This window comes from Methylobacterium sp. Leaf465, from assembly GCF_001424705.1.
GTDB lineage: Bacteria > Pseudomonadota > Alphaproteobacteria > Rhizobiales > Beijerinckiaceae > Methylobacterium.
Genome location: NZ_LMRA01000034.1, coordinates 337,476 through 392,728 on the forward strand (window position 1 = coordinate 337,476; position 55,253 = coordinate 392,728).

The 55,253-nt window shown below is 71.9% G+C and carries 53 protein-coding genes (2 of these 53 cut by a window edge); 29 read left to right on the forward strand and 24 right to left on the reverse strand.

Annotation, left to right across the window (positions count from 1 at the left end; all coding sequences use genetic code 11):
* Positions 1-28: the 3' portion of a hypothetical protein gene (locus ASG51_RS16655; RefSeq protein ID WP_056211689.1), read on the forward strand. Its footprint begins 311 nt before the window's first position; the window shows 28 of its 339 coding nt (coding positions 312-339); its start codon lies beyond the left edge, outside the window; its stop codon occupies positions 26-28.
* 79 nt (positions 29-107) lie between these two features.
* Here ASG51_RS16655 and ASG51_RS16660 read toward each other — a convergent pair whose 3' ends face one another.
* Entirely contained in the window at positions 108-623 is a 516-nt protein-coding gene (locus ASG51_RS16660) for a CreA family protein (RefSeq protein ID WP_156389772.1), read from the reverse strand.
* A gap of 166 nt (positions 624-789) precedes the next feature.
* Between ASG51_RS16660 and ASG51_RS16665 the strand changes: the two genes are divergently transcribed.
* From ASG51_RS16665 to mscL, 7 genes are all read left to right on the forward strand, one after another.
* Positions 790-1,800: a DUF2865 domain-containing protein gene (locus tag ASG51_RS16665; RefSeq protein WP_056276647.1), complete on the forward strand. Its 1,011-nt coding sequence runs from the start codon at positions 790-792 to the stop codon at positions 1,798-1,800.
* 93 nt (positions 1,801-1,893) lie between these two features.
* Positions 1,894-4,158, forward strand: coding sequence for an OmpA family protein (locus tag ASG51_RS16670; protein ID WP_056381928.1), 2,265 nt, complete (start codon positions 1,894-1,896; stop codon positions 4,156-4,158).
* Between the two features lie 639 nt (positions 4,159-4,797).
* Positions 4,798-6,468 carry a methyl-accepting chemotaxis protein gene (locus tag ASG51_RS16675; protein ID WP_056381930.1) on the forward strand — a complete coding sequence of 557 codons (1,671 nt, stop codon included), beginning with the start codon at positions 4,798-4,800 and terminating at the stop codon, positions 6,466-6,468.
* A gap of 237 nt (positions 6,469-6,705) precedes the next feature.
* On the forward strand, positions 6,706-7,920 hold the full coding sequence (locus ASG51_RS16680) for an MFS transporter (protein WP_056381933.1): 1,215 nt from the start codon (positions 6,706-6,708) through the stop codon (positions 7,918-7,920).
* Positions 7,921-8,136: 216 nt separating this feature from the next.
* Entirely contained in the window at positions 8,137-8,847 is a 711-nt protein-coding gene (locus ASG51_RS16685; protein WP_056211700.1) for a phosphatidylserine decarboxylase, read from the forward strand.
* A gap of 9 nt (positions 8,848-8,856) precedes the next feature.
* Entirely contained in the window at positions 8,857-9,729 is an 873-nt protein-coding gene (locus ASG51_RS16690) for a phosphatidylcholine/phosphatidylserine synthase (RefSeq protein ID WP_056211702.1), read from the forward strand.
* Positions 9,730-9,820: 91 nt separating this feature from the next.
* Complete coding sequence (gene mscL, locus ASG51_RS16695) at positions 9,821-10,249, forward strand: large conductance mechanosensitive channel protein MscL (RefSeq protein WP_056381934.1); 429 nt, start codon at positions 9,821-9,823, stop codon at positions 10,247-10,249.
* Between the two features lie 4 nt (positions 10,250-10,253).
* Here the strand turns inward: mscL and ASG51_RS16700 are convergent, their stop codons facing one another.
* The 4 genes from ASG51_RS16700 to ASG51_RS16715 form a co-directional block, all read right to left on the reverse strand.
* The gene (locus ASG51_RS16700; protein WP_200941354.1) at positions 10,254-10,520 is read right to left on the reverse strand and encodes a hypothetical protein; all 267 of its coding nucleotides are present in this window, start codon (positions 10,518-10,520) and stop codon (positions 10,254-10,256) included.
* 215 nt (positions 10,521-10,735) lie between these two features.
* A complete protein-coding gene (locus ASG51_RS16705; RefSeq protein ID WP_056276085.1) occupies positions 10,736-11,146 on the reverse strand; it encodes a DUF1236 domain-containing protein in 411 nt (136 codons plus the stop codon).
* A gap of 204 nt (positions 11,147-11,350) precedes the next feature.
* The gene (locus tag ASG51_RS16710) at positions 11,351-12,091 is read right to left on the reverse strand and encodes a sigma-70 family RNA polymerase sigma factor (RefSeq protein WP_056211709.1); all 741 of its coding nucleotides are present in this window, start codon (positions 12,089-12,091) and stop codon (positions 11,351-11,353) included.
* Between the two features lie 150 nt (positions 12,092-12,241).
* Positions 12,242-13,099: a class II glutamine amidotransferase gene (locus ASG51_RS16715; protein ID WP_056381939.1), complete on the reverse strand. Its 858-nt coding sequence runs from the start codon at positions 13,097-13,099 to the stop codon at positions 12,242-12,244.
* A gap of 313 nt (positions 13,100-13,412) precedes the next feature.
* Here ASG51_RS16715 and ASG51_RS16720 point away from each other — a divergent pair, with 313 nt between their 5' ends.
* The 3 genes from ASG51_RS16720 (at position 13,413) to ASG51_RS16730 (ending at position 18,461) form a co-directional block, all read left to right on the forward strand.
* Positions 13,413-15,959, forward strand: a complete 2,547-nt coding sequence (locus tag ASG51_RS16720) for an ABC transporter transmembrane domain-containing protein (protein WP_056381941.1) — start codon at positions 13,413-13,415, stop codon at positions 15,957-15,959.
* A gap of 228 nt (positions 15,960-16,187) precedes the next feature.
* Positions 16,188-17,330: a murein L,D-transpeptidase family protein gene (locus tag ASG51_RS16725; RefSeq protein ID WP_056382101.1), complete on the forward strand. Its 1,143-nt coding sequence runs from the start codon at positions 16,188-16,190 to the stop codon at positions 17,328-17,330.
* A gap of 231 nt (positions 17,331-17,561) precedes the next feature.
* Positions 17,562-18,461: an MBL fold metallo-hydrolase gene (locus tag ASG51_RS16730; protein WP_056276078.1), complete on the forward strand. Its 900-nt coding sequence runs from the start codon at positions 17,562-17,564 to the stop codon at positions 18,459-18,461.
* A 45-nt stretch (positions 18,462-18,506) separates the two neighbouring features.
* On the opposite strand, the gene ASG51_RS16735 is transcribed toward ASG51_RS16730, so the two are convergent.
* The 6 genes from ASG51_RS16735 to ASG51_RS16760 form a co-directional block, all read right to left on the reverse strand.
* Positions 18,507-19,979 carry an amino acid permease gene (locus ASG51_RS16735; protein ID WP_056381942.1) on the reverse strand — a complete coding sequence of 491 codons (1,473 nt, stop codon included), beginning with the start codon at positions 19,977-19,979 and terminating at the stop codon, positions 18,507-18,509.
* A gap of 166 nt (positions 19,980-20,145) precedes the next feature.
* A complete protein-coding gene (locus ASG51_RS16740) occupies positions 20,146-20,808 on the reverse strand; it encodes a DJ-1/PfpI family protein (RefSeq protein WP_056382103.1) in 663 nt (220 codons plus the stop codon).
* A 137-nt stretch (positions 20,809-20,945) separates the two neighbouring features.
* Positions 20,946-21,323, reverse strand: coding sequence for a response regulator (locus ASG51_RS16745; protein ID WP_056211718.1), 378 nt, complete (start codon positions 21,321-21,323; stop codon positions 20,946-20,948).
* A gap of 15 nt (positions 21,324-21,338) precedes the next feature.
* The gene (locus ASG51_RS16750) at positions 21,339-22,610 is read right to left on the reverse strand and encodes an ATP-binding protein (RefSeq protein ID WP_056381945.1); all 1,272 of its coding nucleotides are present in this window, start codon (positions 22,608-22,610) and stop codon (positions 21,339-21,341) included.
* A gap of 511 nt (positions 22,611-23,121) precedes the next feature.
* Positions 23,122-24,624: a M48 family metalloprotease gene (locus ASG51_RS16755; protein WP_082514053.1), complete on the reverse strand. Its 1,503-nt coding sequence runs from the start codon at positions 24,622-24,624 to the stop codon at positions 23,122-23,124.
* 5 nt (positions 24,625-24,629) lie between these two features.
* Positions 24,630-25,457, reverse strand: a complete 828-nt coding sequence (locus ASG51_RS16760; protein WP_082514054.1) for a DNA-binding protein — start codon at positions 25,455-25,457, stop codon at positions 24,630-24,632.
* A 1,529-nt stretch (positions 25,458-26,986) separates the two neighbouring features.
* Here ASG51_RS16760 and ASG51_RS16770 point away from each other — a divergent pair.
* From ASG51_RS16770 to ASG51_RS16785, 4 genes are all read left to right on the forward strand, one after another.
* Positions 26,987-27,412, forward strand: a complete 426-nt coding sequence (locus ASG51_RS16770) for a helix-turn-helix transcriptional regulator (protein WP_056381949.1) — start codon at positions 26,987-26,989, stop codon at positions 27,410-27,412.
* Between the two features lie 141 nt (positions 27,413-27,553).
* Entirely contained in the window at positions 27,554-28,732 is a 1,179-nt protein-coding gene (gene metK / locus ASG51_RS16775) for a methionine adenosyltransferase (RefSeq protein ID WP_056276071.1), read from the forward strand.
* Positions 28,733-28,736: 4 nt separating this feature from the next.
* A complete protein-coding gene (locus ASG51_RS16780; RefSeq protein ID WP_082514055.1) occupies positions 28,737-29,483 on the forward strand; it encodes a tRNA (guanine(46)-N(7))-methyltransferase TrmB in 747 nt (248 codons plus the stop codon).
* 223 nt (positions 29,484-29,706) lie between these two features.
* A complete protein-coding gene (locus ASG51_RS16785; protein ID WP_056211728.1) occupies positions 29,707-31,482 on the forward strand; it encodes an HWE histidine kinase domain-containing protein in 1,776 nt (591 codons plus the stop codon).
* 27 nt (positions 31,483-31,509) lie between these two features.
* Here the strand turns inward: ASG51_RS16785 and ASG51_RS16790 are convergent, their stop codons facing one another.
* The gene (locus tag ASG51_RS16790; RefSeq protein WP_056381951.1) at positions 31,510-32,454 is read right to left on the reverse strand and encodes a hypothetical protein; all 945 of its coding nucleotides are present in this window, start codon (positions 32,452-32,454) and stop codon (positions 31,510-31,512) included.
* A 279-nt stretch (positions 32,455-32,733) separates the two neighbouring features.
* Here ASG51_RS16790 and ASG51_RS16795 point away from each other — a divergent pair, with 279 nt between their 5' ends.
* From ASG51_RS16795 to ASG51_RS16805, 3 genes are all read left to right on the forward strand, one after another.
* On the forward strand, positions 32,734-33,333 hold the full coding sequence (locus ASG51_RS16795) for a superoxide dismutase (protein ID WP_055946939.1): 600 nt from the start codon (positions 32,734-32,736) through the stop codon (positions 33,331-33,333).
* 432 nt (positions 33,334-33,765) lie between these two features.
* Positions 33,766-35,307: a murein biosynthesis integral membrane protein MurJ gene (gene murJ, locus ASG51_RS16800; protein WP_056381952.1), complete on the forward strand. Its 1,542-nt coding sequence runs from the start codon at positions 33,766-33,768 to the stop codon at positions 35,305-35,307.
* A 78-nt stretch (positions 35,308-35,385) separates the two neighbouring features.
* Positions 35,386-36,045: a haloacid dehalogenase type II gene (locus tag ASG51_RS16805; protein WP_056381953.1), complete on the forward strand. Its 660-nt coding sequence runs from the start codon at positions 35,386-35,388 to the stop codon at positions 36,043-36,045.
* Positions 36,046-36,094: 49 nt separating this feature from the next.
* On the opposite strand, the gene ASG51_RS16810 is transcribed toward ASG51_RS16805, so the two are convergent.
* The 3 genes from ASG51_RS16810 to ASG51_RS16820 all read right to left on the reverse strand — a co-directional run bounded on the left by ASG51_RS16810 (position 36,095) and on the right by ASG51_RS16820 (position 39,230).
* Positions 36,095-37,783 carry a methyl-accepting chemotaxis protein gene (locus ASG51_RS16810; RefSeq protein ID WP_056381955.1) on the reverse strand — a complete coding sequence of 563 codons (1,689 nt, stop codon included), beginning with the start codon at positions 37,781-37,783 and terminating at the stop codon, positions 36,095-36,097.
* Positions 37,784-37,917: 134 nt separating this feature from the next.
* Positions 37,918-38,199, reverse strand: coding sequence for a hypothetical protein (locus ASG51_RS16815; protein WP_056381957.1), 282 nt, complete (start codon positions 38,197-38,199; stop codon positions 37,918-37,920).
* Positions 38,200-38,600: 401 nt separating this feature from the next.
* Complete coding sequence (locus ASG51_RS16820) at positions 38,601-39,230, reverse strand: TlpA disulfide reductase family protein (RefSeq protein WP_056382109.1); 630 nt, start codon at positions 39,228-39,230, stop codon at positions 38,601-38,603.
* 54 nt (positions 39,231-39,284) lie between these two features.
* On the opposite strand from ASG51_RS16820, the gene argH reads away from it, so the two are divergent.
* The 3 genes from argH to ASG51_RS16835 all read left to right on the forward strand — a co-directional run bounded on the left by argH (position 39,285) and on the right by ASG51_RS16835 (position 42,004).
* Complete coding sequence (gene argH / locus ASG51_RS16825) at positions 39,285-40,670, forward strand: argininosuccinate lyase (RefSeq protein ID WP_056211739.1); 1,386 nt, start codon at positions 39,285-39,287, stop codon at positions 40,668-40,670.
* A 199-nt stretch (positions 40,671-40,869) separates the two neighbouring features.
* Positions 40,870-41,190, forward strand: a complete 321-nt coding sequence (locus ASG51_RS16830; RefSeq protein WP_056381960.1) for a hypothetical protein — start codon at positions 40,870-40,872, stop codon at positions 41,188-41,190.
* A gap of 100 nt (positions 41,191-41,290) precedes the next feature.
* Positions 41,291-42,004: a hypothetical protein gene (locus ASG51_RS16835; RefSeq protein ID WP_056381961.1), complete on the forward strand. Its 714-nt coding sequence runs from the start codon at positions 41,291-41,293 to the stop codon at positions 42,002-42,004.
* A gap of 15 nt (positions 42,005-42,019) precedes the next feature.
* Here the strand turns inward: ASG51_RS16835 and ASG51_RS16840 are convergent, their stop codons facing one another.
* The 3 genes from ASG51_RS16840 to ASG51_RS16850 all read right to left on the reverse strand — a co-directional run bounded on the left by ASG51_RS16840 (position 42,020) and on the right by ASG51_RS16850 (position 43,785).
* A complete protein-coding gene (locus tag ASG51_RS16840; RefSeq protein WP_056381964.1) occupies positions 42,020-42,961 on the reverse strand; it encodes an ABC transporter ATP-binding protein in 942 nt (313 codons plus the stop codon).
* Positions 42,962-42,998: 37 nt separating this feature from the next.
* Entirely contained in the window at positions 42,999-43,268 is a 270-nt protein-coding gene (locus tag ASG51_RS16845) for a hypothetical protein (RefSeq protein WP_056211747.1), read from the reverse strand.
* 196 nt (positions 43,269-43,464) lie between these two features.
* Positions 43,465-43,785 (reverse strand): hypothetical protein, encoded by a 321-nt coding sequence (locus tag ASG51_RS16850; protein ID WP_056276046.1) that lies wholly within the window; start codon positions 43,783-43,785, stop codon positions 43,465-43,467.
* Positions 43,786-43,975: 190 nt separating this feature from the next.
* On the opposite strand from ASG51_RS16850, the gene ASG51_RS16855 reads away from it, so the two are divergent.
* Both ASG51_RS16855 and ASG51_RS16860 read left to right on the forward strand, forming a co-directional pair.
* Positions 43,976-44,692 (forward strand): HAD-IA family hydrolase, encoded by a 717-nt coding sequence (locus ASG51_RS16855; protein WP_056211751.1) that lies wholly within the window; start codon positions 43,976-43,978, stop codon positions 44,690-44,692.
* 393 nt (positions 44,693-45,085) lie between these two features.
* Positions 45,086-45,415, forward strand: a complete 330-nt coding sequence (locus ASG51_RS16860; protein WP_056211753.1) for a hypothetical protein — start codon at positions 45,086-45,088, stop codon at positions 45,413-45,415.
* Between the two features lie 19 nt (positions 45,416-45,434).
* On the opposite strand, the gene ASG51_RS16865 is transcribed toward ASG51_RS16860, so the two are convergent.
* The 6 genes from ASG51_RS16865 to ASG51_RS16890 form a co-directional block, all read right to left on the reverse strand.
* Complete coding sequence (locus ASG51_RS16865) at positions 45,435-46,148, reverse strand: TenA family protein (protein WP_056381966.1); 714 nt, start codon at positions 46,146-46,148, stop codon at positions 45,435-45,437.
* Complete coding sequence (locus ASG51_RS16870; RefSeq protein ID WP_056381967.1) at positions 46,145-47,035, reverse strand: aldose 1-epimerase family protein; 891 nt, start codon at positions 47,033-47,035, stop codon at positions 46,145-46,147. The genes ASG51_RS16865 and ASG51_RS16870 overlap by 4 nt, the downstream gene beginning before the upstream one ends.
* A 56-nt stretch (positions 47,036-47,091) precedes the next feature.
* Positions 47,092-48,018, reverse strand: a complete 927-nt coding sequence (mepA, locus tag ASG51_RS16875; RefSeq protein WP_056381969.1) for a penicillin-insensitive murein endopeptidase — start codon at positions 48,016-48,018, stop codon at positions 47,092-47,094.
* A 125-nt stretch (positions 48,019-48,143) separates the two neighbouring features.
* Positions 48,144-48,692, reverse strand: coding sequence for a hypothetical protein (locus tag ASG51_RS16880; RefSeq protein ID WP_056276029.1), 549 nt, complete (start codon positions 48,690-48,692; stop codon positions 48,144-48,146).
* Between the two features lie 5 nt (positions 48,693-48,697).
* Entirely contained in the window at positions 48,698-48,907 is a 210-nt protein-coding gene (locus ASG51_RS16885) for a TOBE domain-containing protein (RefSeq protein ID WP_055948660.1), read from the reverse strand.
* A 133-nt stretch (positions 48,908-49,040) separates the two neighbouring features.
* Positions 49,041-49,349 carry a DUF2293 domain-containing protein gene (locus ASG51_RS16890; RefSeq protein ID WP_056381971.1) on the reverse strand — a complete coding sequence of 103 codons (309 nt, stop codon included), beginning with the start codon at positions 49,347-49,349 and terminating at the stop codon, positions 49,041-49,043.
* A gap of 455 nt (positions 49,350-49,804) precedes the next feature.
* Here ASG51_RS16890 and ASG51_RS16895 point away from each other — a divergent pair, with 455 nt between their 5' ends.
* From ASG51_RS16895 to ssuD, 6 genes are all read left to right on the forward strand, one after another.
* The gene (locus ASG51_RS16895; protein ID WP_244480173.1) at positions 49,805-50,905 is read left to right on the forward strand and encodes an HD domain-containing phosphohydrolase; all 1,101 of its coding nucleotides are present in this window, start codon (positions 49,805-49,807) and stop codon (positions 50,903-50,905) included.
* A 350-nt stretch (positions 50,906-51,255) separates the two neighbouring features.
* The gene (gene msuE / locus ASG51_RS16900) at positions 51,256-51,846 is read left to right on the forward strand and encodes an FMN reductase (protein ID WP_056211764.1); all 591 of its coding nucleotides are present in this window, start codon (positions 51,256-51,258) and stop codon (positions 51,844-51,846) included.
* A gap of 13 nt (positions 51,847-51,859) precedes the next feature.
* Positions 51,860-52,816: an aliphatic sulfonate ABC transporter substrate-binding protein gene (locus tag ASG51_RS16905; protein WP_056276026.1), complete on the forward strand. Its 957-nt coding sequence runs from the start codon at positions 51,860-51,862 to the stop codon at positions 52,814-52,816.
* A gap of 7 nt (positions 52,817-52,823) precedes the next feature.
* Positions 52,824-53,606 carry an aliphatic sulfonate ABC transporter permease SsuC gene (gene ssuC, locus ASG51_RS16910; RefSeq protein ID WP_056381973.1) on the forward strand — a complete coding sequence of 261 codons (783 nt, stop codon included), beginning with the start codon at positions 52,824-52,826 and terminating at the stop codon, positions 53,604-53,606.
* Between the two features lie 54 nt (positions 53,607-53,660).
* Complete coding sequence (locus tag ASG51_RS16915) at positions 53,661-54,503, forward strand: ATP-binding cassette domain-containing protein (RefSeq protein WP_056381975.1); 843 nt, start codon at positions 53,661-53,663, stop codon at positions 54,501-54,503.
* 31 nt (positions 54,504-54,534) lie between these two features.
* Positions 54,535-55,253, forward strand: partial view of an FMNH2-dependent alkanesulfonate monooxygenase gene (gene ssuD, locus ASG51_RS16920; RefSeq protein WP_056211773.1) — the 5' portion only. The gene runs 445 nt beyond the window's last position; the window shows 719 of its 1,164 coding nt (coding positions 1-719); its start codon is at positions 54,535-54,537; its stop codon lies beyond the right edge, outside the window.

A 55,253-nucleotide genomic window follows, 5' to 3' on the forward strand; every position in this document is an offset into this window, starting at 1 on the left:
CCCGATCCGGATCACCTGCCAGGATTGAATCCTCGGGTGGGATGGATTCCGCCCGAGCGTGGCAGGCAGCCGGGTCGCTCCAACGTGAGGCGATCCGGTCTCCCGGCCTACTTCTCCATGAACGCGTCGCAGCGTGGCGGCGGCTCGGTGCCCCAGGGCATCAGCGGCACGGCGGAGGTGGAATTCTTGGGCGAGCCCTGAATCACCTTGTCCGAGTAGACCATGTAGATCAGCGTGTTGCGTTTGGTGTCGCAACCGCGCACGATCTGCATCGACTTGAAGATCAGCGACCGGCGCTCGCTGAACACGACCGCGCCCTGCTTGAACTTCTCCTTGAACTGCACCGGGCCGACCTGACGGCAGGCGAGGGAGATGTCGGAGACATCCTCCGCGAGGCCGAGGGTGCCCTTGATGCCGCCCTTCTCCGGTTGGGTGTACCAGCAGGCCACCCCTGCCACCGACGGATCGTCGATCCCGTAGACCACGAGCTTGTCGTTGGGTGTCAGAGGTCGCCACACGGTCGACTTGTCGAAGATGCGGTCCGCATCGTCCGCGCGCGCCGGTTGTGCGGCGAGGCCGAGCCCCAGCGCCAGCGCGCAGCCTGTGAGACCCCGAAGCCACATCATCGTATCATTCCCCTCAGTTTGTTCCGAGCGGATGTGGGAAGGGTGTCGCGGTCGTGCGAGGGTCGCTAATAAACTTGTGTTGAGCCCGTTCGCCTCCGCTTCGTCGAAGTTTCCTTCAGGGGACGTCGCGCGGCGGCGTCCCGCCATCCATTGCAATCAGGCCATGCCGCTGATCCCCTCCCAGATCCGCACGCTCGTCCGAGTGCTCGCCGGCGTCCTCGCCGTCACCACCCTGACGGGTATCGCTGAGGCGCAGACCTCCGCCTGTCTGCGCTACCGCTCCGAACTCGCCGGCCTCAGCGACGGCGCCAGCACCGCGCGGGCCCTGCAGAACGAGATCGGCCGCCTGAATGCCTATTATCGCACCCTGAACTGCGAGGGGGGGCGGTTCCTCTTCTTCGATTCGCGCCCCCCGCAATGCGGTGCGGTTGAGCAGCGCATCCGCGCGCTCAACGCCGGCTACGGCGCCGAGAACGGCGAGGTGACGGCCGCCCGCCGGCAGCAGCTCACGGAGGCGATCGCCGCCGCCTGCACGGATGCGGCGAGCCGCAGCCTGATCAAGGCGGACGGACCTCCGGGCGAGGCGCGCGCGCGGGGTGGCGCGCAGGTGATCTGCGTGCGCACCTGCGACGGCGCCTACTTCCCGATGACCAACCTGCCCGACGGGCGCGAGGGCGCCGACGAGCTCTGCCAGGCCCTCTGCCCCGGCGCGGAAGCCGCCGCCTATTCGATGCCGCACGGCGACGAGGCCCTGAAACAGGCCGCCACCGTGAAGGGGAGCCGCGCCTACACGGCCTTGCCCAACGCCTTCAAGTTCCGCACCTCCTTCACGCCGAACTGCTCGTGCAAGCGCGAGGGGCAGAGCTGGGCCCAGTCCCTGGTCAAGGCCGAGAGCATGCTGGTCCGGCACAAGGGCGACATCTTCGTCACGCCGATGCAGGCCGAAGCCCTGTCGCGCCCGCCGAAGGTCCGCCTGACCCTGGTGGGACGGGCCGACAAGACCGCCGCGGGCCTCGCCGCCGACGCCGCCACGCGCAGTGCCGGCGTCGCCTCCGATGCGCCTGCGCTGACGGAGCCGGCCGCGGCCGTGCCGGGGACGGGCGAGGAGCGCCAGCCGGTGCGCATCATCGCCCCGAACCTGTTCTCGACCGCCCCCCGGCCGGGGAATCCCTGAAGGGGGACAGTCGGCGCCGCGCGGCCAAAAAACGGGAACCATCCCGCTCGCATTCTGTTCCGAAGGCCTCATCAACGACGTGAGTGACCTTCGATGCGGAGCATCCGCCACCTTCTCCTGACCGGCACGGTTCTGCCTGCCCTGCTCCTGTCCGGCCCCAGCCTGGCCCGGCCGGACTCCGCATCGGGTGGCACCATCCTGCTGGCCCAAGCCCTGCTGGCCCAGGCCGGGCCGGGCGAGGGGCCGCGGGGCGAGGGCCCCCGGGGTGGGGGTGCCGAAGGTCCGCGGGGCGGTCCACCCGGCGGCGGACGTGAACGACCGGAGCCGCGGCAGGAGCGCCCCGAGCCGCGCCAGGAACGGCCGGCTCCCCGCCCCGAGCCCCGCCAGGAGCGGCCGGAACCTCGCCAAGAGCGGCCGGAGCCAAGGCAGGAGCGGCCCGAGCCGCGTCCGGAACGGCCGGCCGCCCGCCCCGAGCCGCGCCAGGAGCGCCCTGAGCCCCGTCAAGAACGACCCGAGACCCGTCCGGAGCGCCAGGAGCGTGCGCCGGCCGCGCCGCCGGCCGAGCGTCCCGCCGCCCGTCCGGATCGCCCGGAGCCGCGCCAGGAGCGTCCCGCCCGCGAGGAGCGTGGCCCCGGTCCGGACCGGGATCAGGCGCCGCAGCGTCGTGCCCCCGGTGCCGATGGGCCCACGGAGCGTCCGTCGCCCCCGCCGGCCGCCCGGGAGCGCACCCCCGACCGGCCGAACACGCCCGAGCGTCCCGTCGCGCCCGAGCCGAACCGTCCGGCGCCCGCGCAGCCGCGCCAAGCCCCGCCTGCTGCACAAGCCCCCGCTCCGGCGCAGGCCCCGGTGCCGAACGCATCCGAGATCCGCAACCCGGCCAACCCCGTCAATCCGAACGTGCCGGGCGCAGCCCAGCCGGGCCGTCCGAATGCCCCCGGCGAGCCGCGTGCCCCGGGCCAGCCGGCTCCCCCGACTCCGCAGCCCGGCCAGCCCGGCGCCGCGGCGCCCAATGCGCGGCCCGGCGTCCCGGGACGTCCGTTCGTCCCGCCCGGTGCCCCGAATCCGGACGCGCCGCGTCCCGACGGCCGTCCGGGTGCGGGTGCCAACCCGGCCGACGCCCGGCCGGATCGGGACGGACCGATCCCGGGCGGTCGGGATGCGAGAGATCCGGCTGCCAGGGAGTCCGGGACCCGCGACCTGCGCCGCGACGGCCCCGATCGGAACGGCCCCGGCCGCGACGACGCGGGCCGACCCGATCTCCGGCCCGGCGATGCCCGCCGCGACGATCGCGGCATCGACGCCCGCCGCGAGGATCGCGGCATTGATGACCGCCGCGAGGACCGCGAGCGGCGTGACGCCTTCGAGCGCCGCGACGCGCGCAGCGGCTTCAATGCGCCGGGGCGGCCGGGTTACGTCCCGGGCGGCTTCCGGGACGATGACGATGTCCGCGACTACGATCAGGTGCGCCGCGACCGCCGCGAGTTCTCGGAAGGGGGCCGGACCTATATCCGCGAGCCCGGCCGCATCATCGTGCGTGACCGCGACACCTACTTCATCCGCCACGACGAGAACGAGCGCTTCCGCGATCTCGACCGGCGGGCCTATCGCAGCGAGCGTCGCGGCGGCGATACCATCACGTATCTCGACCGGCCGGGCGGCGAGCAGATCGTCACCATCGTGGACGATGACGGCCGTCTCGTGCGCCGGTCCCGCCGCTTCCGCGACGGGCGCGAGGTCGTCATCATCGACAACAGCTTCGGCGGCGGCGTCGCGCGGCCGATCTACGAGGACGTCGTCGAGTTGCCGCCGCCGGACATCCGCATCCCGCGCAATCGCTACGTGGTCGATTACGAGGGGGCGGACGAGGGCGCCGTCTACGAGGCCCTGTCGGCCCCGCCGGTGGTGGCGGTTGACCGGCGCTACACCCTCGATCAGGTCCGCTACAGCCCGCAGTTGCGCGCGCGCATGCGCAGCGTCGACATCGATACGATCAACTTCGACACCGGCTCGTTCACGGTGACGCCGGACCAGGCCGCCCGCCTCGCCACCATCGCGTCGGCGATGAACCGGGCGATCAAGGCCAATCCGCAGGAGGTGTTCCTGATCGAAGGCTACACCGACGCGGTGGGGGCCGACATCGACAACCTCTCGCTCTCCGACCGCCGCGCGCAGTCGGTGGCCACGGTGCTGACGCAGAACTTCCAGGTGCCGCCCGAGAACCTGACCACGCAGGGCTATGGCGAGCAGAACCTGAAGGTGAACACGCAGAGCGCCTCGCGCGAGAACCGGCGGGTGACCGTCCGCCGCATCACGCCGCTGATCCAGCAGCAAAGCGAGGCGCCGCCGCCGCCGCGCTGAGGCGATAAGTTCGGCGACCGGCGGGCGACAAGCCGCCGGTTGCCCGCTGCGCGCCCGTCGCTTGCCGACCTTCGACGGACCGGTGACGGCGAGAAGGCTGCGTGGGTCGCCTGACGGGCCCGATCGACCCTGGTCGTCGATCGGTCAACGCAGACACCCGGGACGCATGGGTTCGTCCCGGCCTGCCTCTCCTGCGCGTGGCCGGCAGGATCGCATTCCCGATGCGGTCCCGCGTCGCTGCGACGGTCCACCGGTCACGATCCGGTCCGTCATGAGCCTGGGGCCCGGCGCGCGGGTCGCGTCACCGCCCCGTTGCACCGGCCGGACGTCGAACGGTCCTGCCCAGGCAGGCCGCGGGGGCACGGGACTGGAGCGGTTCCGCCCTGTCGCCGTTCGGCCGCTCGCCTGCCGGCGCGTTTCCCCCGGAAACGGCGCTCCGCGAGCAGACAGGACGGCGACACGGATCGCCTCGAACCGCCGCGTGGAATCCAGGCGGGCACCGGCCATGAATTTCGATCGTGACCGGGGTCTGGATTATCAAATCTTTAATCGATCAATCTACAGTCTAGATCGTCTTTCAGGCCTGTTGTGTTCTGATCGCCGCAGACACGACAGCATTTTAGGCGCTCTTATCAAGCAATGTCGATCAAGCTGAAGTGGATATTGATTTCGATCATCGGTTCTGTCATCGCCGCCCTGGTGGTTCAGGGCGGGATAGCGATGAAGAGCTTGGAGAAAATCCGGGCAAATTCCACGCAAATCTCTACGGTATGGATGCCAAGCGTGCGGAGCTTGGGCGAGATCAAGTTCACGTTGACGAATCTACGGCTTGTCGATGCGCGCTATGTCATGGGGCGGGATTCGGCGGCTTCGCTCGAAACGCTCAACGCGGCGCGCGAGAAAGCGGTCGAAACCGCCCTGAAGGCTCATCGGTCGTACATCGCCGCCCCTGAGGAACGGGTGATCGCCGAAGACATCGCCAAGCGCTACGCCGCGTATGACGAGGTCCGCGGCGGGTTTCTGGCCTCGTTCAGGGCCGGTGACCAGAGCGCGATGGTCGACGCGTTCGAGATGACGCGGCCGGCTTACATGGAACTGATGAAGGTCATCGACGACGATGTCGCCTACAACGACCATGGGGCCGCCGCGGCGGAGGCCGCCTCGAAGATCGACTACGCGAACGCCTTCTGGCTCACGGTCGCGGTGGGCGCCGTCTCGCTCCTGATCGGCGTTTGCGGCGCGGTGTTCGTCCTCTTCGGCGTGACGCGTCCGATCGCTCGGATCACCGGTGCGATGCAGGCGGTCGCGGGGGGCGATCTGGCGCGGGACATCCCCTATTCCGGCCGCCGCAACGAGATCGGCGCGATGGCCTCGGCCCTTTCGGTCTTCCGCGACAACCTCCTGGAGACCGAGACCCTCCGCCAGCAGCAGAAGACGAGCGACTTGGCGGCGGAGGAGCGGCGCCGGCTGGGGATGCACCAGATGGCCGATCATTTCGAGACGGCCGTGAGCGGCATCATCACCCGGGTGACCAGCGCCGCCACGGAGCTTCAGGCCACGGCCCAGAGCATGGCCGGCACCGCGACCGAGACCGCCAGCCAATCCACCACCGTGGCCGCCGCCGCGGAGGAGGCCGCCTCCAACGTCAACACCGTGGCGGCGGCCACCGAGGAGCTCGGCTCGTCCGTGCAGGAGATCGGACGCCAGGTCGACGGCTCGGCCCAGCTCGCGCAACGCGCCGTGGTCGAAGCGGAGCGGACGGCCACCCTGGTGCAGGATCTCAGCACGGCCGCGACCAGGATCGGCGACGTGGTGGCGATGATCTCGACCATCGCGGGCCAGACCAACCTTCTGGCCCTCAACGCCACCATCGAGGCGGCCCGCGCGGGCGAGGCGGGCCGCGGCTTCGCGGTGGTGGCGGCGGAGGTCAAGGAACTCGCCAACCAGACCGCCCGGGCCACCGAGGAGATCGGAACCCAGATCGGTCAGATCCAGGGCTCGACCGGACAGGCGGTCTCGGCCATCGGCAGCATCACCGACCGCATCCGGGAGATCAGCGGCGTGTCGACGACCGTCGCGGTGGCGGTGGAGGAGCAGGGCGCGGCCACCCGGGAGATCGTCCGCAACGTCTCGCAGGCGGCGGTCGGCACCGAACTGGTGACCTCCAACATCGTGAGCGTGGCGGGGGCCGCCGAGGAGACCGGCGCCGCGGCCGCCCAGGTGCTGTCCTCAGCCAGCGAACTCTCGCGCCAGTCCGAGCATCTCGGCGCCGAGGTCGCCCGCTTCCTCGCCACCGTCCGGGCAGCCTGAGCAGCCCGACCAGTGCGTCCAAGGGCACCGGGCGGCCTCGGGGACATCCGGCGCCGCCTGCCATGGCGGGCGCCGGTGCGGTTTCCCCATCGTCGGCCCGGCCTATATACCCGCCTCGGCAGCGCGGGCCCTCGGGGCTCCGCTGCCTTCGGCTCCCGTTCGCGAGGGGCCGGTGGCCGGGCGAGATCATCCGCTGCGGCGTGTCACGGCTTCCGGGCCGACTCCGCAGGAGCATTCATGGACGAGGCGAGCGAGCGGTTGATCGAGGCCGGAACCCCGGCCTTCCGCCGCACCGCCATCGCGCTGGGGGCCGCCGGGTTCTCCACCTTCGCGGTGCTCTACGGCGTGCAGCCGCTGCTGCCCATCTTCGCCGACGACTTCGCGGTCACTCCGGCCGAGAGCAGCCTCGCCCTGTCGCTGCCCTGCGCCATGCTGGCGATCGCGCTCCTGGTGGTCAGCCCCCTCTCGGAGGTCTGGGGCCGCAAGCCCATCATGGTGGCCTCGCTGTTCGCCTCGGCGCTCCTCACCATCGTCGCGGTCCTGGTGCCGAGCTGGCACGGCTTCCTCGCCCTGCGGGCGCTCACGGGGCTCGCCGCCTCCGGCCTGCCGGCCGTGGCGATGGCCTATCTCGGCGAGGAGATGCACGGGCGTGCCATCGGCCTCTCGATGGGGCTGCTCATCGGCGGGAACGCGGCGGGCGGCATGGTCGGTCGCCTGCTCACCGGCATCATCGCCGACCATGCCTCCTGGCGCTGGGGCCTCGGCACCATCGGCGTGCTGGCGCTCCTCGCCGCCATCGCCTTCGTCTACCTGCTGCCGGATTCGCGGCGCTTCCGGGCGAACCGGATGCGCTGGCGCGAGGTGCCGGGCACCTTCGGTCAGCACTTCCGCGATCCCGGTCTGCCCTGGTTGTTCGCCGAAGCGTTCCTGCTGATGGGCGGCTTCGTCTGCATCTACAACTACATCGGCTTTCGCCTGCTCGATCCGCCCTTCTCCCTCAGCCAGAGCGCCATCGGGGCGATCTTCGTCGTCTACCTGTTCGGGACCGTCTCCTCGGCGCTGACCGGCGAGATCGCGAGCCGGCTCGGGCGGCGCAAGGTGCTGTGGCTCGCTATCCTCCTGGGCCTCGCGGGCGTGACCCTGACGCTCTCCGCCCATCTCGGCCTGATCATCCTCGGCATCGTCCTCGTCACCGTGGGCTTCTTCGGCGCGCATTCCGTGGCCAGCAGCTGGGTCGGGCGCCGGGCCCTGCGCGACCGGGCCCAGGCCTCGTCGATCTACCTGTGCCTGTACTATCTCGGCTCCTCGGTGCTCGGCACCGCCGGGGGCTGGTTCTTCGCCCATGCGGGCTGGGTCGGCGTGGTGGCGTTCTTCGCGACCCTCTACGGCCTCGCGCTGGCGATCGCCCTGCGGCTGGCGCGCCTGCCGCCCCTCGTCCAGGCCGATGGCTGACACCCGTCCCCGGTTTGCCGGCGGGGCCTCGCGCGTCCCTGATCCGAAACCGCGATGGGATGCCTCGCGCGTCCCTGATCCGAAACCGCGAGGGGATGCCTCGCGCGTCCCTGATCCGAAACCGTATGACGGACGCCGCTCCGTGCCTTATGAGGGGGCCCCTGCCCAGGGAGCCTTCCGGGGGCGCCCACCAGACGAAAGCAGTCCGAAACACCCATGACCGATCTCCTCGAGACGATTCGCCGGACGCTCGTGCCGATCCACAAGGAGGGCTATCCCTTCATCGTCATCGGCATCGTGCTGACGGTGATCGGCGCTTACTTCGCGCAGTTCCTCGGCTGGATCTTCCTGATCCTGACCCTATGGGTCTGCTACTTCTTCCGCGACCCCGAGCGGATCACTCCCGTGGGCGACGGCCTCGTGGTCTCGCCGGCGGACGGGCGGGTGAACCTCATCTCGACGGTGCTGCCCCCGCCGGAGCTCGACCTGCCGCAGGAGCCGATGCTGCGCATCTCGGTCTTCATGAACGTGTTCGACTGCCACGTGAATCGCGTGCCAGTGACGGGTCGGATCGGGCAGATCCACTACACGCCGGGCCTGTTCCTCAACGCCGAGCTCGACAAGGCCAGCGACGACAACGAGCGCAACGGCCTCGTCATGGAGACGACCCACAAGGGCGCGCCCCTGCGCATCGGCGTGGTGCAGATCGCCGGGCTGGTGGCGCGCCGCATCGTCGGCTGGGTCCACGCCAACGACACCCTGAACGTCGGCGAGCGCTTCGGCCTCATCCGCTTCGGCTCGCGCGTCGACGTCTACCTTCCGGTCGGGACCCGCGTGCTCGTCGGCCTCGGCCAGAAGGCCGTGGCGGGCGAGACCGTGCTCGCCGATCTCGGCGGCGGGCCCGAGCGCACGTTCCGGCGCATCTGAGGGGTTCCCATGGACGACCTGTTCCCGCCCTTCGCCCCCGATGCCAACGAGCCCCGGCCGCGCCGATTCAAGCCGGTGCCGTTCCGGATGATCGCACCGAACATGATCACCCTGATGGCGCTCTGCCTCGGGCTGACGGCGATCCGCTTGGCCTTCGAGGGCAAGTTCGAGCCCGCGGTGATCTCCATCGTGGCCGCTGCCTTCCTCGACGGCATCGACGGACGCGTGGCCCGGATGCTCAAGGGCACCTCGCGCTTCGGGGCGGAGCTCGACTCCCTGGCGGACTTCGTCAATTTCGGCTGTGCGCCGGCGCTGATCCTGTACGGGTTCGCCCTGAAGGAGCTGCGCTCGGTCGGCTGGATCGTCGCGCTGATCTTCGCCATCGCCATGGCGCTGCGGCTCGCTCGCTTCAACGCGATGCTGGACGATCCCAACCGCCCGGCCTGGAAGAAGGACTTCTTCGTCGGCATGCCGGCACCCGCCGGGGCGCTCACCGCGATGCTGCCGCTCTACCTCAACTTCCTCGGCCTGCCGATGGAGCATTGGGCGGCCCCCGTGGTGCTGGGCTACATGCTCTGCATCGCCCTGCTGGTGGTCTCCACCGTGCCGACCTTCTCGGGCAAGACCATGGGCAAGCGCGTGCCCCGGGACTGGGTGCTGCCGATCTTCCTCGTGGTGGTGGCGGCCTTCGGCCTGTTCATCAGCTTCCCGTTCGAGGCGATGGTAGCGCTGGCGCTCGGCTACCTCATCACCCTGCCGATCGGGGCGGCGCAGTATCGCCGCCGCGCCAAGGCGGAGGGGCAGGGCTCCGCCGCGCTCGCTGCGGCCGACGATCTCTCCGAACGGGCGAGGCCGGCCCACGATCGGGCCGTGGACAGCTGACGCAGGGCGCTGTCGCTCCCGGGTTGTCATCGTCTAAGTTGATCGCGGCCCGGAAGCTTCGTCCGGGCACGAAGCATGCGGGGGCGGGTCGATGCTCGAGGAGTTCAAGAAGTTCGCGTTGCGCGGCAACGTCGTCGACCTCGCCGTCGGCGTGATCATCGGTGCCGCCTTCGGAGCCATCGTGACCTCGGCGGTGCAGGACCTGTTCATGCCGATGATCGGCGCGATCACCGGCGGTCTCGACTTCTCGAACTACTACATCGCGCTGTCATCCAGCGTGCAGAAGGGCGCGGCCTATGTCGACGCGAAGAAGCAGGGCGCGGTGATCGGCTACGGCCAGTTCATCACCGTGGCGCTCAACTTCCTCATCGTGGCCTTCGTGCTGTTCCTCGTGATCCGGGCGATGAACCGCCTCGTGAGCAAGGAGGAGACCAAGCCCGAGGCCGTGGCCGAAGTTCCGGCCGATGTGAAGCTGCTCTCCGAGATCCGCGACATCCTGGCGACCAAGCCGAGGGTCTGACGATCTAGGGGGCTTCGTCGGGCTTCGGGGCCGCCCCGAGGTCGCCGAGCAGGCCCTCGAGGGCCTGCTCGACCGCGCCCGTGCCCTCCTCGTGGGTCTTCAGCCGCACCTCGAGCCGCTTCAGCTGGGGGGCGAAAGCCTCCGGGGCGGCCGGATCGCCGAGATAGTCCGGGACGGTCTCGCCGGTGGTGAACACCGTCCGCAGCTGTTGGCCGAGATGATCGCGGACCGGCTCGGGAAGGGCCGGGTCGAGCGTGGAATCGTCTGCCATTGTCTGGGTATCCCTCGCGTCCATCGACAAATTCGTACCCACGCGACGCGTACCGAGAAGAGTAACGGCCGAGATCGTCAAGTGTTGCACCGGTCATCGTCCGAAAGCCACCGGGGGAGGGCGGGGATGAACTGGTCCGAACAGAAAAAGGCCTCCGGCGAGGGCGTCGCCGGAGGCCTCGATCAATCCCCGCGCCGAGGGCGCGGCGGAAATCCTTAGTCGATCACTTCGACGATGCGGTGGCTGCGGTCGACCAGCACCGGACGCTCGTTGACGATGGTGTAGCGGGCGCCGCGGGCGTTGTACTCGGCGGGGACATCGTAATAGGTCACGCCCGAGTTCGGCAGCACGGCGCCGACGCGGACGTCGCCGTTGTAGTCGTAGGACGAGCGACGCTCGCGGGTGACGTACTGACGGAAGCGGGGACGGTCATCGACGCCGAGGATGCCGCCGACCGTGCCGGTCGCCGCACCGACCGCGCCGCCGACGATCGCTCCGACCGGGCCGGCCGCATCCGCACCCTCTTGGGCGCCGCGCTCGGCGCCGCGTACCAGGCCCTGCGCCTGGGCGGCCATAGGCAGGCTGAGGGCGATCGCGGAAGCGGCGAGAAGGGTCTTGAAGTTCATCGTGAAGCTCCTGAACGAGGATCCCGCGACGCTGTGAAGCGCTGCCGGGTTCAGGGCAGTAACGTCCAACTCCCGGAAGGGATGCGTCGAAAGTTCCGAGACCGAACGGAGCGGAGGGCCTTGTCCGCCGCGCCGGCGGCCGCGGCCGGACCCCTTACGGGCCGGCGGTCGCGGGCCGCCGGGATCGGACTTCCCCGGGCGGGATCAGGCTTCCTTGGGCATGGCCGACTGGATCAGCCGGTCCGAGCTCAGGTCCTCCTCGTCGTAGCCCAGGAGCTCGGCGAGGCGCCCGCGGGCCCGGCTGACGCGGCTCTTCACGGTGCCGACCTTGCAGCCCATGATGGCCGCGGCCTCCTCGTAGGAGACGCCCTCGGCGCCGACGAGCACAAGCGCCTCGCGCTGGTCCGGCGGCAGCTTGCCCAGAGCCGTCTGCAGGTCCTCGACGTCGAGGCGGTCGCCCTGGTGCGGGGCGGTGGCGAGGCGGGCGGCGTAGGAGCCGTCCTGGTCCTCGACCTCGCGCACGCGCTTGCGGTGGTCCGAGTAGAAGATGTTGCGCAGGATCGTGAACAGCCAGGCGTTCAGGTTGGTGCCCGGCTGGAAGCGGGCGCGGTGCTGCCAGCCCTTCAGCAGGGTGTCCTGCACGAGGTCGTCGGAGCGGGCCGGGTTGCTCGTCAGCGACAGGGCGAAGGCGCGCAGGGACGGCACGGCCGCCAGCAGGCCGTTGCGGAACTCGGGCTCGATCGCCTCGCCGCGCGCCTTGAGGGCGGCCTCCAGCTGCGCGATGAGTTCGGCGAAGCGGGTCGGCTGTTCGTCCGCGGGCAGGCGGTCGTAGACCGTGCGCAGGTGCTCGCCCAGATGGGTCCGGATGTTCGAGGACAGGTTCGGCCGGCCATCGGCTGAGGCCGACAGGGCGTCGGGGGCGGTGTCGGTCACGTCGCGTGTCATGGCTCGTCGTAATCTGGGGCGGTCAGGTTTCGTGTCGGCCCGAGGCGTCCGAGAAGCACCCGCGTGGTCAACTGATGTCGGGCGTTGTAGCGCATCTGGGCCGGCCACGCATCCCGCCGGACAACCGTGGCGGTTCTGCGCCGCGCCGCATCAACAGCCGCAGGGGGACGGGACCCGGTCCGGGCGCGGGATCGCCTTGGCGGAGGCCCCCTTGGACGAGCCTCCCGGGGCATTGGCCGGCTTGAGGGTGCGCACCACGCCGTCGCGCAGGGAGAGCACGTGGCCGCGCTCCACGTCGGTCCAGCACTCGTCGCGGGTGAGGGCCTTCGTGGCGATCACCGTGACGACATCCTTCGCGCCGGTCTCCTGCGCGAAATCGACCCGCCAGTCCTCGTCCACCAGGGTCGCGGTGCCGAAGGGGGCACGGCGGGTCAGGTAGCACAGGCGCTTGCCGCAATGGGCGTAGAGGGTGCGGCTGTCCGACAGCAGCATGTTGAAGACGCCGAGGCCGTGCAGGGCCGCGCACAGGTCCGCCACGGCCCGGTCGATGCGGACCGGGCTCGGCAGGTCGGGCCAGCGCTGCTGGAGCTGGTCGAGCATCCAGCAGAAGGCGTGCTCGCTGTCCGTGGAACCGACCGGCTTGAACCAGGTCAGGGGCCACTTCTTCACGCCCTTGAGCTGGCCATTGTGCGCGAAGGTCCACCGGCGGCCCCACAATTCGCGGCTGAAGGGATGGGTGTTCTCGAGGTTGACCCGGCCGCGATTGGCCTTGCGCACGTGGGCGATGACGATGCGGCTCTTGATCGGCGTCCGGCGCAGGAGCCGGGCGAGCTCCGACTGCGCGCTCGGTTCCGGCTCGTGGAAGGCGCGGGCGCCGCGTCCCTCGTAGAAGCTGATGCCCCAGCCGTCGGCATGCGGGCCGGTCTCGCCCCCGCGCCGCGCCAGGGCGGCGAAGGAGAAGCGGATATCCGTGGGCACGTTCGCGCTCATGCCGAGCAGTTCGCACATGGAGGTTCGGGGGACTTCGCGAGGGACGGAGGGAGGACGTTGCGGGGCGGCGGACCCCTGGGGGTGCCGAGCGACCCACTCTAGAGGATTTTCCCGCCCGCGGGAGCCGCTAATCCGCCTGAAACGTCCGGAGTGCGCGCTGGGTCCGCGCCGCCGGCGTCGCGCCGGGCGATGATCGGGAACGGCGGCGGAGAAGGGCAGCGGAGAAGGGCGGTCCGGCCCGCCGAGGTGCGCCCCCGCGCTTTCGCCGCCGGGGACGATCCTCTAAGCCGCTCCCCGGGCCCCTTTCCGGGGCGTCGTGGACAGGGTGCCGATGGACCGCGATCCGATCGCCTTCACCTGGCGGACCGCGCGGCGGGAGCATGCCGCCGCGGTCGGGCTGGCGCTCGGTCTCGGCGGACCCCTCGCGCTGCTCGCACTCCTGTGCCTGCGGGATCTCGTCGGCGTGCAGGTGCACGACACCGATCCAACGGGACCGTTCCTGCGGATCGCCGCGGCCCTGCCCTGGCGTCCCGCCGCCGAGGGACCCTTCGTGGCCTTCGCGGGCTGGATCCTGCCCCACGGCGAACTCGTGCGCGCGGCCTTCCTGGGGCTCGCGGCGGCGGCCCTCGCCTCGGCCGGTCTCGGCTGGGCCGTGGCGCGCCTGTGCTTCCATGCCCAGACCCGGACGGTGGCGGCCCTGCAGGGGCGGGTCACCGAGGCGATCCTGCGCGCGCCGCCCGGCGCCCGCGACGAGGCCCGCGCCCTGGCCCAGGCCATGGGAGACCTCCTCGCCCGCCTCGACACGCTGTTCGGCCTGGCGATCCTGGTCCCGGCGCTGGCGGTCGGCGGCACCGTCCTCGCCCTGGTCCTCGCCGGCCTCGCCGCGCCGCGCCTCGTGGCCACGGTCGCCGCCGGGCTCCTGGCCGCCGGCCTCGCCCGGGCGCTGATCCAGCGGCGGATGCAGGACCGGGCCGCCCTGCGCCTCCGGGCCGGCGGGGCCGCCGGGCGGGCTCTCGCCGACCTGATCCGCCGCATGCCGGCGGTGCGGGCGCACGGGGCCGCCGCCTTCGAGCGCGAGCGCCTCGCGGCCAAGGGCGCCAGCACCCGCGACGCCCTCGCGGCCTCGGAATCCGCCCTGGCCTATGCCCGCGCGCCCTCCATGGCGCTGGCGATCCTGCTGCCCGCGATCGTCGTGGCGGTGGCGCTGTGGCGCGGCCACGACGGCACCACCGAGCCGGTGGAGCCCGGGGCGCTGCTGGCCGCCGCCGGTGGTTTCGCCCTCGCGGTGGTCGCCCTCACCGTGACCCTGCGGATGGCGAGCCTGCATCGCATCCTCGCCGGCCCGTTCCGCGACGTCGCCGTCGCCGTGCCGGCCCTCGAGGGCCGTGCCCCGGCCCGCCCCGGCACGGTGACGGCCCTGCCGGAGGCGGGCGCCCTGGTGGCGCAGGGGGTCGGGGCCTACGATCCCGCCACCGGCGAGCGGCTGGCCGGCGTCGACGCCGCCCTGCCGATGCCCGGCCACGTCGCCATCCTGGGCGAGCGCGGCAGCGGCAGCCGGGTGCTCGCCGCGATCCTGGCCGGGCAGCTCGAACCCTCCGCCGGCGCGGTCACCTACGGCGGCATCGACCTGCGCGCCTTCGAGCCGGAGGAGCGGGCCCGGCGCATCGCCCTGGCGGGGGCCGAGGCCATTCTCATCGAAGGGTCCCTGCGCCAGAACATCCTCTACGGCGCCTCCGGGACCCCCGATCCCGACGACCTCATCGCCACCCTGCGGATCACCGGCCTCGACGCCTTCGCGTATGCACGCGGCCTGGAGGGCACGGTCGATCCGGCGGCCGAGCCGGAGATCGCCCGTGCCGTGGTGGCCGCCCGCCACGCGGTCCGCGACGCGCTCGCCGCCGACAAGGCCGGCCGCCTGGTGGAGCCCTTCGATCCGGCCCGCTACAACCACCAGGCCACGGTGGGCGAGAACATCCTCTTCGGCGAGGCGGTGGGGCCGGCCTTCGCCTCCGACCACATCGCGGCGCACCCGTATCTCCGCGCCGTCCTGGAGGCGGAGGGCCTCAGTCGCCCTCTCACGGAGATCGGTCTCCAGGTCGCCCGCAGCCTCGTGGAGATCTTCGCCGACCTGCCCGACGATCATCCGCTGTTCGAGACGTTCTCGCTGTTCCCGGCCGCCGAGCGGGGCTTCTTCGAGGATCTCGTCGGCCGCCAGCCCGAGGCCAAGGGCTGGCGCCGCGGCCCGGCCGGCCAGCGCGACCGCAAGCGCCTGATCGGCCTCGCCCTGCGCTACAGCGAGACGCGGCACCGCTTCGGCCTCATCGACGCCGCCTTCGAGGAGCGGCTGGTGGAGGCCCGCCGCTCCTTCGCACGCCTGATGCCCGCCAACCTGCGGGGAATGGTCGAGTTCTACGATCCGGCCCGGCTCACCGCCGCCGCGAGTCTGGAGGAGAACATCCTGTTCGGCCGCATCAACGGCGAGGAGGCCGGCGCCGAGGCCCGGGTGCGGGCCCTGGTGCGCCGGGTGCTCGCCGACGAGGGCCTGGAACCGGCCGTCTACCGCCTCGGCCTCGAGAGCCGGGTCGAGCCCGGCCTCGCCGGGGGCGGCGCCAGCCTCGGCGAGAACGCCATCGGCCCGCGCGAGCGCATCGCCATCGACCTCGCCCGCTGCCTCGTGCGCCGGCCGGACATCGTCGTCATCGCCATCGCCCTGGAGGACCGGAAGGGCGACGAGATCCGCGCCCGTCTGGCGGCCCTGCGGGCGGCCCGGGCCGGCCGCGGACTCATCGTCTGCCTGCCGGATGCCGAGGCCCTGGCCGGGGTCGAGCCCTTCGACGCGGTGCTGCGCATCGAGCGCAACACGGTGCTGGCTGCCTGATCGCGGGTGAGAACCCGGGACTTCTCCGGCTTTCCGGGGGCTTCCCCTATTGCCGCCCCATTGGGATGCGATAGGCAGGAGGGCGTGCATCGTGCACGGGCGTCCGCCCGCCAGCGGACGGGTCGCTCTTCAGGACCACGCATGGTCTTCCTGTCCCGGGGCCCGCTCCGCCGTGCGGCGTCGGCCCTTCTCGCTCTCGCGACGCCGATCCTGGCCCTCGGCGCCGTGATGGCGGCGTCGCCGGCCGCGGCCGAGCCGTCCAAGGCCTTCGCGCCGATTCCGGCCGCCACCCTGGCCCTCATGCAGGCGCGGGGCACCACGGCGGCGGCCCCGGTGCTGTTCCGGGCCTACAAGAAGGAATCCGAGATCGAGGTCTGGAAGCGGGCCGGCAGCGGCCGCTTCGTCCACGTGAAGACCTTCCCGATCTGCCGCTGGTCGGGCCAGCTTGGCCCCAAGCGCAAGAGCGGCGACCGCCAGACCCCCGAGGGGTTCTACACGGTGCCGCAGCGCCAGATGAACCCGAATTCGCGCTACTACCTCTCCTTCGACGTCGGCTACCCCAATGCCTATGACCGGGCCCACGGCTCCACCGGTTCGGCCGTGATGGTGCACGGGGTCTGCTCGTCGATGGGCTGCTTTGCCATGACGGACCAGGTGGTGGGCGAGATCTACGCCATCGCCCGGGAGGCCTTCGCCGGCGGTCAATCCGCCTTCCAGTTCCAGTCCTTCCCGTTCCGGATGACGGCCGCGAACATGGCCCGGCACCGGGCCGATCCGAACATCGATTTCTGGCGCCAGCTCAAGGAGGGCGCCGATCGATTCGACGCCCTCGGCGAGGAGCCGGCCGTCAGCGTGGTCGGCGGTCGCTACGTCTTCGCCCCCGCGAAGGATCCGGCCAAGGAGGCCCAAGTCGTCGTCTATCGCGGGGCCGAGGAGGCGCGCATCGCCACCTTGGTGGAGGAGGGGAGCGCGGCCGTGCGCACCACCTATTCCGATGGGGCGCAGCATCCGTTCTGGGCGGCGCTCGCCGCCAAGGGGGCCTCCCTCGGCGACGTGAGCCGGCCGGAAGCCCTCGCGTATGCGGGCCAGGAGGTGGTGGTCATCGCGGCCCGGCCACGCCCGGTCCCCGTGGCCGAGGCGGTGTGGTCGCGCTGGATCGCGCCGGACTCGCCGCTCTCGCGAACCCGGATGCCGGGCTTCGTCCCGGCTTATGAGCGCATGGCGCCGCTCTTCGCGCCCCTGGCGACGGCCGCCCTCGGGACGGAGGCTTATCCTGTCGCCTGGCCGCGCTTGGTTCGCTTCGGCCTGTCGGGCACTCTGCCGGTGCCCGGTCCGGCCCGGGGCACCCTCGACGTCCTGGCACAGCGGTGATTGGGCCGGTGGCCGGGTCGACACAGTTCGCCGGCGAAGTTCCGGGCCGGATGCCTCGCCGCCCAGCCATGTGCGCGCTCGCACATCGGGGGGAGGGGCGGCTTACTACCTCAGAGCAGTTCCACTTCGATCCCGGCACCCGCCTACCGCCGACCCGCGAGGATTGGATCGCGCCGGTGCGACGAAGGGCACCCGATCCAGATTGGGATCGGGGCATATGGTAATCGAACGATGACCTTCTCCTCCCGTCCCTTCGCGGATGACGGCCTCACCCTGACCTTCTGGGGTGTACGCGGTTCGACGCCCGTCAGCGGCCCGGATTACATCGAGTTCGGTGGCAGCACGCCCTGTCTCGAGATCCGGTGCGGCGAGCGGCTGTTCCTCCTCGATGCGGGTTCGGGGCTGAATGCCTGCGGCCGCCATCACCGCGATGCGATGCCCAAGGAGATCGACCTCCTCTTCAGCCACCTGCACCTCGACCACACCGCCGGTCTGCCGTTCTTCAAACCCGTGGTGCTGGACCCGGAGCGGACCCTCAACACCTATTGCGGCAATCTCGACGGGGAGAGCGCCGCCGCGGCCCTCGACCGGCTGTTCGCGCCGCCGCTGTTTCCCGTCACCCTCGACATCATTCCCTGCCGGCTCGCCCATCACGGCTTCAAGGCCGGCGAGCGGCTGACCTTCCCCGACGGCGCCACCGTCGACACGATCCTGCTCAACCATCCGCAGGGCTCGGTGGGCTACCGCTTCGAGCATGCGGGCCGGCGGCTCTGCGTGATCAGCGACATCGAGCACAGCGATCCGTGGCCGGACGCGGCCCTGAAGGACTTCGTGCGGGACGCCGACCTCGTGGTCTATGACGGCATGTTCACCGAGGGCGAGTATCCGGTCTGCCGGGGCTGGGGCCACTCGACCTGGCAGAAGGGCGTGGAACTGGCGCAGGCCGCCGGCGTGAAGGCCCTCGCCATCATCCACCTGCATCCCTGCCACACCGACGCGATGCTGCGCAGCGTCGAGGCCGACATGCAGGCGGCGATGCCCACCGCCTTCATCGCCCGCGAGCGCCAGACCGTGGCCGTGGGCGAGCCGGTGTGCAGCGCGCCCACCCTGGCCCTGGCGCGCACCGCCTGAGGCGCAGGGGCCCTCGCCCGGACGGGGCGGGACCTGCCGGCTCGATCAGGCCGCTTCCTCGCGCCCGACGCGGCTGTGGCGCCGGCTCCAGGCGAAGTAGATGACGAGGCCGATGGCGAGCCAGACCAGCAGGCGCAGCCAGGTCTCCCCGTCGAGCGAGACCATCATGGCAAAGCAGCTGAGGATGCCCAGGATCGGCACCAGGGGGACCAGGGGCGTGCGGTAGTCGCGGCGCGCATCCGGCTGGGTCCGGCGCAGGATGATGACGCCGATGCAGACCAGGATGAAGGCCAGCAGCGTGCCGATGCTCGTCATGTGGCCGAGCTGGGAGATCGGCAGGAAGCCGCCCAGCGCGCTGGTGAACACCATGAAGAACAGGTTCGAGCGGTAGGGCGTCTTCCAGGCCGGGTGGATCTTGGAGAAGAAGCCCGGCAGCAGCCGGTCCTGGCTCATGGAGTAGAACACCCGGCTCTGGCCCAGCAGCAGCACCAGGATGACGGTGGAGAAGCCCGCGATCACGCCGAGCGTCACGAGGCTGCGTAGCCACAGGAACGGCGTCTGGCCGATGGCGGTGTTCACCGGGGCGGCGTCGCCCTTCATCTGGTCGTAGTGCACGAGGCCGGTGAGCACCCCCGCGAAGGCGATGTAGATCACCGTGCAGATGGCGAGCGACCCCAGGATGCCGATCATCATGTTGCGCTGGGGATTCTTGGCCTCCTGCGCGGCCGTCGAGACCGCGTCGAAGCCCACATAGGCGAAGAACACCACGCCGGCGCCCCGCATGATGCCGCTCCAGCCGTACTCGCCGAAGGTGCCGGTGTTCTCGGGGATGAACGGCACGTAGTTCTGCGCCTTGATGTAGAACAGCCCGACCCCGATCACGACCGCCACCACGGCGAGCTTGATCAACACCACCACGGCGTTGACCCGGGCCGATTCCCGGATGCCGATCATCAGCAGGGCGGAGGCCGCCACGATGATGAAGATCGCCGGCAGGTTGACGAGGCCGTGGGCCGTGGTGCCGTCGGCGAGGGCGTAGGTCTCGAAGGGGGAGTGGACGACGCTCGGGGGCAGGTTGATCCCGAGGGTGTCGCGCAGGAAGCGCGTGACGTAGCTGGACCAGCTCACCGAGACCGTGGCCGCGCCGACCGCGTATTCGAGCACGAGGTCCCAGCCGATGATCCAGGCCACGAACTCGCCCATGGTGGCGTAGGCGTAGGTATAGGCCGAGCCCGCCACCGGGATCATGCCGGCGAGTTCGCTGTAGCACATGCCCGCGAAGGCGCAGGCGATCGAGGCGATGGCGAAGGAGATCACCACCGCGGGGCCCGCATGCTCGGCCGCCGCGATGCCGGTCAGGGAGAACAGGCCGGCGCCGATCACCGCACCGATGCCGAGGGCGATCAGGCTCCAGGGGCCGAGGGTGCGGGCGAGCTTGTGCTCGCCGCCCTCCGCGTCGCTGTTCAGCCGTTCCAGCGATTTCGTGCGCGTGAGGTCGCCCGCGAGGCCTGCCGCCATAGGGTGGTCCTATCCTGGTTGGGAGCGGATGACCCGCCCGGCATTGCGGGCGGGCCCGGAAGAGGATGGCAAGGGTGTGGTCTTCGTGAGGGGCGATCTTGGCGTTTGCCCAACGCAGTGGCAAACGGCGATTGGCGGCCCCGGCAGGTTTCGGGCCGCGCTCCCGTCACGGGCGCGTGATCGCCGCGGCCGCCGCGTCCGCACCGTCGATGAGTGGGCCGAGGATCGCTCGCGTCCGCGCGGTGATGGCGGGGCCGGCCGTTTCCGGCGTTCCGGCCGCGAAGGGGGGCGCCGGGGCGTATTCGGCCACGAGCTGGCTCGTGCGGGCCGCCTCCGGCCCGGCGAGCCGCGCGCAGAGCGCCAGGGCGAAGTCCAGACCCGCCGAGACGCCCGCCGCCGTGACGCGGTTGCGGTCGAAGACCACGCGCTCATCCACCGGAATGGCGCCGAGGCGCGGCAGCACCCGGTCGCGGACGCACCAGTGCGAGGTGGCGCGATAGCCCTGCAGGAGGCCGGCCGCCCCGAGGATCAGCGAGCCGGTGCAGACGCTGGTGATCCAGCCGGCGCGCGCCGCCCGGTCGCGTAGGAAGGCCAGGGTGTCGGCATCGCGCATCTGCGCGGGCGTGCCGTCGCCCCCCGGCACGAACAGCACGTCGAGGTCGCGCGGGCAGGTCTCGAAGCTGTCCCCGGCCAGGAGGGTCAGGCCGGTATCCGATGAGACAGGGCCGGCCGCGCGCGCCACGAGGTGCAGCCCGCCTCCGGCGATGCCGGCGAGGAGGGCCTGCGGCCCGACGAGATCGAGGGCGGTCATGCCCGGATAGAGCAGCATCGCGATGCGGAGCGCGCGTGTCCGCGCGGGCCCCGCCTCGGGCGCCCCGGCCGCGGAGGATCCGACGGCGGTCAGCGCCGCGGCGCCCGCGAGCCCCGCGACCGCGACGGCGCGGCGGGTGGGGCCGGGGGGCTGGATCACGCGTTCGGCCCGACCGCGAAGGATTCGATGGCCTTGATCAGCGTCGCCGCGCGGTAGGGCTTGGTGAAGAACACGCTGCCCGCGATGAGGCGGGGCGGCGTCTGCGAGAACCCCGTGGCGTAGATGACCGGCAGGTCGGGACGCAGGGTCCGCGCGGCCTCGGCGAGCTGCCATCCGTCCATCAGGCCGGGCAGCCGGATATCGGTGAACAGGATGTCGACGGACGCTTCCGCCTTCAGGATGTTCAGGGCGATCTCGGCGGTCGCCGCCTGGAAGACGGCGAAGCCGGCATCCTCGAGATCGGCCGTGATGACTTCCAGTAGCAGAGACTCGTCCTCCACCATGAGGATGCGTGGTTTGGCCGAGCCGCTCATCGTCGTGGCGTTCCGTCAGGCGTAGCCCAGGCGTGGTATGCGGCCGAGCCGGGACGCCTCTCCACTCGGATGAGGGGACGATAGCTCGGTTGGATCGCGAGGCAAGTAGATCCATACCGTCGTGCCACGGCCCGGTGCACTTTCAATCACGACGTGCCCATCGGATTGCTTGGCAAAGCCGAAGACCTGGCTCAGGCCGAGGCCGGTGCCCTCGCCCACCGCCTTGGTGGTGAAGAACGGCTCGAAGGCACGGGCGAGAACCTCCGGGCTCATGCCCTGGCCGCTATCCGCGACCGTGATGGCCACGTGATCGACGGGGCGCAGGGCGGGGATCTGCTCGGCTTCCGCGGCGGGAACGTTGCGCGTGCGGATGACCGTGCGTCCGCCCTTTTCGGTCGCGTCGCGGGCATTCACCGCGAGGTTCAGCAGGGCGTTCTCCAGTTGGTTGGCGTCGACGCAGACGGGCCAGACCTGCGGCGCGAGGGTCATCTCCGGGCGCTCCACCGTGTCGAGGGCCCCGCGCAGGAGTTCCGACAGGTCGCGGATCAGCCGGTTCGGGTCGACCCGCACCGGCTGGAGGGGCTGGCGCCGGGCGAAGGCGAGCATCTTCTGCACCAGGGCCGCGGCGCGCTCGGCCCCCGTGAGCGCGCCGTTCAGGGAGCGGCGCGCCCCGCTCTCCGGAGGCAGGAAGCGCTCGATCCGGTCGAGGTTGCTGATGACGACGCCGAGCAGGTTGTTGAAGTCGTGGGCGACGCCCCCCGTGAGGGCGCCGATGGCCTCCATCTTCTGGCTCTGGCGCAGCATCTCCTCGGCCCGGTCGCGCTCGGCATGGGCCTCGTGCAGGGCGGCCAGCGCCGCGTCGCGCTCGCCGATCCGCGCCAGCAGCTCGGCATTCGCCCTGCGCAACTGGTCGGGCGAGGGCAGGGCGAGGGCCCGCGGCAGCAGGACCCAGAGCAGGATCGCCGTCACGATCGAGGCGGCGGCGGTGATCGCCTTGATTACGGCCTCGGCCGCGTAGTCCGGCACCCACAGGGTCCAGATTCCGAAGAGATGGGTGGTGCCGCAGGCGAGGATGAAAAGGGCGAAGGCCCAGAACATCCATCCGAAGGCGATGTCGCGCCGCCGGGTCACGAAGACCCCGAGGGCCACCGGGATGGTGAAGTAGGCGAAGGCGATGATCGCGTCCGAGACAACATGCGTCCAGATCAGCTCCGGCCGCCACAGCAGGCAGATCCCGTGTGGTGCCAGGCTGGTGCGGTCGAGGAAGCCGCTCAGGATCGCGAGCATGTCAGGTCTCGGAGGCTCCGGGTTCATCCGCTTCCGACCGGGCAGGCGCAGCGGGCATGATCTGCGTCCGATTATAGCCTGAACAACGCCTGACGTCCCAGACAAAAGCGCGTGTTGACTATGAGCTATTAAGGGTCACGACTGGGGCGTGCGCTGATTTATTATGGCTCTGCACGGGGACGGCGCCGCCGCGCGGTTTTGGCCCGCGGTCTCGGCGCGCGTACGCTCCCCCGCATGGAGGGTGAACCATGTGCGGTGTCAGCCGCTCGGCGCATCGGTCGAGGCGGAGGAGCCGGTGGTCCGCGGCGGGGCGAGATTCCCGAGAGTGGCACGGAAGGGAACTCGCAGCCGATCGATCCGCCGCGATCGCCGAGGCCTCGACGGTGCGCGAAACCGGAGCGGGGAAGCCTGTCCCACACGGCCGGGCACCGACCGGCGCCGAAGTCCGCTCCCGACTCGCCGCTCCCGACTTGTTGATCGCGTCTTGCCGAGCGCTTCTCGCCGGGCGCGTCTATTCCACTACGACCTTGTAGGTCTGGCCCGCCCGGAGGGGGGCGCCGCGCTCCAGGCCGTTCAGCACGAGGAAGCGCTCCACCGGTTTATCCGGGACCACCATGCGCTGCGCCAGGGTCTCGACGGTCTCGCCGGCGCCGACCGTCACCACCACGAGGCGCAGGGGCCGCAGGGTCCGGGCCTCGGCCGGATCGATCGCGGACAGGCTCTCGGTCCAGCGCCGGAAGGCGCCGTCCGGATCGGTGCTGCCCTTGGCCGCCATGATCATCCGGAAGGTGGTCTCGCCGACCCGGATCACGGCGAGGCGGAAGGTCCAATCCTTGCCGCGGGACAGGGCCGTGGCCGCCGGGTAGCCGGCGACCATCCGGTTCTCCAGGGAGCCCGGCTCGACGACATCGTTCCAGGTCGCCTTCAGCACCTCGTCGAGGCCCTGGCCCGGATTGCTCTCGACCTGATCGAAGAGCAGGCGCCGGCTGCCCTCTCCGGTGGTGCCCAGGACCGCGTTGCGGGTGTTCTCGATGGAGAAGCCTTCCGGCACCTCGAAGGCGATGCCGAGGGCGGGATGGAGGAACTTGCGCCCGCGCACGACGCCGTCGCCCGGATTGTCGCCGTAGGCGATGCCGTCGATGGCCGCGAGGTAGCGGGCGCGCTCGTCGACCCCGAGGCCGGGGGCACCGATGAGGCGGGCGGCGCGGGTCACCAGCGTGATGCGCTCGGTGGTGCCCGGATGGGTCGCCAGCATATCGGGTTCGCCGGCCATGCCGGTGCCGGTCTTCAGGGCCGTGGTCCGGCTCAGGGCCGTGAGGAACCGGCCGGCGCCGAACGGATCGTAGCCGGCGCGCGCCAGGGTGCGTACCCCGACGCTGTCGGCCTCGAGTTCCTGGTCGCGCGAGAACCGGGCGAGGGCGAATTTCGACTGGCTCTGGAGCTGGGCGCCCGTCACGGGATCGTTGAGTACGTCGGCCACGACCTTGCTGACCAGCTGCGAGCGCAGCGCCAGCTCGGTGCGCGCCGTGGCGTGGCGCAAGGTGACGTGGGCGATCTCGTGGGCGAGGACGGCGGCCACCTCGGAGGTGTCGCTCGCCAGTGCCAGCAGGCCCCGGGTGACGTAGAGCCGGCCGCTCGGCAGCGCGAAGGCGTTGATGACGGGCGAGTCGAGCAGGGTGACCGCGTAGGTCTCCTCCGGCCGCTCGGTCGCCTTGACGAGGCGGTCGGTCACATCGCTGACGAGACGCAACGTCGCCAGGGACCGGTACTCGCCGCCGAAGGAGGCCACGAGCTTGGCGTGGTCGGCGTCCGAGGCGGTGCGCTCGCGCCCCGTCGTGCGCGGCGCCTCGCGGGGCACGGCCAGCGCCGCCTTCTGCACGACGGCACCGGTCTGGTCGCCGATGCAGCCCGAGAGCAGCAGCCCGAGGAGCGGCCAGGCGGCGGCCTGCCGGCCGGGCCGGAGCCGGCCCGCCGGCGAAGGAGCGGCCATCGTGAGGCGAAGGATCGAACCCATGCCGTTCAGCGCCGCTGCGCCTGCTCCCCGTCCAGAACTTCGATCATGTCGGCACTCGCGATGTCGAGGGTCGGGCCGCGCCACGCCTCGACCACCCCCCGGACCCGGACCTCTCGCCCGCGCAGGGAGGCCGCACTCAAACCACGTTCCTGCAAGACGCGCCAAGTGCGTTTCGACACGGTCACGGTCAGCCCATCCTCGCCCCGGCCTGCGAAGTCGAGATAGGTGCGGCGCGGGCGCTCGCCGACCCACCGCACCGCGCCCTGCATCACGACGAAGTGACCCAGTCTGGCGCGCAGGGCCGGGCCGTCTCGGACGTCCGGACCGGCTTGGCCCCAGAGGCCGCGGCCGCGCCGTCGCGCCCCGGCCTCGACCGCCAGGAGAGCCGGCCGGCACAGGGTGTCCCGCTCGCCCGCATCGACCGCGACGAGGCCGAGGGCCACCAGCCCGGCCGCGAGATCGGGCGTCGCCGCCTCGGCGTCGGTCTCGGCCACCGTCGCGTCGACGTGGGACCGGCCCCATCGATCGCTCTCGCCCCGGGCGACCAGCGTCAGGGAGCGTCCGTTCCGGGCGAGCAGCCAGGCGCCGGCCTCCGACGCCAGGTCCGGCCTGTCCGGCCAGCGCACGCCGTCCAGCACGGCCCGTTGGCCGGACGCGAGGATCAGCTCGCCCCGCACGCCGAGGCCGGCGAGACGCTCCGCCCGCGCCGGCGCCTCACGGCACTCGGGCGCGCCAGCGCCGGCCGGGTTCGGCAGCGCGAGAGCGGCGCCCACGGCCAGACCGAGACGCCGTCCTCCCCGCAGGCGGGGCGATCGTCGCTGTGCGATCGTCACGAAAACCGACTCCCGGGCGATGGTGCGAATCCCCCGCCATTGTCGCCCCGTACGGGGTGGAGACAAGGAAGGGGGTCGGCGCGCCGGGCGGTTCATGCCGCATTGCGGCAAGATGGCCACAGCAAGATGACCCGAGGCGAGACGACCGCCCAAGGGGAGGGGAGGCCGGCGGGGCTGGGCCTTGCGGACCGGCCGGCAGAGACGTGCGTCCCCGGTTGGCGGGTCCGGACGATGATGCTAGGAACACCCCCGGTGAGTCTCCGTAGCTCAGCTGGACAGAGCACAGGTTTCCTAGATCACAATTGGGCGTCGCGAGGGGAAACCGCGCGGCGGATCCGCTCAAATTCGGGGAACGCTCACCGTGTGCTTCCGGCGCACGCAGCCAATCCCGAGCCAAGCCCGGCACCCGCATCCGCGGGCTTCGGGACGGTGTAGAGACTAGACGGGCGGCACCTAAGGGGTTCGGCGACGAAGCCTACGGTGAAGGGATAGTCCAGACCACGAACGGGCGCCTCCGGGCGCGCGGCGGCGGAAGCCGAAGTGGGATGAAACCTGGGGTCGCAGGTTCGAGACCTGCCGGGGACGCCACCACGCACGCGCCGTGTCCGGCGCGCGATTGCATCGATCTCGCTTCAGAATTTTGTAGGCTCGGGCTTGGAGGCTTGGGCCGTTGCGCCCGGCATGCCCCCGCAAGGGCAGGGGGCGACCCGTACACGCCCGCGTGCCTAGGCTCGGCGCCCGCAGGTGCGGATCGAATCGGCGCGCGCTGGCGGGCCGGTGTCCGAATGGAGGCTTGGTCCGGAAGTCCCGTCCTAGGGCTTGCGGGTCCGCGAGGCTTCCTCGATGGCCGCCTGATGATATCCGCTGTCGTGGTAGGCCGCTTGGGCCGGGCGCTGCCCCTTCGCCTCGCTGTCCGTCTTGCCGATCGCGGGTGATCCCTGTGCCGCCGAGGCCCGCGGATTGCGAAAAGGCAGAATCGTGGCCGTCTGTTGATGATGTCCCATAGTCATGACGCGTGAGGTCCCTTCATGCGCTGCCTTCGCAGCGCCGTGGGACAAGAGTATAGGTCTGCCTGATACGTTTTGCATCACGAGGAGCCCGATAAATCCTTCAGATGCGAGAAATATAGGCTTGCCCCATATTCTTTCAGGATTGGTCAAGGTCTCTGACCGTTCGAGGCGTGAAATTGGGCATGACCGCTTCTTGATCTGATGGTTGTTGATGGGCGGGTGCGATCTCGCCGTCCGGCACCCGGATGCCGTCTGCCCCAGGGCTCGACCACGCCGGCCGCCCGGGCCCGGTCGCGATGCGGGAAATGTGGGGTGGACGGCTTGTCCACATGATCGCCCGGTCGCGTGATCCCCAGGGCCCCGTTCGGTTTGACGCCTGCGGGAGGGGGCCATACCGTTCCGCCGGGCGAACGGAAGGCAGGTCGTCTCCGCGGCGAAGCCTTCGCTGAGGGCGAAGGGTCCGGACGTGGTCAGGCCCTGGCGCTGCAAGGGCTCGCAGCAGAGCGTGGGACGGGCAAGATGGCTGGGCAGAAGACGGACGCACGGGACGTTCACGTGGGGCAGCGAATCGCCGAGCAGCGCAAGAGGGCGTCCCTGACCCAGAAGCGCGTCGCCCAGAGCTTCGGGATGTCGGCCGCCCAGTTGCAGAAGTACGAGAAGGGCACGAACCGCATCAGCGCCATCCATCTCGACACCTTCAGCCGGCTGACGGGGGTGCCGATCGCCTATTTCTTCGACGGGCTGGAGCACGAGGGCGCGGGACCGTCCGGCGGCGACGCAGGACCAGGGTTCGCCGAGGGGCCTCAGGAGGTCTACGCCGCCGACAATCCCTGGCTGGGCCTGACGGACGTCGTGGTGCAGCACGTGAGCGCACATTTCCCCGAGCCGGAGCGCCGCCGGTTCGCCGCGATCCTCCAGGCGATCGGGCGCCAGCTCGACGGCTGATCTATCGTCCGATTCGTTCGCTTTGGCGGATTTATCCGGTCTTCCGGCTTGACCCTGCGGGGCCGTCCTGCCAGACACGCGCGCCTGATCAATCGGGAACGGCGCCGCGACAGCTTGGGCGCTCACAGCATGGGGACCCCAATGCCGCGTTCAAACTACCTGTTCACGAGCGAATCCGTCTCGGAAGGCCACCCCGACAAGGTCTGCGACCGGATCTCCGACACCGTCGTGGACGCCTACCTCGCGGCGATGCCGGAGGCCCGCCTCGGCGTCGAGACCCTGGCCACCACCAACCGCATCGTCATCGCGGGCGAGGTGCGCGGTCCCGATTCCGTGACCTTCGACCATCTCGCCGAGCTGACCCGCGCGGCGGTCAAGGACATCGGCTACGAGCAGTCGGGCTTCCACTGGAAGAACAACGACATCGCCATCCACCTGCACGCCCAGTCGGCGGACATCGCGCAGGGCGTGGACTCGTCCGGTAATAAGGACGAGGGCGCGGGCGACCAGGGCATCATGTTCGGCTACGCCTCCGACGAGACGCCCGAGCTGATGCCGGCGCCGATCTACTACGCCCACAAGATCCTCAAGGACCTCGCCGACGCCCGCAAGGCCCGCCAGGGCGACGCCGCCAAGCTCGGCCCCGACGCCAAGAGCCAGGTCACCGTCCGCTACGAGAACGGCCGCCCCGTCGGCGTCACGCAGATCGTGCTCTCGACCCAGCACCTGGACGAGTCCCTCGACTCGGCCGACGTGCGCGCCATCGTCGAGCCCTACATCCTGGCCGCCCTGCCGCAGAACTGGGTCTCCGAGGAGACCGTCTGGCACGTGAACCCGACCGGCAAGTTCGTGATCGGCGGTCCCGACGGCGATGCCGGCCTCACCGGCCGCAAGATCATCGTCGACACCTACGGCGGCGCGGCGCCCCACGGCGGCGGCGCCTTCTCGGGCAAGGATCCGACGAAGGTCGACCGCTCGGCCGCCTACGCGGCGCGCTACCTCGCCAAGAACGTGGTGGCCGCCGGCCTCGCCACCCGCGCGACGATCCAGCTCGCCTACGCCATCGGCGTCGCCAAGCCGCTCTCGATCTACGTCGACCTCCACGGGACCGGCCAGGTCGACGAGGCCCGGCTCGAGGACGTGCTGATGAACGCCTTCGACCTGTCGCCCCGCGGCATCCGGACGAAGCTCGGCCTCAACAAGCCGATCTACGCCCGCACCTCCGCCTACGGCCATTTCGGCCGCGCCCCGGAGGCCGATGGCGGCTTCTCGTGGGAGCGCGTCGATCTGGCCGACAGCCTCAAGTCGGCCCTGGCCTGACCCCATGACCCTGGGGCGGGACCAGCTCCCGCCCCACCCGGGCGGGCACGAATCACCGGAGGGCGCCGACCGCGCCTTCTACGGTCGCCGCAAGGGCAAGCGCCTGCGGGCCGGCCAGGAGCAGCGCCTGTCCGAGCTGCTGCCGACCCTCCGGCTGACCCTGCCGCCCGCCGGCGAGCCCCTCGATCCTCCGAGCCTGTTTCCCGTCCTGGTGGACGAGGTCTGGCTCGAGATCGGCTTCGGCGGCGGCGAGCATCTCGCCGCCCAGGCGGCCGCCCACCCCCGCACCGGCATCATCGGCGCGGAGCCCTTCGTCAACGGCGTCGTCAAGCTCCTGCGCGCGGTGGACGAGGCGGCCCTCCGCAACGTCCGGATCTGGGACGAGGACGCCACGGCCCTGCTCGCGGCCCTGCCCGATGCCAGCTTGGCCCGGGTCTACCTGCTCTATCCCGATCCCTGGCCCAAGCGCCGGCAGCGCAAGCGCCGCTTCGTCTCCGACGGTGCCCTGGCGGAGATCGCCCGCGTGCTCCGGCCCGGCGGCGTGTTCCGCTTCGCCAGCGACATCGACGATTACGCCGGCTGGACCCTCGTTCGCGCCGCGCGCTGTCCGGACCTCGCCTGGACCGCCGAGGCGGCCCGGGACTGGACTCAGCCCTGGTCGGATTGGCCGGGCACCCGCTACGAGGCCAAGGCCCTCGCCGCCGGCCGGCCGCCGAGCTACCTCGAATTCCGCCGGGTCGGACCGGCCTGAGCGCGGTGGCGGCGTAACCCGGTTTGCCGACATCCTTTTGATGGGGTTGTTCGAGAAACGCGCATCCCCATCTCAGCCCGGCCTTGTTCCGCTTGGACTTCGGTTGTCTGATGGGCCGCGATCACCGCGAGCCGTCCGGTGGAGTGCGGTCGCGCGTTCGTGACACGAGGTCGGACGCGCCGAGCGAGGATGTGGCGTGCACGACGCTTCGGACAAGTCTTCCATGGACAAGTCTTCCATCGCGGGCGTCGGGACGGACTTGGCGTCGGCGCCCGCCCCGGATGCCGGCCCAGGATCGGGTCTGCACGGGACGGCCTTCGCGCAGGCGCCGATCGGCATCCTGGTGGTCGACGGGGCCGGCCTCATCCGCGACGCCAACCCCCATCTCTGCGATCTCCTCGGCTATGAGCCCGGCGCCCTCAATGGGCGGGCCCTCTCGGTCCTCGGCGCCGTGGCCCAGCGCGTCTGCATCCGGCGCTGGCTCCGGGCGGACGGCACCGGCCTGGACATGCGCATCCGCCCCTCGAAGCAGCGCGACGACCTGCAGATCCTCGTGGTCGAGGCCGTCGATCCCGACGAGGTCGCGCGGGCCGAGGAGAACCGCGCCGCCCTGACGGCGGCGGGCCTGGGCGAGTGGCGCTACGACTTCGCCGACGGCCGGGTCGTCCTGTCGCGCCGGGCCGCGCATCTCCTCGGCTATGCCGCGGACGATCCGGTCACCTGGACCCGCCTCCAGGCCGCGATGGACGGCGGCGAGGTCGCCCGCATCCGGGCCCAGGTCCGCGCATCCTTGCGGGACGGCGCGCCCTTCACCTTCGAATGCCGCCTGCGCCGGGCGCCGGACGGCACCGCGATCGATGTCGGGGTCCGGGGGCAGGCCATCCCGGCGGGGGAGGGCGCCGATCGACCCGCGACCCTCGTCGGCGTGGTCGAGGACGTGACCACCCACGTGGAGGCCCGCAACGCCCTGCGGGACGGCGAGCAGCGCCTGCGCATCGCCACCTCCCTGGCGGCCCTCGGGATCTTCGAATGGCACATGCTCGACGACCAGGCGATCTGGGAGAACGAGCGCATGTTCGCGATCTTCGGGCGCAGCGCCGCCGACGGCGCCCTGGGCAAGCGCGAATTCCTCGAGACCGTGCTGCATCCCGACGACCGCCCGGCCTTCCGCGCCGCGATCACGCAGGCCCTGCGCGAGGACACCACCCTGGCGGTCTCGGCTCGCATCCGCCGCCTCAGCGACGGGGCGTGGCGCACCCTCGACTTCGCCGGGCGCTTCGAGCGCGACGCGCCCAACCGCCTGCCGCGCCGCCTGATCGGGGTCGTGGCCGACGTGACCGAGCGCCGGCTCGCCGAGGAGCGCCAGACGCTCCTGATCCGCGAGCTGCACCACCGGGTGAAGAACACCCTGGCCACGGTCCAGGCCATCGTCGGATCGACCGCCCGCACCGCCTCCAGCATCGAGAGCTTCTACGAGGCCTTCGTCGGCCGGATCATGTCGCTGGCCCACACCCACTCGGTCCTCACCGAGGACACCTGGCAGACGGCGTCCCTGCGCACCCTGCTCGCCAACGAGTTGAAGCCCTATGCGGAAGGATCCCTGAACGGTGCGGAGGAGCGGGACGCCCGCATCCAGCTCTCCGGCCCCCCCGTCGACATGGCGTCCGAGGTCGCGGTGCCGATCGGCATGGCGATCCACGAACTGACCACGAACGCCGCCAAGTACGGGGCCCTGTCCACCCGGGACGGCCGGGTGGCGATCACCTGGGCGCTCGAGCCCGGCGGTCCGGCCGGGACCCTGCACTTCACCTGGGTCGAGAGCGGCGGCCCACCGGTCGCACCGCCGAAGCGGCAGGGTTTCGGTTCGCGCCTGCTCCAGCGGGTGCTGACGGCCCAGGTGCGGGCCGAGGTCTCCATGAACTACCCGCCGGAGGGGTTCACCCTGACGATGCGGGCGCCCCTGCCGGTCCGCAACGCGGCGCTGAATCCGCTGGCCTGAGGGCGCTCCCGCGAAGGAGGGCTGCGATCAGGCCGCGCCGCGGCTGTCGGTCTCCCCGCCCGCCTCGACGAAGGCCTTGAGTTCGTCGAGGGAGCCGAAGGTGAAGCGGCCCCGCGGCGTGTCCGCCTCGATCACGCCGGTGGAATACATCACGTAGGTGTTCCCTCCCGAGGCATAGGTGCCGACGACCTGCGGTTCCTCCGCGACGGGGGGCGTGGACTCGGCGGCCGGCGCCTCCGGGGACGGTTCGGGCTTGTCCTCGGGAACGCCCACGAACTCGGCCGTCTCGACGGCGGACGGATGCGGGGGAACGGGGTCGGGCGCGCGATGGGGCTCCGCCTCGGCCTCCTTGAAGCGAGGGGCGCTCTCAGGCGCCGGCTCGGGTGCCGGCGCGGGAGCGGGGCCGTCGAACAGGTCGTTCTCCGTCGCCCGGGTCTCGGGATCCGGTGCGGCGTCGGCGATGCGCGGCTCCGGGATGTGCGGCTCCGGACGATCGTGGGGGGCGTCCGCCGGCAGCAGGTTCGGCAGCAGAGGTTCGGCGGCCGAGGGCTCCGGGGATGGCGGCGCGGGGTCGAAGAAGGTCGGTTCCAGGCCGGGGCGAGTGGAGGCGGCGCCTCCCAAGCCCGCGCCGGCGCCCAGACCGGCACCCAGGCTCGCGGCGGTGGCGGCGAGGCTCGGCCGGGCCCGCTGGGCGGCGCTCGGGTCTGCTGCGCCGCCGGGGGCGAGCCCGGTCTCGGCCGGCGGGAAGGACGGGGTCGCCGGACGCGCCTCGCGGAAGGCGCGCTCCAGGCCGCGCAGGCGGCCCGCCACGACCGCCAGTCCCAGCACCACGGCCCCGGCCGACGCCGTGGTGGCGCCCGCGATGGTCATGGCGAGACCGCTCTCCAGCCGGACGAAGGGGAAACCCTGGATGACGGATACGATTCCGCCGACGATCATGACGGCGGCCAGCGCGAACAGCGCGATATTCATGGATGTCTCGACAAACGCCTGCACCTTCAGGTGCGGCGCGCACACTAAAGGCCTGGGGGGCATTTGCAAAACGCACACTCGAACGCCGGGCGCAGCCACGCCCCGGGCAGGCCCCCGCGGATCGCCGCCGTCCGGGCATCGTCTCCGCCCGGGCGTGGACGCCACCCGGGCATCGACTTCATCCGGGCATCGACTTACGTAACGGCGCGTTGGTGCGAGGATCGCGCGCGGATCGCGCGCCTGATCGTGTCCGATGTCTCACGAGACGGAGAGTTGCCCATGACCTTCACCTTGCCCGAACTGCCCTACGCCTACGACGCGCTCGGCCCCTACATGTCGAAGGAAACCCTCGAGTTTCACCACGACAAGCACCACAAGGCCTATGTCGACACGGGCAACAAGCTGCTGGAGGGCACGGGCCTGGAAGGCAAGAGCGTCGAGGAGGTCCTGACCTCGGCCTACGGCAACAACCAGCCGCTCTTCAACAATGCCGGCCAGCACTACAACCACATCCATTTCTGGCAGTGGATGAAGCCCAACGGCGGCGGCGCCGCCCCGGGTGCGCTCGCCAAGAAGATCGACGAGGATCTCGGCGGCTTCGAGAAGTTCAAGGCCGACTTCATCCAGGCCGGCGTCGGTCAGTTCGGCTCCGGCTGGGCCTGGCTCGCGGTCAAGGACGGCAAGCTCGCCATCATGAAGACCCCGAACGGCGAGAACCCGCTCGTGCACGGCGCCAAGCCGATCCTCGGCGTCGACGTCTGGGAGCACTCCTACTACATCGACTACCGCAATCGCCGCCCCGACTACCTCAAGGCGTTCATCGAGAACCTGGTGAACTGGGAGCACGTGGAAAAGATGTACGGTGAGGCCACCGCGTAAGGCCCCACGATCCTACGGCCTCGCCGCGAGGCTGGGGACAGGCGCCGTCTCGCGAAGGACAGGGCCGTCGCTGACGGAGACCGGCTGACCGGAATTCTCCGGCGGCCCGCCGTCATTCCGGAGCCGCGTCGCGGAAGCCGGGATCCGGAAACGCAGGTGGTGCGAGATTTCGCACGGGCGGCGGCTCTGGAGTCCGGGCTCGTCTCCGACGACCCGGAATGACGGCGAGGTGTCCTGGGCGAGTGTCTGGTCCAAGGCGAGAGGGCCTGCTGCGCCGGGGCGGACCGGCGCGGTCGGGCGAACACCGACCGCGGGCCGTCCGTGCGCGGCGCAAGGCGCGTGACCGTTGAACGGTTCCGCGTTTGCGCCGGGCGCGCCGGCATGGTCTAGGGCTCGCCCGACTCTCCCCGCCCCGCGTCCCGGCAGTCCCCCATGATCCGCAGCATCCTCTCCGTCGGCGGCTGGACGCTGGTTTCGCGCGTCACCGGGTTCGCCCGCGACGTGGTGATGGCTGCGATCCTGGGAGCCGGGCCGGTGGCCGACGCCTTCGTGGTGGCGTTCCGTCTGCCGAACCACTTCCGGGCGATCTTCGGCGAAGGCGCCTTCAACACCGCCTTCGTGCCGAGCTACGCCAGCCTGTCGGAGACCGAGAAGGCCGACCCGGAGACGGGCGCGGCCCGGCGCTTCGCCGACCGCATCTTCACCCTGATGCTGCTGGTGCAGATCGGCTTCCTGGCCCTCGCCATGCCGGCGATGCCCTGGGTCGTGCGGGCCCTGGCGCCCGGTTTCTCGGAGGATCCGGAGCGGTTCGCGCTCGCCGTCTCGCTGACCCGGATCACCTTCCCCTACCTCCTGTTCATGACGCTGGTGACCCTGTTCTCCGGCCTCCTCAACGCCCATCGGCGCTTCGCCGTGGCGGCCGGTGCGCCGGTCCTCCTGAACTTGTCGATGCTCGCCGCCCTGGCCTCGGCGTCGCTCTTCCCCAACGCCGCCTACGCTGCCGCCTGGGGCGTGACGGTGTCGGGCGTGCTGCAATTCGCCCTGGTGTGGTGGGATTGCCGGCGGGCGGGCATCGCCCCGACCCTGACGACACCGACCCTGCGCGACCCGGCCATGCGGCGCTTCTTCAAGGTGCTGGGGCCGGCGGTGATCGGCTCGGCCGGGTTCCAGATCGCCTCCTTCGCCGACACGATCCTGGCGAGCTTCCTGCCGACCGGTGCGGTCTCGGCCCTGTACTACGCCGACCGGCTCTACCAGCTGCCCTTCGGGGTCATCGCCATCGCGGCCGGCACGGTGCTCCTGCCGGAGATGAGCCGGCGCATCGCCGGCGGCGACGTCGCCGGCGCGCATGCGGCGCAGAACCGCGCCGCGGGCTTTTCCCTCGCCCTCTCGGCGCCCTTCACGGTGGCGTTCCTCACCCTGCCGGTCCTGATCATGACGGCCCTGTTCCAGCGCGGCGCCTTCGGGGCGGAGGATGCCGCCCGCGCGGCCTCGGTGCTCGCCGCCTACGGGCTCGCCCTGCCGGCCGTGGTGCTCCTGCGCAGCGCGCTCCCGAGCTTCTACGCCCGGCAGGACACGATGACCCCGCTCATCGCCTCGCTGACCGCCATCGCCGTCAACGTCGCCCTGAAGGTGGTGCTCACCGGTCCCTACGGCGTGACCGGCCTCGCGATGGCCACGGCCATCGGCCAGTGGGTCAACCTCGGCCTCCTCGTGGCCCTCGCCTGGCGCCGCGGCTGGATGGCCCCGGGCCGCACCCTCGGGGTCACCGGCGTCGGGGTGGTGGTGGCCTGCATTGCCCTCGCGGCCACCGCCCATTACGGCCTGCCCCTGGCCGATGCCCTGGTGCCGGCCCTGCCGCGCCTGCGCGAGATGGCGGTGCTGGGCCTGCTCGGGATCGCCGGAACGCTGGTCTACGCCGTGCTGTTGTTGGGGACGCTGCGCCTGTTCGGGCTTCGCCTGCGGCGCGCCTGATCCCGCCTCCGCTCGCTCGCAGGCGAGGGAACCGCCGCGCCGGCGCGGCGCTCGACCGGATGCGACAGAGGAGCCCGCATGACCGAATCCCCCCGCATCGCCGTCTTCGACGCCTACGGCACCCTGTTCGACGTCCACGCGGCGGTGGCGCGCCACGCGGACGCGATCGGGCCGGACGCGGCCGCCCTGTCCGAGACCTGGCGCGCCAAGCAGCTCGAATATTCCTGGGTGCGCGGCCTGATGGGGTGCCACGCCCCGTTCTGGGGCCTGACCGAGCAGGCCCTGGACTACGCCCTCGCCCGATACCCGAAGGTGGACCGGGCGCTACGGCCCCGGCTCCTCGACGCCTATCGCGACCTCGACGCCTATCCGGAGGTGCCGGGCACGCTCCGCGCCCTGCGCGCGGCGGGATGGCGGACCGCGATCCTCTCCAACGGCGACGCGGCGATGCTGGAGCGGGCGGTGGCCTCGGCGGGGCTGGCGGACCACCTCGACGCGGTGCTCTCGGTGGAGTCCGCGCGAACCTTCAAGACCGCCCCGGCCGCCTATCGCATCGCTACGGACCGCTTCGGGGTCGGGCCCGAGGCCGTGCTGTTCGGCTCCTCGAACCGCTGGGACGTGGCCGGGGCGGCCGCCTTCGGCTTCCGCCCCGTCTGGGTCAACCGCAGGGGGCTGCCGGACGAATATGCCGATCAGCCCCCCGAGCGGGTGATCGAGAGCCTCGACGCCCTGCTCTGAGGGCGGGGCCGCCCGGGATGCGGCTGTCAGGCCGCCCGGATTGCGGCTGTCAGGCCGCCCGGATGGTGGCCAGGAACTGCGAGACCTGGCCGCCGAGATGCTCCGACTGGCGCGACAGCGCCGAGGCCGAGGCCAGCACCTGGGCGGCGGCCGCGCCGGTCTCCTCGGCGGCGCCCGCGACGCCCGAGACGTTCTGCGTGACCTCGCCGGTGCCGATGGAGGCCTGGGCCACGTTGCGCACGATCTCCTGGGTCGCCGCGCCCTGCTCCTCCACCGCGGCCGCGATCGAGGCCGCGACGTCGCTGATCTCGCGGATGCGCCCCGTGATGGCGCCGATCGCCTCCACCGCCTGGCCCGTCGAGCCCTGGATGCGGGCGATCTGGCCGGTGATCTCGTCCGTGGCCCGCGCCGTCTGGTTGGCGAGCTCCTTGACCTCCGCCGCCACCACCGCGAAGCCCCGGCCCGCCTCGCCGGCGCGGGCCGCCTCGATCGTCGCGTTCAGCGCCAGCAGGTTGGTCTGGCCCGCGATGGTCGAGATCATCGCCACCACGTCGCCGATGCGCTGGGCCGCCTCGCTCAGGTCGCGCACGAAGGTGGCGGTCTGCCCGGCCTCCGTCACCGCCTCGCGGGAGAGCTGGGCCGAGCCCTGGACCTGCCGGCCGATCTCGTCGACGGAGGAGCCGAGCTCCTCGGCGGCGGCCGCCACCGTGGTGACGTTCGCCGAGGCCTGGTCGGCGGCGGCGGCCACGGAAACGGAGCGCTGCGCCGTCTCGCTGGCATTGGCCGACATGCTGCGGGCCGTGTCCTGCAACTGTGCGGCGGCCGTGCCGACCTGCGCCACGACGCCCCCCACCGCGGCCTCGAACTGATCGGCCAGGCTGCGCAGGGTCTCCCGGCGCAGGGCCTCGGCCCCGGCCCGGGCCGCCGCGATCTCGGCCTCCAGGGCGCGGGTGCGCAGGATGTTGTCCTTGAAGACCTGGACGGCGCCCGCCATCGCGCCGATCTCGTCCCCCCGCTCGGCGCCCGGCACGGCGACCGCCGTGTCGCCGGTCGCGAGCCGCCGCATCGCCTCGGTCATCCGCTGCAGGGGGCGGCTGACCCCGAGGGCGAGGGCGAGGGCGGCGCCGGCCGCGATCAGCAGTCCGAGGCCCACGAGGATCGCGGTGGTCAGCAGGGCGGTGTCGTAGGTGTCCTGGGCGCGGGCGCCGCTGGCGCGGGCGCTGCCCTCTTCCAGCTCGACGAGCTTCTGCAGGGCGCCGAGGACGGCGTTGATGCGCGTCGACATGTCGGTGTTGTAGGTGCGCTGGGCGCCGGCGAGATCTCCGGCCTGCGCCTGGGCGACGATCCCCTCCTGCAGGGTCCGGTAGGCGGTCCATTCCGTCTCGAACGTCCGGTAGAGGGCCTGCGACTCCGGCTGGGCCGGCAGGCCGGCGTAGGCGGCCTGCGCGGCGCGCATCTCGGCCTCGCGCTTGGCCAGGGTGGCCGAGACGTCGGTGCGGGCCGCCGGCGTGTCGGCGGTGATCAGGCGGCCGCCATTCACCCGCTGGCGCAGGACCAGGACCTGGAGCTTGCCCAGGAGCTGCACGGTCGGGAGGCGCTCGTCGCGCATCTCCCGCGCCACTCCGTTGACGGCGCGCAGCTGCATCAGGGCCGACCCGCCGATCACCGCCACGAGACCGAAGACGAGGCCGAAGCCGAGGAACAGCTTGGTGCGGATCGACAGGGCGCGAAGGGACATGCGGCGAGGAGCCCGACTGGAGGGGAGTCCCCGCATCATTCGCGACAGGCGTTAAAAATTCCCACGGGTCTTCATGTCGAGGGACGATGTTCGTCGCGAATGATCGTCATCTGTCATCGCCCGTGATTGAATAGTCAGGGCGATAGCGTCCAGTTCGACTGATGAATGACCAGCGTCATTCCGCGACCGTCCGGGCTCTTCACCGACTGGCTCGTGTAATCCGCCGTCCCCGACATCCCGGCGTATTTGCCCGTTCCCCCGACGAAGACGTGCGTGCCCTTGGCGCCCTCGGCTTCGTCGGTGGAGAAGATCTGGTCGCCATCGGCGTCGCTGTCGATGCAGGACTTGCGGTTGAGCGCCTCGCCGCCGCCGACCTCGCGCATCCCGAGGCAGCGCGTGCCCATGTCGTTGAACATCGGGCCGCCGGACTCGTTGCGGGCGTTCCCGGAGCTGCTTGGGTCGTCACGGTCCGCTCGCCGAGCTTCATCGTGACGAAGGCGGAGGTGAGGTGGGTCGTGGAGTAGCTGTCGGTGCCGCTGCGCGGCCAGAACGGCCGCGAACAGAAAGCCCCATGTCGTGACATGATGGACAGGCCTCCGTCTGAGAACAGGCGCAGAGACATTCGCATCGCTCGATGGCGATCGATCATGGTCGCGACGGAACTGCGTGACGACTGGGGGCTTTGCGTTTCAAGACTGGCGAAAAGGTTTACCTGCCTGGCCGTGACCGAACACGACCGTCCGGCGGGTGTCCCGTCCTGGCGGCAATCCGGGCGTGATGCGGCCGGGGCCTCCGCGCTCTCCCCACCGCGTCAGACTCAGGATCGCCCGAGGGCGGCCTCGATCAGCGTGACGCCGTCGGCGCTGTCCCACTCGGCCGGTCCCTTCATCACCCCGAGGGTGCAGCCGGCGCCGTCGACCAGGAGGGTGGTGGGCAGGCCGAGGGAGCCGGTGGCCTTCTGGATCGCGGGCAGGACCCGGCCGCCGGGATCGGCATAGTAGGCCAGCCGCGCGATGCCGTTCTGCTTGAGCCAGGTGGGCGGCGCCGCGAGGTTGCGGGTGTCGACGTTGATCGCCACGACGCTGAAATCCGGCCCGCCGAGCCGGCCCTGGAGCCGGTCGAGGGCCGGCATCTCGGCCTTGCAGGGCGCGCACCAGGTCGCCCACAGGTTCACGAGGCGCAGGCCCCGCACGCCGTCGAGGGTGGCGTCGGTTCCCTCCGGCCCCTTGAAGGCCAGGGCCGGCGCGGGCACCGGCACGGTTGCGACCTGGAGGGCGGCGACGGCGCCCCGGGCCAGGGGGGCGATGCGGGCGGCCGCCGCGACCGAGCCCGCGCAGGGGCCGGCGGAGTTGCCGCCGGTCGAGCCCGTCCCGTATACGGCAAGCCCCGCACCGAGTGCGGCGACGAGGACGGCCCCGGCGATCAGCGCAGATCTGCGGCCGGGCATCATCGTTGCGTCCGGGGGCGGACGGGCAGGGCGGCTGGAAGGACGTTTGAAAACATGAGCAACCGGATGTGGGGCGGGCGCTTCGCGAGCGGCCCCGCCGAGATCATGGAGGAGATCAACGCCTCCATCGGGTTCGACAAGCGCCTCGCGCCCCAGGACATCCGCGGCTCGCTGGCGCATGTGGCGATGCTGGGACAGGCGGGAATCCTCCCCTCCGCCGATGTGGCTGCGATCGAGGACGGCCTCAAGGCCGTGCGCGACGAAATCGAGGCGGGCGGCTTCGTCTTCAAGCGCGAGCTCGAGGACATCCACATGTCCGTCGAGAGCCGGCTCACCGAGATCGTCGGCCCGGCGGCCGGGCGCCTGCACACCGCGCGCTCGCGCAACGACCAGGTCGCCACCGACATGAAGCTGTGGGTGCGCGACACCCTCGACAGCCTCGACGCCCAGGCCGCCGGCCTGCAGAAGGCCCTGGCCGAGAAGGCGCTGGCCCATGCCGGCACGGTGATGCCGGGCTTCACCCACCTGCAATCGGCCCAGCCCGTCACCTTCGGGCACCATTGCCTCGCCTACGTGGAGATGCTGGCCCGCGACCGGGGCCGCTTCCGCGATGCCCGTGCGCGCCTGAACGAGTGCCCCCTCGGCGCCGCGGCGCTCGCCGGCACCTCCTTCCCCATCGACCGGCACGCCACGGCCGCGGCGCTCGGCTTCGACCGGCCGACGGCGAACTCCCTCGACTCGGTGGCCGATCGCGACTTCGCCCTGGAATCCCTCGCCGCTGCCTCGATCTGCGCCGTCCACCTGTCGCGTTTCGCCGAGGAGCTGGTGGTCTGGACCTCGGCCCAGTTCAACTTCGTGAAGCTCTCCGACGGCTACACCACCGGCTCGTCGATCATGCCGCAGAAGCGCAACCCGGACGCGGCGGAGCTGGTGCGGGCCAAGGCCGGCCGGGTCATCGGCGCGCTCACGGGCCTGCTCATCGTGATGAAGGGCCTGCCGCTCGCCTATTCGAAGGACATGCAGGAGGACAAGGAGGGCACCTTCGACGCCCTCCAGGCCCTCTCGCTGTGCCTCGCCGCCATGACCGGCATGGTGCGCGACCTCGAACCCAACGCCCCGGTGCTGGCCCGCGCCGCCGGCTCCGGCTACGCCACCGCGACCGACCTCGCCGACTGGCTGGTGCGCGAGCTCGGCCTGCCGTTCCGCGAGGCCCACCACGTCACCGGTCGCCTCGTCGGCGCGGCCTCCGCCCGCAACGTCGGGCTGGAGGCACTCACCCTGGCCGAGATGCAGGCCGCCGAGCCCCGGATCACGCAGGCGGTCTACGCCGTGCTCGGGGTCGAGAACTCGGTCACGAGCCGGACCAGCTACGGCGGCACCGCGCCGGACAACGTGCGGTCGCAGGCGAACCGCTGGCTCGCGGCCCTCGGGCAGGACTGATGCGGACGCCGCGTCATCGGAGCGGTGCCCGTCTCGGCAAGCCTGCGCGGCGCTCGACCGAAGCCCCCATCCGCCATCCCGGAGGGATCGAACCGATTTGGACTGACCCGAAAAGAACCGGACTCGGGGCAGGTGCGTTCACGGCTCAGCTATGTGATGCTGTGTAGGACCCTGTCCCGAGCCCCTCGGAGATCTGCTCATGCCCGCTGAAAGCCGGATCGCGCCGGATGACGTCCCCGCCCTCGCGGCCGAAGCCACGGCGCTGATCGACGCCGCCCTGAGCCGCCTGCCCGAGGCCGACCGGGCCGCCTTCTGGGCCTCGGTGCGCAAGTGCTACAACACGCCCTACAACGATCCGGAGCCCCGCGCGCTGACGCGGGTGCAGAGGCTCGCGGCCTTCGAGGCGACGGGCCCGGACCCCGCGGAGTCCCCCACCCTGTCGACGCTGGCCGCACCCGCCCTCGCGAGCGTGATGGCGGCGCTGCCGGGCGTGTTCGCCGCCGAGCCCCACGCCGCCTGATCGGGGCGGGACACGCAATCCTGAAACCGGCGCCGCGCGGCGTCGCACATCCGGACGGTCGGCCGGGCTCCCGGTCCGGCGACGTCCCGAAGGGTCTTCCATGGTTCCTGTTCTGCGACGCGGCCTCCGGCTCGGGGCCGCCATCCTGGTCCTGTCCGGTCCCGCCGCCCTGGTCGGCGCCCCCCATCCCTTCGCGGCCGGCCCGGCCCGGGCCCAGAGCCAGGCCCAGGCCCAGACACAGGAGGCCGCCCCCGAGGAGGCGGAGGCCCCGGGCCGCCGGAAGTCCCGCCGGGGGCGCGAGCGCGCCGCGAAGGCCGCCGTGACGGCCCCCGGCATGCAGCAGGCCACCCCGGTGGCGATCTTCGGCGACTGGAACGTCTTCGCGAGCGGCCAGGGCAAGACCCGCGTCTGCTACGCCATCGCCCAGCCGCAGACGCGCTCGCCCAAGACCCTGAAGCGCGACACGGCCTACCTCTTCGTCACCGTGCGCAAGGCCGAGAACGTGGCCAACGAGGTCGCGGTGATGCTGGGCTTCCCGGCCAAGCCCGCGAACAGCCAGGCCAAGGCCAATGCCGGCCCGGCGCCCACCGACCCGACCCTGATCCTCGGCGCCACCCGCTACGGCCTCGTCACCAAGGACAACAACGCCTGGCTCCAGAACCCGGCGGAGGAGACCCGGGTGGTCACCGAGATGGGGCGCACCCCGAAGCTGCAGGTCAAGACCACCTCGCTGCGCGGCAATCCCACCAGCGACGAGTACGCCCTGGCGGGGTTCGGCGACGCGATGAAGCGCGCCCGCGAGGAGTGCAAGTAGGGGCCCGGTCAGGCCCTACGCCACCGCCCGGGCCGCCTCGGCCCGGATCGCCGCCAGGGTGAGGTGGACCGGCGGTCCGTCGCCGGTGAGGTTGAGACCGTCGGCACCGGTGGCGAGCAGGAGGGACAGGGCCTCCCGCAGGGACGCCCCGGCCGCGATCGCGGGGGCCTCCGGCAGGGCGCCGGGGCTCGCCAGGCTCCCGGCGGCGATCAGGGCGAGGCGGCGCAAGGCCCGGTCCTGCCCGACGAAACCCGCGACGAAGGCGTCGGCCGGCGCGGCCAGGAGGCGTTCGGGCGCATCGGCCTGGACGATGCGGCCGTCCCGCATCAGCACGACGCGGTCGCCCATCCGCATCGCCTCGTCGATGTCGTGGGTGACGAGGAGCACCGTCTTGCCGAGGCGCCGCAGGATGGCGCCGATCTCGGCCTGCAGGCGGTCGCGGGCGACGGGGTCCACCGCGCCGAAGGGCTCGTCCATGAGGAGCACCGGGGGATCGGCGGCCAGCGCCCGGGCGACGCCCACGCGCTGGCGCTGGCCGCCGGAGAGCGCGTGCGGGCGGCGTGCCCGGTACTGCGCCGGGTCGAGGCCGACGAGGTCGAGCATCGCGTCGACCCGCTCGGCGATCCGGGCACGGGGCCAGCCGAGCAGGCCCGGCACGGTGCCGATGTTGTCGGCGACGCTGCGGTGGGGAAACAGGCCGACGCCCTGGAGCACGTAGCCGATGCGCCGGCGCAGGGCGACGGGATCGGTCCGCGTCACGTCCGTGCCAGCGACGCGGACGCGGCCGGCATCCGGCTCCACCAGCCGGTTGACCATCCGAAGGGTCGTAGACTTGCCGCAGCCGGACGGGCCGATCAGGGCGCAGACGCTGCCCTCGGCGACGGCGAGGTCGAGGGCGTCGACGGCGGGGCGTTCGGCCCCGGGGAACCGCTTGCTGACGCCTTCCAGGCGGATCACGGGGCCCTGACCGGCGCGCGGTCCGGCGGCCTAAGCCTCAGCAGCCCTTGCAGATCGAGCCCATGGTGGTGCGCATCTTGGTGTCCCAGGCCTTGTCGCGGGCGGCCGAGGCGCGCTGGGCCTTGGCCATGTCCGCCTCGGTGGAGGCGCGGGTATAGGGGGCCTTGCCCGCCTCCGCGCGGCCCGGCGGCTTGGTCACCCCGGTGGGCGCGATGTTGCGCTGGGGCGCGCCCGGGGACGGCTGCGCCAGGACCGGCGCGGCGCCGAGGAGGAGGGCCAGGGTGGAGGCGGCGACGATGCGGGGCATGAGGAGCGACGGATCCCTGACAGGTGGCGAGGCGTCGGGACGATCGGACGTGAACGGCGCCGCGCCCCGATGATCCCGTTCATCTACGATGGGGACCGCACGGGATTATGGCACCTCGGCCGGATGGCGCGAAGGCGGCGGGCGGCAGCGCGTGCGAAATGGCACCCGGTCCGGCGGTCGCCGCCGCGACCGGCCCTCACGGACCGCTGAGGAAGCCGATCCGCTCCCGCGCCGGCTGTCCGAGCCAGAGCAGGACGGTCCCGATCACGAGCCCGATCAGGGCGGCGGGCGCCAGGGTCAGGGGCAGGACCAGGATCTTCCAGAGCCAGGGGGCGACGCTCTCCACCGTGCCCTGGAGAGCGTTCGCCCGGTCCTTGAACAGGGTGAAGGCGAGGTCGCTGACGCTGGTGAGGCGCGGGGTGTTGTTCGCGACGGAGCGGGCACCGTCGTAGACGAGGCAGACGAAGCCCGCCGCCAGGAAGACGAGGCCGAGGAAGCGGCTGAGGAAACGGACCATCGCACCCGATCGCACCTGCCGGCATCCGCGCCGGCCCTTCAGGCTGAGTAGGAGGGCGCGCCGACGGGCGCAAGCCACCGGTGGCTCGGCCGGGCGTCGCGGTTTGCGCGGGATCGCGATCGCGCCATATGCGGGGCACGGGGCCGCGCGGCGCGGGGCCCATCCGCAACCCGAGACCCGACCGAACCCCATGCGCGACGCCTCCACGCTCCTCCATCCGGTGCCCGCGCCCGGCGCGACGGCCCCACCCCTCGCGCTGGTGATCTTCGATTGCGACGGGGTGCTCGTGGACAGCGAGCCGATCAGCCTGGCGCGCCTCACCGCCGGCCTCAACCGCATCGGCGTGCCCATCGACGTCGAGACCGTGCGGGCGCGCTTCGCCGGCACCTCGATGGTCTCGATCATGGGCCACATCGCCCAGGATTACGGAATCGCGGAGCCCGAGGGCTTCGTCGACGCCGTGAAGGCGGACACGCTGCGCGCCTTCGACAGGGAGCTCCGGGCGGTCGCGGGCGTCGCCGCGGCGGTCGCCGCCCTCGGGCTGCCCTCCTGCGTCGCCTCCAGCAGCGACCCCGTGCGCCTGCGTCACTCCCTGGGGCTGACGGGGCTGCTCCCGCTGTTCGAGGGGCGGATCTTCTCCTCGACCCTGGTGGCGCGGGGCAAGCCGGCACCCGACCTGTTCCTCCACGCCGCCGCCGCGATGGGGGTCGCCCCCGCGGCCTGCCTCGTCATCGAGGACAGCGTGCCCGGCGTCACGGCGGCCCGCGCCGCCGGCATGCGCGTCGTCGGCTTCAGCGGCGGCGGGCACTGGACCCACGACCCGGCGGCCGCGGACCTGACCCGGGCCGGTGCGGCCCGGATCTTCCGCGACTACCGGGACCTCGCCGGCGTCATCGCCGCCGCTTGATCGGGTCTGCGAAGGAAGCACGCGCGCCGGAGGCCGAGCGGGGCCGTTTCTGCTAACGACTGTGCTGCATTCGGAAGATCGATCCGTTGACGAAACGCAGCGGGATGAGCATCTTCAAGACGTTCGGCGATGCCTGGAGGTGTCGCCGCGCCGCGGTGATTTGAAGTGTGTAGCTTGCGCCGCGTCATCAAACGCTAAAGCACCGCGATGCGCTCGCGCCTCGTGGTCCTTCTCGGAAAGGATGACTTGCCGTGACTGTCTGCAACGCATGCTTCCCGCGGGGCGATGCCCCGCGTCTCCGGTCCCAACACGGCCGTTGTCGACGCTGACCATCCCCTCGCGTCCCACCGTTCGTCTCGCGCCGGCCCCGCGCCGGCCACCGGAGTCCTTGTCATGCCGCATCTTCAGATCGAGGCCGAGCGGGCGCTGAATCGCCTGCACGCGGCCCCCAGCCTCGTGGATCACCGGGCGGAGCGCGCCCGCAACCGCCTCCATGCCGAGCCCGCCCCGCCGCGGGTCATCGAGATCGGCGAGATCACCGCCGGGATCGCCGTTCCGGAGCCCGGGGGCGTGCGCTTCTTCGCGTCGAGCCGCGCCTTCGCCCCCCTCGACGGCACGGTCTACCGCAGCGTCGAGCAGGCGGCCCGCGCCGCCCGGGACCGGTTCCGCGACCGGACCCGTCCGGCTGCCCAGGCCCGGGGACCCCGGCTCCAGGCCGTCTGACGGGGCGGGGCCCCTCGCCTCAGACCGGCCAGGCCGCCCCGCGATAGGCTCCGTCCCAGAACAGGTATTCGAGGCGGGTGGCCTGGGTGTAGGCGCGGTGCATCCGGGCCCGGACCTCCGGCGAGGCGCCCCGGGCCGCCTCGTCGGTGGCCGCGATCATGGCGGCGACCGCCTGCGCGAAGTCCTCGCCCGCATAGGTGTCGATCCAGGCGCGGTACGGATTGTCGGCCCGCGCCCGGGAAAAGATGTCCCGGCCGATCTCGGCATAGATCCAGAAGCAGGGCAGCAGCGCGCCGAGCACCACCTCGTAGGGCTCCGCATAGGCGGTGGCGACGAGGTAGGAGACGTAGTGGTCGCAGGGCGGCGAGAGCGGGGTCTGCGCGAAGGTCTCGGCGTCGATGCCGTAATCGCGGAAGAAGCCGCCGTGGAGCGAGCGCTCCACCACGATGGCGGTCTCGGCCGCCCGGGCGAACTGCACCATCCGGTCGGGGTTCGGCGCCTTGGCGGCGGCCAGCGCCAGGGCCCGGCCGAAGCCCACGAGGTAGTGCGCGTCCTGCACGATGTAGTGGATGAAGCGCGCCTGCCCGAGGGTGCCGGCGGCGAGCTCGGCGTTGAACGGCATGGTGCGGATGGCCTCGTAGGCCGCCGCGTTGCGCGTCCAGGCCTCCGCCGAGAAAGCCTCCGCCGAGAAAGCCTCCCCCGAGGACGTGGCGGCCAAGACGGTCTCCGTCATGCCCGGCTCTCCCGCTCGAACGACAGGGTGACCCCGTGGCGCGCCCGTCCGCCCGGGGCCAGCAGGCGCTGCGAATCCCGGCCCGTGAGGTCGCCCGCGAAACCGTCCCAGTCGGCATGGCCGGTCCAGCATTCCAGCGAGAGGAAGGGGGCCGTCGGCTTGGTCCAGACCGCGAGGTGGGGGAAGTCCGATACCGCCAGGCGGATCGCCGCGCCGTCGGGGCCGGTGAAGCGCATCCAGCTGCTCGCCGCATCCCGGAAGACCAGGGCCTCGGTGAACAGCGCCGGATCGAGGGGCAGGGTGTCGCCCTCCAGGGGGATCGGCCGCTCGTCGCGCAGGAGGAGGCCGCCCGCCCCGACCTCGGGGGCGAAGGGGCGCTCCGGGTGCTCGAACCGGACGGCGTAGCCGCCCCCGGCCGCGCGGGCGCCGCCGGCGAAGGGCCAGGGGAAGGCCGGGTGGAAGCCGAGCCCGTAGGGCAGGGGCACCGTGTCGGTGTTCTCGATCCAGATCTCGAGGTCGAGGAGGCCGGGGCCGACCCGGGCGGTGATGTCCAGGCGGAAGGCGTAGGGGTAGTGCACCCGCGTCTCGGCGCTGTCGGTGAGGCGCAGGCTCACGCTGTCGTCGGCCCGCTCGATCACCGTGAAGGGCAGGTCGCGGGCAAAGCCGTGCTGCGGCATCGGGTAGGCCGCGTCGCCCACATGGACCGTGCCGTCGGTGGAGGCGCCGACCACCGGGAAGAGCCACGGCGCGTGCCGGTTCCAGTGCGCGGGGTCGCCGCTCCAGAGATAGTCGCGGCCGCCCACCTGCCAGGAGACGGGCTCGGCCCCGTCGGCGTCGATGACCGCCTGCGTGCCGTCGCCGGCCGTGATCGTGATCCGTTCGCCCATCGGTGTCCTGTCGTCCGGCTGGCCGCCCCCGCGGTGGGGGGCGGCGGGAGAGGTCCTCAGCGCGCCTTCAGCACCGCCCGGCAGGCGGTGGGAAGGGCCGCCATCGTCATCGGCGGCTTTGGGCGCGGCGGCTTCGTCGCGGGCTTCGGATTCATGATCGCGTCGCTGAACCAGTAGGCCAGCTCCTCGCCGCAGCCGTCGCCGGAGGGCGGCGGGGCCTGGTCGCCGCACTGGTCCTGGCCCGCCGGACAGGCGAGGCGGATGTGGTAGTGGTAGTTGTGCCCGTACATCGGCCGCACCTTCGAGAGCCAGGCGCGGTCGCCGCCGGCCTCGCGGCACAGGGCCTTCTTGATCGCCGGGTTGACGAAGATGCGCGCCACCTCGCGCTCCTGCGCCGTCATCCGGATCAGCTTGAGGTGCTCGGGGGTCCAGACCTGCGGGTCGATGTCGAGGCGGTCGGGGCGGACCACGTTGGTGGCGGAGGTCTCCTCGCGCTCGACCCGGCTCATGCGGTGGTCCGGCATCGGGGTCAGCCAGATGTCGGCGTCGAGGCCGAGCTGGTGCGAGGCGTGGCCGGTCAGCATCGGCCCGCCGCGCGGCTGGGACATGTCGCCGACGAGGAGGCCGTTCCAGCCGATGCGGGGCGCCTTGGCGGCCAGGCGCTCCAGGAAGTCGACGAGGGGCGGGGTGCCCCACATCCGGTTGCGCGACAGGCGCATCACCTGCCAGGTCGGCCCGTCCACGGCCAGCGCCTCGCCGCCCGAGAAGCAGCCCTTGGCATAGGAGCCGTAGGCCTGGGCGGGGCCGGGGGCCGGGGTGGTGGCGCGGCCGAACAGGGCTTTGGCCGGCGTGTCCGGCGCGTCCGGGTTGGCGAGCGGCGGCAGGGGCTTCGGGTTGACGCTGCCCCGGTCCTGGGCCGCAGCGGGCAGGCCGAGACAGGAGCCGAGGAGTAGGAACGTCGCGAGGCGGAGGCGAAGGGTCAGCGGAGGGCTCCCGGGATCGCGTCCCCGCCGGGCGGGGCGCCGAGGATCGTCTGAGGCGAAGGTTCGCGGCTCACGCCCACGCTAGTCCATCGGGGATCGCCCCGTCGAGGGTCCGCGGTGCCGCCCTATTCCACCGGCGCCACGGCGATCCGGATCGTGTCGGCGGGCGCCCCGCTGACCAGGAGGGTGATCGGCGCGGTGCCGAGCTGGAACCGCACGCTCTTGGCGAGCATCGGGCAGCCGGGGCGCATCGTGCTGGCGGTCGGGGGCCGCGTGGTCCGGTCGTCCTGGCTCACGTCGATCCAGGCCCGGTCCGACAGGGTGACCTGGTAGGCGCCGGGGGCCAGAGGCGCCGCGAGGTGCAGCACGCCGCCATAGGAGCCGGGCTTCGGCGCCCGCGAGGGCGCGACGGGCGGGGCGACCGCCTCCTGCGGCTTCAGGGCGAGGATCGCGGCCGGCATCGCGGCCGGCAGGGTGCCGCCGGATTCCACCCGCGGCAGGCTCGCGGCCGAGAACCAGGCCTGCTCGCGCAGGAGCGACCAGTCGAACTGCGTGCAGGCCGCCGGGTCCGCGGGCGGCGACGCGCCGGTCTCGCCGGCGGGCTGCGCCTGCCCCCGGCCGGCGGACGGCGCCAGGAGAGCGGCGGAGAGCGCGATCGCGGCGAGCCGGCGCATCGTCCTCAATCCACCGCCACCAGGACGTCGGACGACTTCACCACGGCATAGGCCTCGCCGCCCACGGTCAGCTTCAGGCTGTCGACGGATTCGTTGGTGATCGAGGCGGTGACCAGCTGGCCGCCGGCGATCTCGATCTTCACATGGGCCGTGGTGGCCCCCTTCTCGACCGAGACGACCTTGCCCTTGAGGACGTTGCGTGCGCTGATCTTCATGACGATGGGTTCCCTCCCCTTGGCCCGGCCCGGACGGATGGGCCTGCGCGGCGGGACGATGCCGTTCGCGCCGGCGCGGTGCAACCCGTCCGGATGCAACCCAGCACCGGAGCCCACGCGACCGTGATCGGGCTCACGGGGCTTCGTCCTCCTCTTCCGAAACCCGGCGGCGCGAGCCCCAGGCGGCGAGGGCGGCGTTGAGGTCGTCGAGGACGAAGTGGCGGGCGCTGTCGCGGTCGTAGCCCTCCGCGAGAAGGTCGTCGTATTCGGTGAAGACGTGGCGGGCATAGGCCACGAGGGCGAGCCAGGCCGCGTTGTCCGGGCGCGCGTTGCGCAGGCCCGGGCTCGCCAGGGCGCGGTCGATCACCGCCTCGGTCTCGAAATCGGGCAGGCGCGGCGCCGCCTGCGCCAGGGCCGCCGCCACCGCCTCACGCCGGTTCATCGCCCGTTCTCCGTCATCGCCGCCCGCCGCCCGCCGCCCGCATCCGAATCGGGCGGGCACGAGGTGCGCGACCGCGCCGCAAAAGTCCACGACCGCCGATGGCTGCCGGCCCACACGCCGCGCGGCCGTCCCGGCAGGGGGGGCGTCGTGCGGGGGGCGCCGCCCAACGGCGGCGTGGTGCGCCGGCTCCCGTGCCGCCCGTCGTCGCCGGCGCATCCACCCGCACGGACCCCCGCCGGCGGCGCTCGCATCGAGAGGTTGACAAGTTCTCGGCGCGCCTGCGCCGCCTGACCTGTGCCGAAACGGGATGTCTCAGGCACTGACACCCGTCGCTCATTCGCGGTGACCACGTAGACGGGGCACCACGACTGCCTGATGCTTTGTCGTGAATTGTTCGATAATGATTTCGTGTCAAATGTTGAGGGTCGGGCTCGGAAGCCGGACCGCGCACCAGGTTGACGGACCCGCTCGTGACCCAGGACAATTCCGTTCTCATCGTTTCGGACAGGCCGCAACTGGCGGCCCTGCTCTGCCGCGCCGTCGAGAACGTGCTCGCCTGCCGCTGCATCGAGCCCCGCGAGGCCCTGCCGGCGGTGCTGCCCCTCGTCGCCGTAGTCGACATCACCGGCGACGCGCGCCTCGCCGCCGCCTGGATCGTCCGGCTCCACGGCGCCCGGATCGCGAGCCTGGAGCTCACCAACCGGCCCCCCGCCGCGCGCGGCCGAGCCGCCGTCGCCACCCGCACCCTGCCGGCGGATGCACCCCGCACGGCGGTCCTCGCCACCCTCTTCGCCCTCGTGGACGCCTGGCAGGCCGCCCGCCGGAGCGCCGTCGCCGCCCCCATCCGGAAGGTCCGGGACATCGCCGAGCGGGCGCGGGCCGCCATCGGCCTGGTGGCGGGCGCCTTCGAGGCGGCCGAGGCCGGCCGTCCCGTGAGCGCGGAGGGGGTCGATGCCGGCACGGAGCTGATCCTGGCGGCCGTCTCCGATTCCGGCATCCGCACCTGGCTCGACGTCATCCAGAGCCACGACCAGCAGCTCTACCAGCACTCCCTGAGCGTCGCCGGCTACGCCGCCGCGTTCGGGGCCGGCCTGCGGCTCGCCCGCGCCGACCAGAAGCGCCTGGCCCAGGCCGCCCTCCTGCACGATGTCGGCAAGGCGAAGATCCCCCTGGCGATCCTGAACAAGCCCGGCCGCCTCACCGCGGAGGAGATGGCGGTGATGCGCACCCATCCGGCCGTCGGCGCCGACCTCCTCGCCGCCCAGGGCGGATTCGACGCCGCGACCCTCGCCGTGGTGCGCTCGCACCACGAGATGCTCGACGGCAGCGGCTATCCCGACGGCCTCGCGGGGGCGGCGATCCCCGATCTCGTGCGCCTCGTCACCATCTGCGACATCCACTCGGCCCTGACCGAGCGGCGCCCCTATCGCGATCCGCTGCCCCACGGGGAGGCCCATGCCCTGATGCAGGGCATGGTGCCCAAGCTCGATGCCGACCTCCTGGCGGCGTTCCGCCGGGTCGTGCTGCAGGGCGTGCTCGACGACGCCGTCGTCTGAGACGCGATCCCGGGCGCCGTCCCGCGCGGTCGAGGCCCGACGCCGTCCGGCGGTGAACGTCTCGCTATGACGAAATTCTCGGCACGATAATGCCTGTCGAACGGGATCATCTCCCGGGGGCGCGCAGTCCGGAGAGATCCTCTCCGCCGTGGCACGCATTCAAAAGAACGTTTCATTGATTCTCGTGCGTGCAACGGGCACGTTTTCGTCAGAACGACGTCACGGAAAACCCGTGGCTGAGCCCGGTTCACAGAGCACAGATCTCTCGAATGTCCAGAGTTGGCCAGCGCTCGTCTTGAGCGATGGCGCCGTCACGTCTGGAGATCTTTGGCGTCCACGAAAGTCACCCTATGTCGCTGCCCCGCATCGTCGGCTTCACCGCCAATCTCCAGCGCCCCTCGAAGACCCGGGCGCTGGCCGAGTCCCTCGCCGAGGCGGTGGGCACGCACCTGCGGGCCGAGATCCGCCTGTTCGACATGGTGGATGCCGGCACGGGCCTCGGGGCCGCCTGGTCGCGGGACCTGCTGCCGCTGCCGGCCCGCCGCATCGTCGAGGCCATCGAGGGCGCCGACGCGCTCATCGTCGGCTCGCCGGTCTACAAGGGCGCCTATACGGGCCTGTTCAAGCACCTGTTCGACTTCGTCGACCCGGCCGCCCTCGTGGGCAAGCCCGTGATCCTCTCGGCCACCGGCGGCGGCCCGCGCCACGCGCTCGTGGTCGAGCATTCCTTACGCCCGCTCTTCGGGTTCTTCAGCGCCCACACCATCCCGAGCGCGGTCTACGGCTCCGACGCGGATTTTCGCGACGGCGTCCTCGTCGACGACGGCGTGAAGGCCCGCATCGCCGACGCCGCGAGCCAGCTCGCGGACCTGCTCCAGGCCCGGGCCGCCCGGATCGCCGCGCCGGAGGCCCCGGTCGCCGCCTTCGCCAGCGCCGGCTGAAGGCGCCCCGCCGATGCTCTCCCGACGCACCCTCCTCGCCGGCGCCCTGGCGGCGGGCCTGCCCGCCCCGTCCCGGGCCGGGGAGGCCGGCACCTTCCGGATCGGCTACCAGAAGAACGGCATCCTCGTCGTCGCCAAGCAGCAGGGCGCCATCGAGCGGGCGCTGAAGCCGCTGGGCGTGTCCGTGCGCTGGACCGAGTTCTCGTTCGGTCCCCCCGTCCTCGAGGCCCTCGGCGTCGGCGCCATCGATTTCGGCCAGACCGGCGCGCCGCCCCCGGTCTTCGCCCAGGCGGCCGGCAATTCCCTCCTGTACGTCGCAGCCCAGGATGCCGGCGGCTCCGGCGAGGCGATCCTGGTGCCGCAGGGGTCGCCCCTCGGGACGCTCGCCGACCTCAAGGGCAAGCGCGTCGCCTTCGCCAAGGGATCGAGCGCCCACTACCTCGTCGTCCGCGCCCTGGAGAAGGCGGGGCTGGCCTACACGGACATCGAGCCCGTGACCCTGGCGCCGGCGGATGCGGCGGCGGCCTTCGCGCGGGGCGCCGTGGACGCCTGGGCGATCTGGGACCCGTACTTCGCCATCGCCGAGCGCCAGCCCGGCACCCGCATCCTGGCCAGTGCCGCCGAGATCGAGAAGCCCACCAACTTCTTCCTGGGCAACCGCGACTTCACGCAAGGCAACGCCCCCGTGGTCCAGGCGGCGGTCGGCGCTCTCGCCGAGGTGGCCGCCTGGTGCGAGGCGCATCGCCCGGAAGTGGCCGCCCTGCTGTCGAAGGGCACCGGCGTGCCCCTCGACGCGACGCAGCGCGCCGTCGACCGCAGCGTCTACGTCATCGCGCCGCTCACCGAGGCGGTCATCGCCGGCCAGCAGCGCGTGGCCGACCGCTTCCAGGCCCTGGGCCTGATCGCCAACCCCATCCGCGTCCGCGATGCCGTGTGGACGCCGCCGGCTCCCCCGGCGAGCAAGGGCTGACCGCAGAATGACCCCGTTTCTCACCACCCGCACCCTCGAGCGCCTGACGCCCTGGCTCGTGCCCGCCGTGATCCTGCTCGGCTGGCAGGTCGCCGCCTCGACGGGCCTCGTCTCCACCCGGTTCATGCCGGCCCCCTCGGGGGTCGTCGCGGCGGGCTGGGAGGCGGCGCGCAGCGGCGAGCTCTGGACCAACCTCTCGATCAGCTTCGCCCGGGCGGCCGTCGGCTTCCTCATCGGCGGCGGCATCGGCTTCGCCCTCGGCCTCGCCAACGGCCTGTCGCGCCTGTCCGAGCGCCTCACCGACACGACGCTGCAGATGATCCGCAACATCCCGCACCTGTCGCTGATCCCCCTGGTGATCCTGTGGTTCGGCATCGACGAGGAGGCCAAGCTCTTCCTCGTGGCGATCGGGGTGTTCTTCCCCGTCTACGCCAACACCCTGCACGGCATCCGCTCGGTGGACCCGCAGCTCGTGGAGATGGGCCGGGTCTACGGCATGTCGCCCACCACGCTCTTCACCCGCGTGGTCCTGCCCGGCGCGCTGCCCTCGATCTTCGTGGGCCTGCGCTACGCGCTCGGCATCATGTGGCTGACGCTCATCGTGGCCGAGACGATCTCGGCCTCCTCGGGCCTCGGCTACATGGCGATGCAGGCCCGCGAGTTCATGCTGGTGGACGTCGTGGTGCTGGCGATCGTGATCTATGCCGGCCTCGGCAAGGCCGCCGACGCGGTCACCCGCCTGCTGGAGCGCCGGTTCCTGGCCTGGAACCCGGCCTACCGGAACGCGTGACGCGGCGGCGGCTCCCCTCCCGAAATCCTCATCTCCCCTTCGACGGTCCGTCCCATGCTCGCCACCGCCCTCCGCGTCCCCGAGGATTCCCCGATCCGCGATCCGAAACCCCGCGGGGTCGCCGCCTCGAAGGCGCCGGCCCGCGCCGCGCCGCCCTCCGCCACGGGCATCGGCGTCACCCTGCGCGACCTGCGGAAGGACTTCGACGGCCACACGGTGATCGAGGGCCTCGACCTGCACATCCCGGCCGGGCAGTTCGTGGCCGTGGTCGGACGCTCGGGCTGCGGCAAGAGCACCCTGCTGCGCCTGATCCTCGGCCTGGAGCAGCCGAGCGCCGGCCGCATCGCCCTCGAGTCGGGCGCCGTGCGCACGCCCCCGAAGCGCATCATGTTCCAGGAGCCGCGCCTGCTGCCCTGGGCCCGGGTCGTGGACAACGTGGCGGTGGGCCTCGGCGAGGGCGGCCGCAAGGCCGAGCGCCGCGCCAGGGCGCAGGCGGCGCTGGCCGAGGTCGGCCTCTCCGAGAAGGCCGGCAACTGGCCCGCGACCCTGTCGGGCGGCCAGCGCCAGCGGGTGGCGCTCGCCCGCGCCCTCGTCAGCCGCCCGGGGCTGCTCGCCCTCGACGAGCCCCTGGGCGCCCTCGACGCCCTGACCCGCATCGACATGCAGGCGATGATCGAGCGGATCTGGCGGGCGCAGGGCTTCACCGCGATCCTCGTCACCCACGACGTCGCCGAGGCCGTGGCGATGGCCGACCGCATCCTCGTGGTGGAGGCCGGCCGCATCGCCCTCGACGTCGCCGTGGACGTGCCGCGCCCGCGCCGGCGGGGCGATGCCGACCTCGCGGCCCTGGAAGGCCGCATCCTCGACCACCTGTTGTCCGAGCGCGCGCCGTCCTGAGCGCCGCCTCCCCGTCCAAGAAAGATTTCCCATGACCGGTCAGACCGACGTTCTCTGGTTCCTCCCGACCCACGGCGACGGCCGCTACCTCGGCGCCCAGGAGGGCGCCCGCGACGTCTCGCTCGCCTATCTGCGCCAGATCGCCCAGGCCGCGGACGAGCTCGGCTATTACGGCGTGCTCCTGCCCACCGGGCGCTCCTGCGAGGATTCCTGGGTGGTGGCCTCGGCGCTGGCGCCCCTGACGAAGCGGCTGCGCTTCCTCGTGGCCGTGCGCCCCGGCCTGCAGGAGCCGTCCATGGCCGCCCGCATGGCCGCGACCCTCGACCGGATCTCGGACGGGCGCCTGCTCATCAACGTCGTCACGGGCGGCGATCCGGTGGAGCTGCGCGGCGACGGCGTCTTCCTCGACCATGACGAGCGCTACGTCGTGACGGACGAGTTCCTGCACATCTGGCGCGGGCTGATGGCCGGCGAGACGGTCAGCTACGCAGGCAAGCACCTCCGGGTGGAGGAGGGCCGGGTGATCTTCCCGCCGGTGCAGACGCCCTATCCGCCGCTCTACTTCGGCGGCTCGTCGCCGGCCGGCATCGAGGTCGCGGCCGAGCATTGCGAGGTCTATCTCACCTGGGGCGAGCCCCCGGCGGGCGTCGCCGAGAAGATCGCCAAGGCCCGCGAAGCGGCCGACCGGAAAGGAAAATCCTTCTCCTACGGCATCCGCCTGCACGTCATCGTGCGGGAGACGGAGGGCGA

Excerpts from the sequence above, each read along its gene's own strand:
- ASG51_RS16660 (WP_156389772.1), bottom strand. The coding sequence starts at position 623 with ATGTGGCTTCGGGGTCTCACAGGCTGCGCGCTGGCGCTGGGGCTCGGC.
- ASG51_RS16665 (WP_056276647.1), top strand. The coding sequence starts at position 790 with ATGCCGCTGATCCCCTCCCAGATCCGCACGCTCGTCCGAGTGCTCGCC.
- ASG51_RS16670 (WP_056381928.1), top strand. The coding sequence starts at position 1,894 with ATGCGGAGCATCCGCCACCTTCTCCTGACCGGCACGGTTCTGCCTGCC.
- ASG51_RS16675 (WP_056381930.1), top strand. The coding sequence starts at position 4,798 with ATGTCGATCAAGCTGAAGTGGATATTGATTTCGATCATCGGTTCTGTC.
- ASG51_RS16680 (WP_056381933.1), top strand. The coding sequence starts at position 6,706 with ATGGACGAGGCGAGCGAGCGGTTGATCGAGGCCGGAACCCCGGCCTTC.
- ASG51_RS16685 (WP_056211700.1), top strand. The coding sequence starts at position 8,137 with ATGACCGATCTCCTCGAGACGATTCGCCGGACGCTCGTGCCGATCCAC.
- ASG51_RS16690 (WP_056211702.1), top strand. The coding sequence starts at position 8,857 with ATGGACGACCTGTTCCCGCCCTTCGCCCCCGATGCCAACGAGCCCCGG.
- mscL (WP_056381934.1), top strand. The coding sequence starts at position 9,821 with ATGCTCGAGGAGTTCAAGAAGTTCGCGTTGCGCGGCAACGTCGTCGAC.
- ASG51_RS16700 (WP_200941354.1), bottom strand. The coding sequence starts at position 10,520 with ATGGCAGACGATTCCACGCTCGACCCGGCCCTTCCCGAGCCGGTCCGC.
- ASG51_RS16705 (WP_056276085.1), bottom strand. The coding sequence starts at position 11,146 with ATGAACTTCAAGACCCTTCTCGCCGCTTCCGCGATCGCCCTCAGCCTG.
- ASG51_RS16710 (WP_056211709.1), bottom strand. The coding sequence starts at position 12,091 with ATGACACGCGACGTGACCGACACCGCCCCCGACGCCCTGTCGGCCTCA.
- ASG51_RS16715 (WP_056381939.1), bottom strand. The coding sequence starts at position 13,099 with ATGTGCGAACTGCTCGGCATGAGCGCGAACGTGCCCACGGATATCCGC.
- ASG51_RS16720 (WP_056381941.1), top strand. The coding sequence starts at position 13,413 with ATGGACCGCGATCCGATCGCCTTCACCTGGCGGACCGCGCGGCGGGAG.
- ASG51_RS16725 (WP_056382101.1), top strand. The coding sequence starts at position 16,188 with ATGGCGGCGTCGCCGGCCGCGGCCGAGCCGTCCAAGGCCTTCGCGCCG.
- ASG51_RS16730 (WP_056276078.1), top strand. The coding sequence starts at position 17,562 with ATGACCTTCTCCTCCCGTCCCTTCGCGGATGACGGCCTCACCCTGACC.
- ASG51_RS16735 (WP_056381942.1), bottom strand. The coding sequence starts at position 19,979 with ATGGCGGCAGGCCTCGCGGGCGACCTCACGCGCACGAAATCGCTGGAA.
- ASG51_RS16740 (WP_056382103.1), bottom strand. The coding sequence starts at position 20,808 with ATGCTGCTCTATCCGGGCATGACCGCCCTCGATCTCGTCGGGCCGCAG.
- ASG51_RS16745 (WP_056211718.1), bottom strand. The coding sequence starts at position 21,323 with ATGAGCGGCTCGGCCAAACCACGCATCCTCATGGTGGAGGACGAGTCT.
- ASG51_RS16750 (WP_056381945.1), bottom strand. The coding sequence starts at position 22,610 with ATGCTCGCGATCCTGAGCGGCTTCCTCGACCGCACCAGCCTGGCACCA.
- ASG51_RS16755 (WP_082514053.1), bottom strand. The coding sequence starts at position 24,624 with ATGGGTTCGATCCTTCGCCTCACGATGGCCGCTCCTTCGCCGGCGGGC.
- ASG51_RS16770 (WP_056381949.1), top strand. The coding sequence starts at position 26,987 with ATGGCTGGGCAGAAGACGGACGCACGGGACGTTCACGTGGGGCAGCGA.
- metK (WP_056276071.1), top strand. The coding sequence starts at position 27,554 with ATGCCGCGTTCAAACTACCTGTTCACGAGCGAATCCGTCTCGGAAGGC.
- ASG51_RS16780 (WP_082514055.1), top strand. The coding sequence starts at position 28,737 with ATGACCCTGGGGCGGGACCAGCTCCCGCCCCACCCGGGCGGGCACGAA.
- ASG51_RS16785 (WP_056211728.1), top strand. The coding sequence starts at position 29,707 with ATGGACAAGTCTTCCATCGCGGGCGTCGGGACGGACTTGGCGTCGGCG.
- ASG51_RS16790 (WP_056381951.1), bottom strand. The coding sequence starts at position 32,454 with ATGAATATCGCGCTGTTCGCGCTGGCCGCCGTCATGATCGTCGGCGGA.
- ASG51_RS16795 (WP_055946939.1), top strand. The coding sequence starts at position 32,734 with ATGACCTTCACCTTGCCCGAACTGCCCTACGCCTACGACGCGCTCGGC.
- murJ (WP_056381952.1), top strand. The coding sequence starts at position 33,766 with ATGATCCGCAGCATCCTCTCCGTCGGCGGCTGGACGCTGGTTTCGCGC.
- ASG51_RS16805 (WP_056381953.1), top strand. The coding sequence starts at position 35,386 with ATGACCGAATCCCCCCGCATCGCCGTCTTCGACGCCTACGGCACCCTG.
- ASG51_RS16810 (WP_056381955.1), bottom strand. The coding sequence starts at position 37,783 with ATGTCCCTTCGCGCCCTGTCGATCCGCACCAAGCTGTTCCTCGGCTTC.
- ASG51_RS16815 (WP_056381957.1), bottom strand. The coding sequence starts at position 38,199 with ATGTTCAACGACATGGGCACGCGCTGCCTCGGGATGCGCGAGGTCGGC.
- ASG51_RS16820 (WP_056382109.1), bottom strand. The coding sequence starts at position 39,230 with ATGCCCGGCCGCAGATCTGCGCTGATCGCCGGGGCCGTCCTCGTCGCC.
- argH (WP_056211739.1), top strand. The coding sequence starts at position 39,285 with ATGAGCAACCGGATGTGGGGCGGGCGCTTCGCGAGCGGCCCCGCCGAG.
- ASG51_RS16830 (WP_056381960.1), top strand. The coding sequence starts at position 40,870 with ATGCCCGCTGAAAGCCGGATCGCGCCGGATGACGTCCCCGCCCTCGCG.
- ASG51_RS16835 (WP_056381961.1), top strand. The coding sequence starts at position 41,291 with ATGGTTCCTGTTCTGCGACGCGGCCTCCGGCTCGGGGCCGCCATCCTG.
- ASG51_RS16845 (WP_056211747.1), bottom strand. The coding sequence starts at position 43,268 with ATGCCCCGCATCGTCGCCGCCTCCACCCTGGCCCTCCTCCTCGGCGCC.
- ASG51_RS16850 (WP_056276046.1), bottom strand. The coding sequence starts at position 43,785 with ATGGTCCGTTTCCTCAGCCGCTTCCTCGGCCTCGTCTTCCTGGCGGCG.
- ASG51_RS16855 (WP_056211751.1), top strand. The coding sequence starts at position 43,976 with ATGCGCGACGCCTCCACGCTCCTCCATCCGGTGCCCGCGCCCGGCGCG.
- ASG51_RS16860 (WP_056211753.1), top strand. The coding sequence starts at position 45,086 with ATGCCGCATCTTCAGATCGAGGCCGAGCGGGCGCTGAATCGCCTGCAC.
- ASG51_RS16865 (WP_056381966.1), bottom strand. The coding sequence starts at position 46,148 with ATGACGGAGACCGTCTTGGCCGCCACGTCCTCGGGGGAGGCTTTCTCG.
- ASG51_RS16870 (WP_056381967.1), bottom strand. The coding sequence starts at position 47,035 with ATGGGCGAACGGATCACGATCACGGCCGGCGACGGCACGCAGGCGGTC.
- ASG51_RS16880 (WP_056276029.1), bottom strand. The coding sequence starts at position 48,692 with ATGCGCCGGCTCGCCGCGATCGCGCTCTCCGCCGCTCTCCTGGCGCCG.
- ASG51_RS16885 (WP_055948660.1), bottom strand. The coding sequence starts at position 48,907 with ATGAAGATCAGCGCACGCAACGTCCTCAAGGGCAAGGTCGTCTCGGTC.
- ASG51_RS16890 (WP_056381971.1), bottom strand. The coding sequence starts at position 49,349 with ATGAACCGGCGTGAGGCGGTGGCGGCGGCCCTGGCGCAGGCGGCGCCG.
- msuE (WP_056211764.1), top strand. The coding sequence starts at position 51,256 with ATGTCGCTGCCCCGCATCGTCGGCTTCACCGCCAATCTCCAGCGCCCC.
- ASG51_RS16905 (WP_056276026.1), top strand. The coding sequence starts at position 51,860 with ATGCTCTCCCGACGCACCCTCCTCGCCGGCGCCCTGGCGGCGGGCCTG.
- ssuC (WP_056381973.1), top strand. The coding sequence starts at position 52,824 with ATGACCCCGTTTCTCACCACCCGCACCCTCGAGCGCCTGACGCCCTGG.
- ASG51_RS16915 (WP_056381975.1), top strand. The coding sequence starts at position 53,661 with ATGCTCGCCACCGCCCTCCGCGTCCCCGAGGATTCCCCGATCCGCGAT.